We start from the raw sequence: 57,671 nt of genomic DNA, 5'->3' as shown, positions 1-57,671 counted from the left end.
AGGGCGCCGCCGGGATCGTTCTCGGCGGCGCCCTTCGACGTCGTGCAGCAGGGGGAGGGGAAAGGGCGCTGGGTTCCTCCGTCCTAGGGTCGGGTCGGGCCGGCCGTGGTCGGGTGATGGGGTGCGGGGGTGGTCAGGCGTTGTTGAGGCTCTTGATGGCCTCCAGCGCCTGGCGGGGTGAGGTGACCTGGGGCTCGGCACGGCGGGTGTCGGACTTGGTGCCGTGCTTACCGCCGTCGACCTTGCCGCCGCCGCGTCGGCGGGACCGGCCGTCATCGTCGCCGTCGTCGTCCTCAGCTGGCTCGGGCCAGAACTCGCCGGGGTCGGGCTCGCGGTTCCAGTCGCCCCACAGGCCGCGCTTCTCCAGCTCGCTGATTTCGTAGTCGGTGAGCCGGTTGACGTCGGCGGGGAACAGGTTGGACAGGTCGGTGTCGAAGTCCGCGTACAGCGACCGCATGAGTACGGCGCGGCCGTTGTCCAGGACGATGACGGCGACACCGCCGGTGGAGACGCCGTTCTCGGGGTCGGCTTCGCCGCGCATGGCCCGCTCGATCGCGGAGCCTTCCTGGCGGGAGTAGCGGGCCGGGATGGTCGGCACGTCGTAGGCGTTCTCCATCGTGCCCTCCGCGGCTTTGCGGGTGGCGCCGGGCGAACCCATGTTGAAGATGACGGGCCTGCTGTTCTGCCGCAGGTTGTCCTTCATCTCGGTGGAGAACCCGTTGTGTGCGAACGGGGACTGGCCGGCGGGCTTGAAGCCGATGCCGTACTTCAGGCCGGTGACCGTGAGGTCGTCGCCGTTGGTCTGGATGTCCTCGCCGAACAGGCTGTCCTGCGCGGCGGTCATGAACTCATCCGCGTACACCGACAGCAGCCGGTACGGGCAGCGTGAGTCGCCCGGCTTGTAGTCGTGCGGCTTGCCGTCGTGCGGCCAGGGCATCTCTGCCCGGATCTCGCACAGCGCCTTCGCCGCGCGCAGCTGCCGGGCCATCCACAGCGCCGTGGATCCCTGCCGGTCGATGTACTGCCCGAGCGTGGTCGTCTTCTCGTCCTTGCGGACGGTCGACAGCCACACGACGGCACCGGCCAAGGACTCCGCCGCCATGTTGATCGCGAAGAACTGCGTCTTCCCGCTGCGGCTCACGCCGAGGATGAGGCCGTGAGCTGCGGCGTTCTTGTCGTGCTGGAAGACCATGTTCTTCACCGGCTGGCCGGTGATGGTGAACCCGCACACGTACATGCCCTTGGCGTCCGGGGTGAGCAGTTCGCGGGTGGCGGGGAAGATCGCGCTCAGTGGCGGTTCGTCGAACGCGCTGATGAGGAACTCGTTGCCGTCTATGAGGACGAACACGCAGGAGTCGTCCTCGGGCAGCTTCAGGGCGCGGCAGACCTTGGCCAGGTCGATGCGCGGGGTCTCGGTGGAGTCGGCCATCTTCGCCCGGTAGAACGTCACGCCGCGTTCGTCGTCGCGGGTGCGGTGGACCAGGACGGAGCCAGGGGCGCCGCCCTTCGGGCCGCCAACCCGGTCCGTCCAGCGCTCCTGGTCGGTCGGCTTGGTGCGGCGGCGCTGGTTGGCGTCGGGGGTGATACGGGCCTCCAGCCAGCCCGGCCCGCCTTGGCGGCCGGGCTGGATCGCGACGTCCGCGAAGGCGACGTCCCTGGCGTCCACGCCGAACGGGGCGGCGACGGCAGCCTCGGACAGGCCGGTGATCGGCCGTCCGGTCTCCGAGGCGCGCAGCAGGATCGTCATGTCGTGTCGCATGCCGGGGTGCCGGGTGGCCTTGACGATGTGGGTGCGGGCGGGCATCCCGGCGCGCTCCCACAGCATCCGCGCTTCGCGGGTGAGCAGGTCGGCGCCGTCGTCCGGCCGTGCCGGGGAGGGCTCCGGGGCCGGGGCGGTCTTCAGTTGCGGGGCCGGGGCCGCGACGGCAGGGCGGTGGTGGCGTCGGGCGTGCCGGGAGAACGGCAGCACGGTGAAGCCGGCTGCTGTCCATGCGGCGGTGAGCAGACCGTCCAGCCACCACGGGCCCCAGCCGGGCGTGTGCCTGGCGGCGACGTCGACGGCGGCGGCCAGGACCAGCGGGGCCCAGCGCAGGATCTTGCGTCCGGCGCCGGCCTCGTCGCTCTTGGCGGCCAGGACCCAGCCGCCGATTCCGGCGGCGCCGGCCAGCTGGATGACGGTGTTGACGGGGCTGTCGGGATAGACGTTGGGGGCCACGGCCAGCACAGGCGCGGCGAGGGTGTAGGCGAGGCGTTCGAGCGCGACACTGCGCGGCGTGGTCACCGGTGGGCTCCTTCGGGAACGGGCACGGGCGGCCCCGCGGTGTGCGGGGCCGCCCGTGGCGGGGTGATTGGGTGGGGAGGGGTCAGCGGTTGAAGAAGGCCGGCCTGGGGGTTTTCTCGCGCCGGTTGGAACGGATGTCGTCCAGCGCGCCGTACAGCTTGGAGTGGGTGCGCTTGGCCTCATGGGCGAGGTCGGCGGTCTCCTGCGCCGTGCCATGCATCTTGCGGACCTCGACCGCGGCGCCACCCAGGGCGACCGACACCAAATTGGTCACCTCCACGAACTTGGCGTCCAACTCGGCGGCCTCGATGTCGCGGGCGGCGTCCTCGCTGCGGGAGGCGTTGGACTGCATGCTTCGCCGCAGCCCCTCGAGTTCGAGGGTGGCGTCGTCCAGGGCAGCGCCGAGCTTGTGCAGCTTGGTCTGGACGGCCTTGTAGCGGTTGTCACCGTCGGCCGGTGCGGGCGCCGCACCGGCGGAACGGGGTACGAGATCACTCATCAGGGGGTGGCCCTTCCTGCTTCCTAGTCGTGGTGGGCGCCGGCCGACGTGAACTTCAGACCCGCGTCTTCCTTGGCGTCCATGTCCTGGCCGTAGACGCGGGCGACCTCGGCGGCCGCGAGCCTGGCGGCCTCCTTCGCGATCCCGCACTGCTCGGCGCACCGTTCGGCTTGCTGCTTCATGCGGCCGGCGGCGTCGGCGAGGTCCGAGATCAGCTCGGTGACCTCGGTGCTGATGTTGTGGTCGCCGACCAGGTCGGCTGCCATGTCCCGCAGGGCGTCGGCGACCTTGCCGAGCGCCTCCATCAGGGCTTCCGCCCGCTCCTGGTCGGAGGCGGCCTGGACGGCGATCTTCGCCATCTCCATCAGGTACTCGTCGAACGTGATGTCCGTGCGGTGCTGGGCGGCCAAGCCACCCTGCCCGGACGGCCTGTTGACCTCCGCGCTGCTCACGCTGCTCCCTTCCGTGGTGGCGGGTCGGCTGGTGCCAGGCCGCTGGGTGTGCGGCTCAAGCGCGGCCGGCAAGCCCTTGGCTCCGGTCGTCACGGACGCCGGGCCATCAGGGACGATGACCGCGTCATCGATGTCCTCCTCGCCGCCAGCGGGGCGTGAGGTGCGTGTGGACCGGTCGGGCCACTCGACGTTCGGGGCGGAGTCGTCCGGCCCAAACGGGCTGTCCGACGACCGGCCCCGCCGCCCGGCGCGACCGGTGCGACGGCCCCACCATCCGGCCCGGCCCGTGCTGCTGGTGCGTCGGCGCCGGAACCGTCGGCGCTTCTTCGACCCGTCAGACGGCTCGTCACCAGTCTTGGACGCCTTGCCTGGTTCGTCGGACGCGGCGCCGCCCTTTCCGGCGCTAGACGGGCCGTCAGAGCCGTCCTTGGTGGCCTTGTCGTCCTTGCCGTCGGCGCCCTTCTCCTTAGCCTCCTTGTCCTTGGACAGGCTCACCTTCTCCGCGCCAGCCTTGCCGTCCCTCTCGTCGGCGCGACGCTTGTCCCATCGCCGCCGGGCCTCCTCCGAGACGGCAGCACCCAGGGTGGTTCGGCCGGGTTCCGCCGATGCCTCGGTTTCCCGCTTCGACTTCCTCGCCGCGTCCCGTTCGGCCTTCTTCGCGCGGCGCTCCTCCCAGTCCCTCTGCCGGTTGTCGCGGGCCTGGTCGCGGTTCTTCGTCCGATCGGCGACACCCGCGGCATGGCCCGCGGTGCGCCGCTCCTGGCGGCCGCGGGCCCGCTCGGCACGGGCGTTGGATGCCGGGCCGTGCTGCGCCCGGCCGCTGTCACCCTTCGAGCTGCCGCTGCCAGAGCCCGCGTGCGAGCCCTTCGAACCCCCGGAGGACCCGTCGCGCCCGGAACCGGCTTTACGGCCGCCAGAGGACCGGTCAGGGCCCTTCGCGCCGCCCTTGCCGCCTCCGCCGGACTGCCCGGACCCCGAACGCCCCCCGGAGCCGCTGGAGTTGCCGTTTCCGCGTGAGGGCCCGGGCCGGTTCGGTCCCTGCCCGGAGTTGCTTCGCGACGGACCGCCGCCACCCCCGCCGGCCTTCGAGCGGCCCTTGTCCGCGCCCAGGCCGGAACCGGTGGACTTCATGCGGTCGGCGTCAGCCTTTCCGCGCGCTGCCGCCTTGTCGCCCTTCGCTTTCATCATCGCGGCGTGGAGCTTTCCGTTCTGCTCCATCATCGCGACTTCTTGCGCAGTGCGACCCTCCAACAGCGCCGCCTTCCGCGCTATTTCCGCCTCACGGAAAGGACTTTCGCCTTCATGGCGGGCCCGCGCCATTTCGATCCGGAGTTCCAGCCAGTCACCGAGACGGTCAGCGAGAGAACGAGGCTGAACATATTCGCCGTCCTCGTATTCGCCGTCGTCTTCTCCGGTTTCCGGTGCCGTAATTCCGTCCGAACGCAGCGCCATTTCGGGATCCGGTGCGGTCGGAATCTGCGGCAGTTGCATCGTCGTCTCTTCCGGAGATTCCGGCGGAGCCTCGGAAATATCCTCCGGGTCCGGAATGGTGTCGGCGTAATCCGGCATCGGCGGTGGCACGTACGAGGATTCACCGCTCCAGGGGCCGCGGACCAGGATCCCGTTCGGGTCGTCCACGTCGGACACGATGTACCTCCCTTCAGGGTCTTGACAGAGCGTGGGGTCTTGTGCGCACGCGTGTGCACGTGCACGTGTGCACGCTTTACACGCGCGAGGCCCCGCCGGAGCCCGGCGGGGCCTTCACTGGTGACGTTCAGTGACGCGGGGGGTGCTTCGCCACGACCTGCTCCGCGTACTGCAGGAGGTCGCTCCAGATCCGTCCGTCGCCCTCCGCACGCTTGTCCATCGCGGTGATGAACAGGCGGCAGATGAGCGCGAATCCGACGTAGACGTCACCGCGACCGGCTTTGACGTCCTTGGCGATTCGGGATCGTGCGAGGCGGAGCCAGAATTCCATCTGCCCCTGCTCGCCGCGAGATTCGCGGGCTTTATCCGCCTCTTCCTTCAGCCAGTTCTGGCGCCGTTCGGCGGAGCGTTCTGCGCTGCTGAGGGGGCGGGTCACGCCGACTCCCTGTTACCCAGGTCGTAAATCGACGTGGGACCACCATAGCCGGAATTCTGGCTCTGCGCACCCTGCTGTGACGGATTCTGCGGGGCGGCCTGGAGCGGCGGGGCGCTCTTCCGCTTCTTTTCCAGCTCCTTTTCCTTCCTCTTCTTGACGGTATTCGCGACCGCCTCATCGTGGGCGCGGCGCTTGAATGCGCTCTTTTCCAGGCCCTTGGTGACAGCCTGGACGTTCTTGAGCACGTCCTTGAGGGCCCTTTCCACGGGCTGCGCGCGCAGCCAGGCGTCGAAGAACCGGTCGCCCTCCACGTGGGTGTCGCGGCAGTGGACGCGGGTCTCCAGGGCGAGGGTCTCCAGGTTCTTGCCGATGTCCAGCAAGAACCGCTGAACGTCGGCCAGGTACCGGGCGGTTGCCTCCGGGCTCTGCGCCACGTCGCGCAGAGGTGCTGCGTGATTGGGGTCGTTGCTGTTCACGGCAGGGTTTCTCCTTCTCCGGGCGGGCCCGGGGGGGGGATGGGATGAGACAGGGCGGGGCCTCAACCGTTCGGCAAGGCCTTGGGTGGTGCGCTCGCCTCACCGCGCTCGGGGCGGGCGTGGCGACCGGCCTGCCGGCCGTGGCCGTCACCGGTCCGCGCTCGGTGTGCGAGCGCGGACCGGTGGCGACCATGAGCGGCAGGGTTCTGCGAGCGGGGTGAGCGCTCAGGCGCTCACCGAGCGATCATTCACGCGCTCGGTGCGGCCTCTTCGACCTGAGCGCGCAGCCGCTGAGCGGTAGGGCGGGAGACCGGCTTATCGGACAGGCCCGCCTCGCTGAGCGCGTCGCGGATCTCGGTCGCCTCTGGACGGCGCCCGAGCTCGGTGTAGAGGAGTCGGATGCGAGCGTGGCGGCGCTCGGTAAGCGCCTCGGTCTCACTGCGCTTCCTGTTGCTCTCCGCTCCCTGAGCGTCGATGTCCTCCGTGGTGCGCTCACCCTCGCGAGCGCCGGGGGTGAGCGCCGAGCGCTCGCGCTCACCCCGCGTCTCGCCCGAGTTGAGCGCGCTCGTGTCGGGGTGAGCGTGCTCGGTTTCCTCCACGCGCTCGATGGTGTGAGCGTCCTCGGGGGCGAGCGTGTCGGCGAGCGCGGCGGGCGCGGTGTCGAGCTTGAGCGCCATCCGCTGGTCCAGCGGAGCCTTCCAGCGCCACAGCCAGCCGTACGTCTCCTTGAGCTGCGCTCGCAGGTAGGTCTGCTCCTGAAGGCGGGTGAGCGCCTCCTCGTAGGAGGTGATCTCCCACAGGATCATCCGGCGACGGAGGCGAGCGGTGGGGATCGGGGCGAGCAGCCAGCGGGAGCGGCGTACCGTCTCCATCCGCTTCTTGCCGGTGACCGCGCCGATCCTCGTGGCGTACACGTGGGAGGCGATCTCCGAGAAGATCACCCACAGCAGCGTGAGGGCGGCGTGCCCCAGACGCCCCGACGTGCTGTCCGAGGCGTTCCAGTTCAGGTAGACGGTCACCGCCGTCAGCGCCCTCGGCACCCAGCGGATCCAGCGGAGCTCCATGCCCATTCGGATCAGGACCAGGCTGGCGCCGGTGAAGGCCGGGATCGCGACGTCGATGCCGACCGGCAGCAGCCACGGCCACTCCCAGCCCCACCCAACTGCCTTGGTCTCCAGCGCGGTGTAGGAGGAGAGCAAACCGAGGGTGGAGACGGTCGCAGCGGCCAGCACGATCGCGACCACGCCCACCAACTCCTGCCCGGACAGCGGCGGAACCCCACCGGCGGGCCGGGCGTCATTGCGTGTCTTGCGGCGGGCGGCGCGCGACTCGGCCCGGATTTCCCGGCGCCTGGCCCGCTGCACGGTGCGCTGCGTCGCCGCCTCCAGGACGCGTTCGCCCTCGGCTCGGGCCTGGGCGGCGGCGGCCTGGTCGGCCGTGGCCTTGGCCGCCGCCTCCCGGGCCGTCTTCGCGTCGGCTTCGGCCTGCTCGCGCAGCCGGGTGACGTCCTTGTCGACGGCGGCCCGCAGCTCCTCAGCGGAAGTGCGGGCGTCGTCCAGAGCGCGGTCGGCGTCCTGTCGAAGGCCGGCGGCCACCTTCTCAGCTCCGGCCCGCACCTGCGCGGCCTGGCCGTCCGCGCTCTCACGCATCCGGCCGGCCTCATCCCGTGCCCGCTCCAGGAGCTGCTCGGCGTCGGTGGTCGCGCGGGTGCGGGTCTCAGCCGCGGTGCGCTCCGCGCTGGCGAGCAGCTCGGTGCGTGTGGCTTCGGCGTCGGCCACGGTCTTCGCGGCGGCCTGCGCGGCCTCGGTCCGGACTTCATCGGCCTTCGCGGCCGCCGTGGTGGTGACTTCCTCCGCCTGGCGGCGGGCGTCGGCGAGGACCTGGTCGGCCGCGCCGGTCGCCGTTGTCGTCACGGTGTCTGCCTCACGGCGCGCGTCGGCGAGCAGCTGCTCCGCCTTCGCTTCGACGTCGGCCCGGACCTGGTCCGCGTCGGCGGCCGCAGTCGTCGCGGCTTTCGTGCGGATCTGGTCGGCGTCCTGCCGGGCGCCGTCCAGGATGCGGGTCTGCTCGGTCGATGCCGCCTCGGTGATCGAGGCTGCCTCGGTGCGCGCGCCGTCCAGGAGTTCGGCGGCGCGAGTCTCGCCGTCGGCGAGGATACGGGCGACGTCGTCGGCGGCCTGCTCCCGTAGGTCGGCGGCGCGGTCGGCGGCGTCTGCCAGTATCGGGTCGGCCTCTGGGTACATCCCCAGCGGCGCGATGTTCTCGGGGGCGGTGGTCTGGGCGGGGATGGCGGCCGGCGGGGTCGACGCCTTGGCGCGCCTGGCGTTGCGGGGCTTCGTAGCCGGGGCGGCCTGGCGCCTGCCGCGGGTGGCGGTGTTGGGGGCCACGGGGTGTCCTCTCTTAGGTTCTGGCGCCTCCGTGTAAGAGGTCACCGCGGGTCGGCGTCGATCGGTAGGGTCGTGACCAGGCCCTCCGAGGCCCCGGCAGCTGAAATGCCGGGGACTCGGAGGGCCCTCTGCTGGGGGCAGGTGGTCAGTACCGGGCAGGAAGCGTGCTGCTGTCCTGCCCGAGGTGCTGGCGCAGCCAGGCGACGGCGGCCGGGGTCATCGCCCCAGGGTCCGGCTCGCTCAGCGGCGCGGTGTCGATGTCATGCATCGCGTCCGTCGCCGGAAGCAGGCGCATGTAATCGGGATCGATCCCCGCGACGTAGCGGTTGCCGCTCAGCTCGACCAGGTCGTAGAGGACCTTGCCGGTGTCGACGTGCCGCCAGGACCGCTCCACCCGGCCGACGAACGTGTGGCCAGGCTTCCCGAGCCAGAACTTCTCGACGTCGCGGAACAGAACCATGTCGCCCCGCTTGTAGGTGGTCGTGGAACGCGTGGCCTCCATCTGAGGCTGCTGTGCCATGTGTTCTCCTCGCATCGTGTGGTCCGGCATGAGCCGGTGGGTCCGGCAGGTCGTCAGCTGCGACGGCCGAGCCGGTGGTTGGGCATGGGGGGCGGTGCCTCCCGAATGGAAGGCAGTGCGGGATGGGTGTCGTTGACGCGGTGGCCGGCGTCCCAGGCCTTGGCGGCCGCCGTGGCGGCGGCCGCGAGCAGGGCGAGGGTGAGTGGGTGGGCCAGGCCGCGTGCGGCAATGGCCCGCATCGCCCTGTGCTGGGCGACGCGGGCACCGCGTATGTGGAGGTCCAGGGCTCAGTCAGCTCGCCTGTCCGGAGCCGTTGCAGCCGGTGCAGGTCTGCATCTCGACACCCTGATAGGGGGTGCCATCCGCACCGACGTGGTTGACGGTGACCATCTGCTGGCCAGAGCCGCCACAGGAGGTGCACGTCATCGGGCCACCCCGGCACTGCCGCAGCGGCACGTCCAGTAGCCGCACAGCACGCACGCGTCGTCTGCCGCCCGGAAGTTGAGCGGGCGGGTCAGGTGCAGGACCGGCTGGCGGGTGTAGCCCGGCACCATCTCGGTGAGCGTACGGCGGGCCCGGCGGCCAGCAGCCCGGGCATGGTCGTCGCCGTCGGCGACCAGGTGGTCGACGAGCTGGTGGAAGCGGTCGGTCTCGTCCCGCTCGTATCCGCGTCCGTCGTCCCCGCCGCAGTCGTCCTCGCGGCGGATGTCGTCGATCGTCCCGGCACGCGGGGAGATGCGCGCCGGACTGATGCCGATGAGCTGTCGGGTGGGTTGTGCGATCATGACGTTCACGGGGCCTCCTACTAGGTCCTGGACAGCCCCGGGGCCCTAATCCCTGGGGTTGTCGCTGTTTTGGCTGCCGTACGAGCAGCCGCGGCCGCCGCCATCCCTGGTTCGTCGGGATGGCGACGGCCGTGGTCGTTCGTCGCGGAGTGCAGGTCAGGCAGCGGCTGCGGAGGCCAGTTCGACCGCCGGAGACGGGAGCGCCGCCATCGGCTTCGGAGGCAGACCGCGCGCAGCGGGCAGCTCCATGCCGGAAGGCACCTCCCGGTCGGGGCCGGACTCCATGGCGGCGAGCACCTGGTCGAGCAGGGAGGTGAGGACCGCCCACGCGTTCTCCTGCGCAGGCATTGCGAGGAGTTGGGCTGCGAGGACCCATACGTCCTGGGTGACGTCGTCAACGTCGGCGATCGGGTCAGCGCCGGTCTCGTTCAGGCGCTCGGCAACGCGAGCGGCGAGGCGTGCGGAGTGGCGGGCGTAGAGAGTGGCCAGCGAGACGCGCATGGGAAGAACTCCTTCGAGGCGGGACAGGAAGAAGCCCCTGGGAGGTTTCCCAGGGGCTGGTGGTTCTTGAGACATGCAGGTGAAAGAGGGTCAGGCGGTGATCCGAAGGGGTTCCGTCGGGAGGGCGGGGCCTCGGAATTCCGAGACCGTGTTGGCCGGGCGGATCCGGCAGGTGTTGTTGAGCTCCTCGGTCGACGTGCCGGCCTTCTTGGCCAACGCGCTTCTCAACACCTTCGTCTCGGCCTGCTTGGCCCACTCTGCTGCCCGATCCTTCGCCGCCTGGGCGGCGTATGCCTGGTCGAACCGTGCCCGCTCCCGGGCGAGGATCGCGCGGATCTGCTGGCGGCGCGGTTCCTGGCGGATCAGACGAGCAACGGTCTCGGCCAGGCGTGCCCGTTCGGTGCAGCGAGCGCGGGCCGTACAGGTCGGGCACTGCGTGATGTGCGTCTGGTACGCCGTGCGGGCCGTCTTCGGGCTGAGCGGGCGAGGTGTGATCTGGGGGACCGCCGGCGCCACGGCCACCTTGGGCTTGCGCAGGACGTTGGTCGCGCGCCGGGACGACGTTTCCTTGATGGCGTCGGCCAGCTGCTGGTGCCACTGCGGGATCGTCAGGTCGATCTGCACCCGGCGGTTGCTCCCGCTGCATCGGCGCGCCTGCGGGGTGCGGGCGCGGCTGGTGTGGTGAGGAACGAGCTTCGGCGTACGGCCGTCGTGCCCGGTGATGGGGCACCAGGTCTCGCAGTCCGGGCAGACCAGGCTCTCCGTGCCGGGGAGCAGGTCGATCAGGTTGGGGAGCATCTTCGAGACGGTGATCGCGGGGCGGTTACTGACCCGCTTGGTGCGGGTCCGGGTCTTGCGCTCCTTGGCCGTGGGCATCGCAGACGTGACGGACATTGAGCAATCTCCTTCCGTACGGCGGGGCGGGGCTGCGTCGCGGTGCCCTCTCCGCCCGCCAGGTCGCGCGGGAGGCCCGGCGTCCTGAAGGACGGACAGCGCATGCGCTGCGACGTGCATGCAGGTGAGTCGAGAACCCGGGGGATTTGGTCTGGCTATCAACCCCGGCCACCTCGTGAGAGGCAGACAACTTCCAGCAGTGGTGCTGCTTCGCGGTCTTGCGGGCGATCAGATCGCCCCTTTTTGCAGTTCAGACGGCATTTGGACATGTCGACCAGGCGCTTCCTTGGCCCGAGGACCGCGGAGCAACTGACTGCGACGTTATTCGCAACCCAGTTGCGAGTCAACAGCAAATTCGCAACTGAGCAGCGATTCAGCTGTTTGGTAGCGGGTATTCGCAATCTGGCTGATGTTGTGAGATGGTGACCGCGCTGACACCACAAGGAGGAGGAACCGCATGCCGTATGGCCTGGTAGTTCGCTTCACCGCACGAGACGCGGCCGCAGCCGCTGCGTTTGACCAGTTGGCCGCCGAAACCCTGGACGGAATCAAGGCCGCGGAGCCCGGAACGCTGGTCTACGTGAACCACACGCCCGTCGACGAGCCGGCGGTACGCGTCTTCTACGAGCTGTACGAGGATCGCGAGGCGTTCCTCCACCACGAGGAACAGCCGCACGTGAAGCGGTTCCTGGCGGAGCGTGAGCAGTACCTGATCAGCACCGAGGTGACGTTCCTCGACGAGGTGGCCGGCAAGCGGCCTGCATCTACACAGGAGAGGTAGTGACGGACGATCAGCAGCGGGCCTTCGGTCGGCGCGTCAAGGAGTTCCGCAGGGCGGCGAATCTTGACCAGCAAGACCTGGCGGCACGCCTCGGCAAGTCCGCGAGCTGGGTGTCCCAGGTAGAGCGCGGACTGATTCCCGTGCGGAAGCTCGACATACTGCGCGACCTTGCCAAGCAGCTCGGTGTGGCTCTGCACAGGCTCGAGCCGTCCCTACCGACGCCCGGACCCGAGGAAGCGCCGACAGAGACCCCGGTCAACGACCTGGACGGGGCACGACTGCTGATCTCCGGCCACCCTGCCTTGGATGTGTTGCTCCCCAGTGCTATGCAGAGGGACGAGCAGCCGACCTCCGTGACCGACCTGACGGAACGCGTAGACAAGGCATGGGAGCTAGCTCATCGCTCCGAGTTCGCCGCGCTCACAGCCGAACTACAGACCTTGGTACCCGCCCTCGAGCGCGCAGTCCGAACGCGTAAGGGTGCCGACCGCATCACGGGCCTCCGCCTGCTTGCTCGCACCTACCAAGCGCTGTCGGCGTCATTCGTCCGCCAAGATGAGGCAGACGCTGCATGGATCGCTGCGGACAGGGCGATCGGGGCGGCCGAAGCTTCTGGCCAACCGCTTGAGGTCTGCGCGGGGATCTTCCGCCTCGCCCACGCATTCGTTCGACTCAAGCACCTCGATCAGGCTGAACATGCCGCACAGGCCGCACTCCAGACCCTCCGCGATCACGTTGCCGACCGCTCGCCGAGCCCTGAAGAGACCTCGATCCTTGGGTCGCTGCACCTAGTGCTGGCGCTCATCCACTCACGCGCCGGCCACCGTACCAAGGCCAAAGCGGATATCGAGGCTGCTCGAAGTGTGGCCCAGGCAATGGGAAGCGACCGCAACGACTTCGACCTCGAGTTCGGGCCGACCAACGTAGAAATTCAGGCGGTTGCCACCAACGTTGAGCTCGGCGACGCGGGCGAAGCAATCGACATCGGCGAGGCGCTCGACGCCTCCGGCTTGTCGCCGGAGCGGCGAGCACGGCTCTTGATGGATCTGGGCCGTGCCTATGTCCAGCGCCGACAGGCGGGTGAGGCCCAAGAGTGCCTGCTTCGCGCAGAGGAGCTGGCTCCTGAAATGCTGCGCTCCCACACGGCAGCCAGGGCGGCGATCCGGGAGCTCGTCCTGATCAGCGGCGACTCTGCATCTCGGGCGTTGCTCGAGCTCGCTGATCGAGCAGACGCCCGAGATTCCTGATCAACAGCGCAAGCCCGAGAAGGGAGGCACGCACATGTCGTCTGACCGCACTCAGACAGAGGCTGAAGCCGCCACTCATCGAACTGACGTGGTCTACGTGATCGGTAGTCCAGACTCACCGTTGGTGAAGATCGGCCGTACAGGCGACATCGCCCGGCGGCTGGCAGGCCTTCGGCGGATGTCGCCCGTGCCCTTGGACGTCCTGTGCACTATGCCTGGCGGCGCGGCACTCGAGGCGGCGCTTCATAGACGATTCGCACCACAGCGCCGTCACGGAGAGTGGTTTGAGCTCGGCCGTAATCCGGCTGACGCAGTCCGCTCTGCAGCCATGGACATAGTTCCAGCGCCCCGGACAGTAACTCGGGGAGGACGTGAGGTATCTGCGACTCGGGAAGGACGGGAGGTATCTGGCTACTTCCTCGTCCTTCGTATTGCCCCACAGCCAGAGGCTGAGGGGGCTGTGCCACGCGACGCGCTGGAGCGCGTCGTGCCTGAGTGGTTAGACAGTAGGAATGAGCCGTTCCACTGCAAGAACTGCACGTGTCCCATCGGAATCCACTCTCCTGTGCGGCCTCACATGTGCGACCAGCCGTTTCCCTATGACGACTGGTGCATGTGCACGGGATACGAGGGCGATCTACCTTCCCTGCTCGAGGGGTACGACCTGCCCGGGCAGGGCTGGCGATTCTGGCGCCGATGACTACCTCACGTACGTGAGTCCCCGGCGCCCCCGAAGCTTTCGACGAGGAGAATCTTCACCGTGAGCATCAAGCTTCCCCCGTAAATGACCAATGGCCGCCCTGCGGACACAGGAACGGCCATCGAGCGACTCCCCAGCCTGGCAGCAACCGGAGTCGTGGTCAGCGCGGTGACCGCGCCGGGTGCCTTGGACACGAGGCCCGTCTGGTCACCTACCCATCAGAATAGACGGCGTCACCGGGTTAAGCCCAGCACGGGCCCGCTCTGGTGCTTCACGTCACCTTGATCAGCTGATCCACGGCTCCCTTCTTTAAGGGACCGTAAGTGCGAAAACTGCACATCCTCGCCGCCGACGCGGCCGCGCGTACTCGTGATTCTAACGATCGCCGAATCGGCGCCCCCGGCTTGCCCGGACAAGGCTTGCCCTGCATCACCAGGGATGGGCAAGCCTCTTACCTGCTCTTTCCATGGTCTGGGCAAGCCTTCAGGCAAGCCTCAGTGAGCAAGGTTCACGGCACGACATCCACTAGGAGGTGTGCCGTGTCCGACTGCGGACCGACGCAGAGGCCACATCGCGCAGAGGTCGCCGGCCGCCGCGCCAGCCCAACCCTGCGACCTACCCGAGTTTCTATGCCTCGCCCGGCCTTGGGGAGGTGGGCATGACGCGGTCGATCGTTCCGCACCCGACCAACGCGCGTGCCCTCGATGAGAACGGCGTTGTCGTTCGTGGTGCCGAACCTGCGCCCGCGACCACGATCATGCGGCACATGGTCTATGGCTCTGGCCTGACTCGCGCCCTGGACTACGTCGTTCTCCTCCACGCGCTCTTCCGCCTAGAGGAGAACCAGGCCTTCACCCCAAAGGACATTTGGCGAGACCTGCAGGCCGAGGGCGTGCGCTCGGCGAAGAACGCCAACGAGCTGGTCGGGAGGGACGCGGTCTACGAGTCGTTCAACCGCCTGATCGCGGCCAAGTTCATCCGCCGCATGGCCATCGATGGCACCCCTGGCCGGTTCGGGAAGGTGCGCTACGAGCTGTTCCGGCAGCCTGCGTACAACCCGGACTACGCGCTGGCGAAGGAGGCAGGGCAGCCGCAAGACGACCTGCACGTTCCGTACACGTCGCAACCGCTTCCCGGAACACCGGATGCGGACAAGGTGGGCAGCAAAACCGCAGGTCACACCGCTTCCCGGAACGCCGGATGCGGTCTTGCCGGTTCCGACGTTCCGGGAAGCGGTCCACGACGCATTCCCGCAGGTCAGACCGCGTCCGGCGTTCCGGGAAGCGGGGATGGGCGCCCCCCCACTCCCCCCTATAGGGAGGAGGAGGATTCCTCCTCCCTTAAGCCCTCCTCCAACACACTTGGCGCTTCGGCAACAGCAGTAGCGGCTGCGGCCGAGTTCCTTGCCGAGCTTCCTGGGCGGTGGGCGTGCGGGCGGAAGTCCGCTGCGGAGCTGGCGCCATTGCTGGCTGAGGCTGTTCAGGAGCAGGGCTGGCCACTTGGCGCGGATCTGGTGACCGAGCTGACCCGTCGTTACCAGGCGCGTCGAAGCACGGTGTCAGTGCTGCGGGACCGGGTTCAGGACCTGCCCCGTTACCAGGCTGTCCGCAAGGCTCTGTCGCGAGAGCGGTCATCCGGCGTGCAGGTACCTGGACAGCCGTCGGCGCTCCCCCGTGGTGATCACGCCCAGCCGGCTGATGCTGCACTTCCGGAGGGCATGTCTGCCGAGCGCGCTGAGGAAGCGCGGGTGTTCCTCGAGGGACTGACCGGCCCGTGGGCTCTCAGCCCCGAGAGTGCAGCGCGGCTAGCTCCACTCCTTGCGGCGAAGACGCTGGAGCGAGGTTGGGAGTTCGACAGTCGGCTCCTGAGCCAGCTCATGTCCAACCCGACCGGCGTGAACAACTATGAGCTGATCTTGGAAACGCACCGGATCGGTCGTCTGCCGGAGCGCAACAAGGCAACTGGTGAAGCTCGCCGGGCTGCGGAGCGACGTCCGGCGGAAGGGATGTGCGAGCGGCACCCCTGGTTCCGCGACGGCGACTGCGGCCCTTGCCGTGCTGCCGAGCGTGACCGGGAGCGTGCCGCCGCAACGGATGCTGGGCAGCCTGCACCGACGGTTCCTGAAGTCGGGGTACCGGCCCACGTCGCCGACTACATTCAGGCGCTCGCCGCCGGTGCGGCCGCCGACGATGCCGAACGCCGTAACCAGCCGGAACTCACCGCCCAGCAGCGGCAGCGTCTCGCGCAGGAGCAGGAGCACGCCCGCCGGCACGAGGCCCACAACGCGGCCCTGAACGCCTGAGCCTGCCCCAACGCACCACGGATCACATGCGAGCGGGTCGCCCCGGACAGGGGGCGACCCGCGAGACACCCCTACCAGCCATAACACCGTCAGGAGTGCACATGACCACCGTACCGAGCAGCCGCCGCCCGGCCGCGCTCGAAGACGAGGGGACCGGCCCTGTTTCCCCGCTTGAGCGTGCCGCTCTGCACAACCAGGCCGCGGAGCAGTCCGTACTCGGCGGGGCGATCCTGTCCAAGGACGCCATCGGCGACATTGCGCAGGCTTTGGAGCCCCTGGGCGGCTCTGCGTTCTACGTGCCCGCTCACGAGACCATTTGGACCGCGATTGTCAGCCTGTACGCGGCCGGCACGGACATCACACCGATCAGCCTCGGACACCAGCTCACCAAGCAAGGCGACCTGCAGCGCGTCGGTGGCGCCGTCTACCTCTCACAGCTCGTGAACGCCTGCCCCACCCCGTCCTTGGCCGTCCACGACGCCGAAATCGTCCTGGACCGTGCCAAGTTGCGCCGCCTCGCGCAGACCGGCACCCACATCACACAGATGGCCGCCGCTGGCGAGGGCGCGGCCGACACGATCCTGGACGCCGCCTCCGCCGCCCTTGCCCAGGTCACCCAGACCACCGACACCGGCACTGGCTACTCCACCATGGACACCGTCTTCGAAGCCGTCGTCGACGAGGTCGAGACGATCGAACGCGATGGGAAGAAGAAAGGCATCCCGACCGGCTTCACGGATCTCGACGCCCTCACCAACGGGCTGCTGCCCGGGCAGATGGTCGTCGTCGCAGCACGCCCCGCGATGGGCAAGTCGACCCTTGCCGTCGACTTCGTCCGCGCAGCCTCCATCAAGCACCGCCTCCGCTCCGCCGTGTTCAGCCTGGAGATGAGCACCAGCGAGATCGGTATGCGGATGGTTTCCGCCGAGGCCCGCGTCGGGTTGCACCACCTGCGCGGGGGCACCATGACCCCCGACGACTGGGCGCGCATCGCCCGGGTCTCCGACCGTGTCCGCTCAGCCCCCGTCATCATCAGCGACAGCCATGTCAACACGCTGACCCAGATCAAGGCCCAGTGCCGCCGCCTGAAGCAGAACGGCGGCCTGGACCTGGTCGTCATCGACTACATCCAGCTCCTTGAGAGCGGCGGTCGCCGGCCCGAGAACCGCCAGCAGGAGGTCAGCGACATCTCCCGCAACATCAAGACAATGGCCCAGGAGCTGGAAGTACCCGTCGTCGCGTTGTCCCAGCTCAACCGCGGCCCCGAAAGCCGCACCGACAAGAAACCACTCGTTTCCGACCTGCGCGAGTCCGGTTCCATCGAGCAGGACGCCGACATCGTGATCCTGCTGCACCGCGAAGACGCGTACGACAAGGAATCCCTCCGCGCCGGCGAAGCAGATCTGATCGTCGCCAAGCACCGCAACGGCCCCACCGCCACGATCACGGTTGCCTTCCAGGGCCACTACAGCCGGTTCGTCGACATGGCGCAGACCTGATTCCATCATATGTATACAGCCTCTATGCCTTGTATTGACATGCCTACATTGGCAATGCATCATTCTGGTGCGCGCATTGCGCCCGCCGGAGCTGCAGGCGCCCTCGCCTGCCTACGGCCACGACCAGCCGGCACAAAACTTGCGGGAGTCCCCATGCCGCCTCGCCCATCCGAAGACGCTCGAGGAGAACTCAAGAAGGCGGTGGAGGCTGCCCTGCGGCAGCGCGCCGACCGCAGGGACGAGGCAGATCGCCTCAAAGAAGAGGCCGAAGCCGAGTTCTGGCGGGCCATCGATGTCCTGAGGCAGCGGTACCACGGCGCACAGACCGACATTGCCGAGGTGACGCAGTACACGCGCGACCACATCTTCAAGCAGAGCAAGCGGTACGCCGCGGACCCTCAGGACGGAGGCAACGGTGACCAGCGCTAAGGCCTACCAGGACGGGCTGGCCGAACTCCGCGGCGTGCGGGACGAGATGAAGCCGCTGGAACGACAGCTTACGAAGATCCAGGCCGACCTCGGGAAACTGCGCACCCAGCGCGACGAGAAGATCCGCGCCCTGGGCGCCTACGAAAAGGCCAAAGCGGACCGCCTCGCAACATCCGCCGGCGTCTCAGTGATCGACGTCGTCACCCTGGTGCCCTCGCTGGGCCCCCAGGCCCCCGCCAGCACGCCTGAAGAGACGTCGCCGAACGATTCCTCCACCGAAGATCACACAGCGCCCCAGGTGGGCGCACAGGCGATCACGGAATCAACCGGTGCGCTGGCGCCCGACCTTCGTTCGTCCGGACAGGCCGAGCCAGCCGCCGACAGCGCAGAACCGCGAACCGTCGGCGCCGAGGACACCCACCAGGAGCTCCGTGTCGACGGCGACGTCGTCACCGAGGCAGCGGTCCCCTCCCCCGCACCGGCCGCACCGGCCCCGGCACCCGTTCCGGCGGAGGAGCGGACGCTTCCGTCGATCCCGGAGGGGGCGGCGGGCGACCGCTGGTTCCGGGCCGAGCCGGACCTGGCGTCGACCCGGCCCAAGTTCAAGCAGGCCACGCGGCAGATGGCGTTCCTGGACACCGCGACCGGCGTGCTGGTCTGGCAGGGCGGGACGGTCACGCTGGACCTGGGGCGTGCGAGTGTTGCGGAGATCCTCACCGCGGTCTACGCCACGGTCCCGGCGGATGTGGAACGCATCTACGTCACGGCCGGCGACCCGTGGCACCGGGACGCAGGGCGCCATCAGTTCCTCAAGGACGCGGTCGCCGAGTGGCTGAACGGACCGCTGCCGCAGGGTTGGCAGGTCGAGGCCTCGCGTGGCAAGGACCGAATGGCCGGTCACCTGGTCCACCCGCGCAACCCGGTGGGTCGCTGGCAGCGCGGCAAGGACCAGCACACCGAAATTCGGTCCGTGGGCGAGTGGTTCGACGCGGCCGGCGCCGACCCGGCCACCGTCCGCGAGGCGTTTGTTCTGCTGTGGAAGGCGCTGCGCCGGCACTGGGACGACGTCGTGCTGATGGGCTCGCCGTCGCAGACGGGTCGGGACCTGTGGTCACGGACCATCCCGGCGAAGGCCGGCGCGAAGTGGGCGGACGGATTTCCCGTCCTGAGCCAGGAGATTCGTGGTCTGCTGCACGCCACCGCCGGGCAGGGCCGCACCGAGCTGATCGCCCCGCCGCGTGTCCCGGAACGGGTGCCCGCCTGGTACGAGGTCGACCGCACGTTCGCCTACGCCAAGCACACCTGGTCCTCCGGTGTCGGCGTGCCGCAGCGTGTCACAGCGGCCGCATTCGCCGCCATGAGCGAGAAGGAGCAGAGCGACGCGCTGTTCGCGCCGTCGCACTGGCAGGTGCGGGTGACCATCCCGAAGGACTGGAACCACGTAGGCCTGCTGCCCGCCCCGGCCCCGGGCGAGCGCGCCTGGCACTACCCGTACGAGGGCGGCCGCACCTTCGTCACCTGGGCAGGCGGCGCCGAAGTCAACCTGGCGCTCCGGAACCCGCTGCAGCCGTGGCGGATCGAGATCCTGGACGGCCTGGTCTGGGAGAAGGGCGACCCGCTCAAGGGCTGGTCGAACAAGCTGAAGGACGCGTGGCAGTCGCTGCGTGCCCAGGCTGTGATCCACGGCGATGACCGGCAGCGCCAGGCCGCGAGGCTCGCCTCGCGCGGTGTGCGTTCGATCCTGCTGTACGGCATCGGCACGTTCGCGCAGCGGCCGCGCATCACCACGGGTTCGCTGGAGCTCGGAACCGGCGGCGAGGTTCCGGAGATTCCGGACGGCGCGCGGCTGACGGGCATCTCGGACACGCATGTCACCTGGGAGCGCAACGCGGGATTTGCCCGGGACCCGTACGCGCATCCGGAGTGGGCGGCCGGCGTGTGGTCGGCGGCCCGAGCCGCGCTGCTGTCGACCAGCACTGGCATCAAGGACCCGGAGACGGGCATGCCGTTGAAGGTTGGTGCGCTGCACCTGCCGGCTGGGTCGATCCTCGCGTTCCGTACCGATGCCATTTACAGCACGGTCCGCCCTGAGTGGCCGTACCGGGGCGAGCCCGGCGACTACTTGCTGAAGGGCGCCATGGCGTGGGAGCAGCCGACCCCCACCACCGATGAGGAGTTCTACGTCCTGCAGGGCCTGGGCCGTCAGGCGTGGGAGGCGGAAGGCCAGTGAGCGCAGAAGTGGCATGGGGCGGCACGTGGGAGCACGCGGCATGCGGTGCATCCGGCGATGCCTTGTGGGACAACGAGGAGACCGCGGCTTCGGAGCACGACTGCGGCCGCGAGGGGGAGGTCGCCTGGAGCGCTGAGTGGCACTGCCATGGCTGCGGCGCGACGGGTGACGGCCAGTTCGACGACGACACCACGACGTACTCCGATCACGAGTGCGCCGACGACGAGGACCCGGGGGTGGCCGCATGACGCCGCGCAGGAGGCGGGCAACGGGCGGCCTCCGCGCCCAGCGCAACGAGGCCGCGCGACTCACCGACGAGCTGCTGGGAGCCGGGTTCAACAAGAAGCAGGTCGGTGAGATCCTCGGCCGCAACCCTTCCCTGGTCAGCCAGTTCTTCACCAAGAACAAGGGCGCCAGCTTCGTGGAAGCGCTCCGGGCTGTGGTGCAGGAAGTGCAGGCCGGCGGCCCCCGGGATATCGCCAGCCTCAAAGCCCTGGCCACTGCGTACGTCCAGCCGCGCTTGAACCGGGAGGGCTACAAGGCACGGGTGCGGCGCAAGGACAAGGGGCGTGCCGAGAATGTTGTCAAGGACCAGCGCGGCAGGCCGGTGATCGGGAAGGACGGCAAGCCGGTGAAGGCCTGGTCGTCGTCGCTGGCCAAGGCCGGCAAGCAGCACATCGCGTCCGGCGCCTCCCGACTGCGGCCGATCGTCGAAGAGGCCGCTGCGAACCGAGGGAAGATCGCGTTCACCGTACGGGCCAGGAAGGGTGCGTTCACGCATGATGCGGGCAGGATGGCCGACTCCCCCGGTGTGCGCCGCAACATCGTTCAGCGCCGCGACGGGACCGAGGAACGCGCCTACGCCGACAACACCGGCGGCCCCGGCTCCGGCGAGCAGGGTTTCGACGCCGTCCAGTTCAAGGCCATGGTCGACGCCGCGAGCGGCGACGTCGCCGCCGCGGTCCGTAACTGGCTTGTCATGACCGGCCGCCTCGACCCCGACGCACCCATCGTCGGCCTGGAGATCCGTGCCTGGATGCCTGGAGGCTGACGACCAGGTGCGGCATAGACGCCGAAGGGCGCAGCCTCCCGTCGGAGGCTGCGCCCTTCGGCGTCGGCTCAGCAAGTTGTGTCGTACCGGTCGACGGGCTCGGCCGCGAACGTGCCGTCGTAGAGCCGCACGTCGGTGAGCTCGAAGCGCTCCTGCCTGGCTCCGACCGGCCACACGATAACCGTCCCGGCCGGCCGCGTGCTGGGCAGCTGTATCGGGCTGCCGTCTGCTGCCGACGTGCCGAGCAGGGTGTAGTGCCTGATCGTGGCGTAACGCCGGGCCGCAGGCCCTGCCTGACCACCGATGAACTCCGTGGGCGCAGGCCCCGTCGCCGGGCAGTCTCTGGCGCGCCGGCGGTGCCAGGCGCGGAAGCACCACATCACGGAACCCGCCGCTCCGGCCGAGCCCAGCGCCCCCAGGAATTCCGGCAGCGCGTTGGTGAAGATGTCCATGGTCAGTCGCCTCTCGTTCGAGCAGGCCGTGCCTGCTCATTGGGGGGAACGCCCGGCGCTCGGGCAATTCGAGGATCCACCTGCGACGAGCATTCACATGCGGGTTGGATGTTGTTCCGCCGACAACACAGGGTTGTTCGCGATATCTCTGAAGGGACGCCAAGAGTGACTGGCGCGAAGCGGCCGGGCCGCCCGTGGGGGGTGACCAAGGGGCCCTGCACCGAGATCAACGAGCTTGTCGTCATCGTCAGGTCGTGGTTGGACAAGGCGCCTCTGAACGTCCCCGAGCTGCATGCCCGGCTCACTGCAGAGCACTTCCACGATGGAGTGGTTCCTCCGCTTCGGAAGCTGCGCGAGCGGCTCGCAGGCGAAGGCCTGACATGGGACATGGTCGAGGCGGTTGCGGATGTCTGCTTTCGACACGAACCCCAAGCAGCGACGCATCGCCGCCTGGAGCCCGCTCGCGCCCTGTGGGAGGCCGCCCAGGCCCACCCCACCGTGATCGCTGCCGACGGTGAACCGGCAGTGTCAGCCCGTGAGCTCTTCCAGGCCCAGGAACGAACCCTCAGTGCGCTGGAGGAACTCAACCGCGTGCGACAGGCCTACGAGGCCAGCGAGCGCGCACGCAACCAGTCGCTGCAGGTCGCAACCGTCCTCTTCAATCTTCTAGGGCAGGCTCAGGCTCAAGTCTCCGAGCTCACGCGCCGTCTGGACGCTCTGAATGCCGCCCCGGACCCGGATGCCATGGATATCAGCTCCGTGCGCCACCGCCTGGGGCGTGCCACGGCGCAGAAAGGTGATCTCGGCCTCCAGCTCGCTCGTGCGGAAGTCGAACGAGAAAGAGCGCAGGCCCTGGCGGACCTGGCGGCTCGCCGGATTCTCGTTCTGGAAGCCGAACTCCAGGGCCTCCGGACCGCAGGCAGTCAGGGTGCCTCTCCCCCGCCGGATTCGAGCATTCACCTTCCCCAGCAGTTCACCGGCCGCTCCGACGAGGACAGTGCACTCGATCAGGTGGACGAAGCACTCCAGACGGCCCGTTTCGTACTCGACCGCGAGCACGAGGCTGTCGAGGAAGCCGCTGACGAGCTGGGGTGGCGCGGATCCCTTGGGGATCTCGGTCCGGAGGCGAGGTGGAAAAACCTGGTTCCTGACGGCCCTCCCTGGGTCGACGACTGGGCCGTCACCATCAATGGCGAGTTCTTCGAAACAACCCCGAACAACCCTCCCAGCAGGGACGAAGGGCCAGGCGCGGAGCTGATTCTGCGGAGGGAGTCAGATCGTATTCGGTTCGTTGGAGCTGCGACTCGACGCATCTCCCGCGGCATTGACCTCGATGAGATCGTCCTTGGCCTCTGCCGCGCTGCCGTACCGACGTATGCGGACGTGATTCTGGTCTATCTGCGTGACCCGCTGCCGATCGGGGACGAGCGGCCCGTGTCGCCGTTCGTGCTGCGCCTGCGCCGCAGCGACCGGCTGCGGTTGGCCGCCGAGGAGAGCGATGGCTCCGACCCGGTGCTGGGCCCGCAGACCGCGCTTGCCTCGGCGGCCGAGTTGTGCGAGGTGCGGTCCGGCGGCGCGTTGTCCGAGGTGCTGGGCGGTGTCCGGCCCGTCTTCGCTAACTCCCCTGTCGCCCGTGCCGCCCTGCCCGAGCTGCTGGGCGACGGCTTCAGTGTGCCGAGCGGCCACCGCGCGATACTTGCCCCGCTCCGTGGGCGCCGTCGGGTTGTCGGCGCTGCCGTCTTCCTGCGCGGGACCGAACGGCCAGCCTTCGAGTTGGACGACCTCTTGGTCGCCGCCCAGCTCGCCACCCAGACCGCGCTCGGCATCGACAAGGCCATGCTTTACGGGCGCGAGACGTACATCGCCGACGAGCTGCAGCGCACCATGCTGCCCGACTCGCTGCCGCAGCCCACCGGCGTCAAGCTCGCCTCCCGCTACCTCCCGGCCGCCGAGACGGCCCGGGTCGGCGGGGACTGGTACGACTCGATCCCGCTGCCCGGCAGCAGGGTTGCGCTGGTCGTGGGCGACGTCATGGGTCACTCCATGACCTCCGCGGCGATCATGGGTCAGCTGCGTACCACCATGCAGACCCTCGCCGGGCTTGATCTGCCGCCGCAGGAGGTGCTGCACCACCTCGACGAGCAGGCCCAGCGGATCGGCAGCGACCGCATGGCGACCTGCCTCTACGCGGTCTACGACCCCGTCGCGCACCGGATCACCATCGCCAACGCCGGGCATCCACCGCCCATCCTGCTCCATCTGGGCGGCCGCGCGGAGGTGCTGCGGGTGCCGCCCGGTGCCCCGATCGGCGTCGGCGGTGTGAACTTCGAGGCCGTCGAGCTGGACGCTCCCGCGGGCGCCACGCTGGTCCTGTACACCGACGGTCTGGTGGAGTCCCGAATGCGGGACGTCTGGACCGGGATCGAGCAGCTGCGCGAGCGGCTCGCCGCCACCGCCCAGCTCACCGGCCCAGACCATTCGCCGCCGCTGGAGGCCCTGTGCGACGACATCCTGAACATGCTCGGCCCCGGCGACCGGGACGACGACATCGCGCTGCTCGCCGCCCGGTTCGACGGGATCGCGCCGAGCGATGTCGCGTACTGGTTCCTGGAACCGGAGGACTCCGCCCCCGGACGGGCCCGCCGGCTGGCCCGCAGGGCGCTGAGCCGCTGGGGGCTCGACGAGCTCTCCGACACGGTGGAGCTGCTCGTCAGTGAGGTGGTGACCAACGCCGTGCGCTATGCGGAGCGGCCGGTGACGCTGCGGCTGCTGCGGACCGACATCCTGCGCTGCGAGGTCGGCGACGATGCGCCACAGCTGCCCCGCCAGCGCCAGGCCCAGGACATGTACGAGGGCGGCTGGGGGCTGTTCCTCGTGAACCGGCTGGCCAGACGGTGGGGGGCGACACGTCTCTCGACCGGCAAGGTGGTCTGGTTTGAACTGGGCCTGCGTCCGAGTCTGACAACCCCGCCTGGTTGACCAACCGGGCTCTTCAGCAGTTCGGAAGTCGTTCGTCGAGCTACAGATACGGCGGCTTCAACGGGCGGGAGTTCAAGGCCGTGGTCGATGCCGTCGGCGGGGACGTCACCGCGGCGGTGCAGAAGTGGCTGGTCGACAACGACCGCATCGAGCCCGGCACGCCGATCGTCGGCTTGGAGATCCGCGCCTGGATGCCACGGCAGGACTGAAGTGCCCCGCTCAAGGCCCCATGCAGCCGTTGCTGTCCGGGGCCTTGAGCTGTCACCCACACATAGCTGAATGAGTTCACGCTTTGGGCGATCCCGGGAACCGTTCCGTCATCTCTCGCGTTTCTTCTGTGCAGTGCGAAGGGTCCTGCCGAGGCCCGTGCTTTCGGCCGACCGTGGACGGCGAGGAGAGTCGAGGGACATGACGTCAGGGTTGAGGATCACCATCGGCGTTGCTGGCGCCATCGGCATGGCCGCTACACCGGTGGTCTGGTGGCTGAACGGTCCAGGAACTGCTGAGACTGTCGCTGCAGTCATCCAGGGCATCGTCAGCGTTGCTGCTCTCTTGTGGGCAGTTCTCCACCGCCCTGGCACCTCCGGGCCGACGGACAAAGTGGCCCGAACTGGGAAGTCCAGCCGCGGCGGTGTTTCGGGTATCAAGCGGCCTGGCGGCCGGGGGCGTGGCTCGGCCACGGCCAAGCGAACGGGAGACGCTACCGGCAAGAATTCCGTCTCCGGCATCGACTACTCGAGCTAGAGCCGGCATCCATGGCGAAACCACGCAAAGCGAGGGCCATGACGTCCGAGTCGCCGGTGACCGTGACGGACACCGGCAACGCCGAAGTTACTGGCGACGGGACCGCAGTCACCGGATATAGCGGTCCCCCTCCCGACAGCCAAGGTGGCTCGCCACCCGTTGAGGTGTCGGGGACTGGGGACGTCACGGTTACTGCACCCAACTCAGTGGGCAACAGCGGCGTTATTGGACACCTGACGATAAACGCTGCGCCCCGACAGCCTGCCCCCTGGCCTCACCAGGTGGGTGCCATCCCCCGCGAGGCAGAGTCCTTCCAGGAGCGGGACGAGACCGAGCAACTCCGGGCAACGATGAGCCATGGCGGCACGACCGTGCTGTGCCAAGTAGTGCGCGGAACCGGCGGAGTCGGGAAGACCCAGCTTGCCGCCCACTACGCCCGTACGACTTGGCGAGATGGCGAACTGGACGTACTGGTATGGATCAGCGCCAGCAGCCGGCCCGCCATCATCTCCGCGTACGCCCAGGCCGCCGAAGAGCTCCTGGCGGTCGAGCCAAGCGATCCGGAACGATCCACCAAACAGTTCCTCGCTTTCTTGGACAAGCCTCGAAAGGATTCGGTTTGCCGGTGGCTCGTCGTCCTGGACGACGTCACCGACCCGGCCGACCTGAAGGAGCTGCATCCGCCAATATGCCCGAATGGTCGCACTCTCGTCACCACCCGCCGACGCGATGCCGCCCTGCCCGGACAGCAGATCAACCTGGGCATGTTCACCCCCGAGCAGGCCTTCACCTACTTGACAAGGTCCCTTGCCCGGAATGGCCGACATGAGGACGAGCATCAGATCGGAGCTCTCGCCGAAGACCTTGGCTACCTTCCACTGGCGTTGGCCCAAGCGGCTGCCTACCTCATCGACACAGGCCTGAACTGCCGCGACTACCGGGTTCTGCTGGCCGATCAGACCAGACGCCTGGAGGAGCTGGAACCCGACGCGCTTCCCGACGACCAACCACACGCCGTCCACGCCGCATGGTCCCTGTCGATCGAGCGAGCAAATCAGCTCCAGCCAGCTGGAATGGCTGGTCCCATGCTGCAGCTCGCCGCCATGCTCGACCCCAACGGCATCCCTCATGACGTCCTCACCAGCCAACCTGCCCTCGATCACCTCACCGCCGACGCTTCAACAAGCAGTGAACATGCCACCCGGCGCGACGCCGAGCGAGCCCTGCGTGTGCTGCACCGCCTCAGCCTCATCGACCACACCCGCGATACCCCGCATCTTGCTGTGCGGGTGCACCAGCTGACTCAGAGAGCGGTCCGCGACGCCGTGCCACCCACGGAACGAGAACCGTTGGTGGAGGCGGTCGCCGATGCCCTGATGGCAGCCTGGCCGGATCCCGAACTCGACGGGGCCCTCACCGGTGCGCTCCGCAGTTGCACGAACGCCCTGCTAGCCCACGCGGAGGAGACGGTGTGGCGTCTGGGAGGCCACTCGGTGCTGGCCCGCGCCGCGAACAGCCTCGGCGAGTCTGGCCAGTCATCTGCCGCGCATGCTCAGTTGGATGAGCTGGCCAGGGCAGCGCACCGGAGCCTCAGTGCGGACCACAAGGAGACGTTGCGATTGCGGGGCGACGCCGAGTACTGGCGCGGGAAAGCGGGGGACGCGATCGGCGCCGCCGACGCCCTCGGCGCCCTGCTCCCCGATGTGACCAGGGTGCTGGGGGCCAAGCACCCAAGCACCCTGATAGCGCGGGCTAACCTCGCCGAATACCAGGGCAGGGCGGGCGACGCCGACCTCGCGGCAGAGGCCCTCGAGCGGCTGCTGCCCGAGGTGCAACAGGCCCTCCCCGCGGACGACCCGCGCACCCTGACGCTGCGGTTCAATCTGGCCCACTGGCAGGGCGAGGCAGGTGATGCGGCCGGCGCCGCGGCCGCCGTCAGCGAGTTGTGGCAGGACCGGGCTCGAATCCTCGGGCACGATCACCCGGACACTTTGAGCGCGCACCATGAGGCACTCCGCTGGCGGGCGGAGTCAGGGGACATAGAAGGCGCGGCCGCCTCCACACCCGTTCTGCTGGCCGATCTGACGCGAGTGCTCGGCCAGGATCACCCGCAGACTCTGTACGCCCGGGGCAGCCACGCCCACTGGCAGGGCCTCTTGGGGGATGCGGCCGGGGCAGCGGAAGCCCAGGTGAAACTCCTGCAGGACCGGCTGCGCGTGTTCGGCGCTGACCACCCCGCCACGCTGACAACCCGGAGCAACCTCGCCCATTGGCGCGGGACGGCCGGGTTTCCAGCGGAGGCTGCGGAACAGCTCGAACACGTGGTGGTGGACCTGGAGCGCCTCTACGGCCACGACGACCCCAGAGTGCTCACCGCGCGATACAACATCACAAACTGGTGGGCGAAGGCGGCAGACAGCGTCAAGACTGCAGCAGCAGCCGAGAAGATGACGGCGCAGGCAACGCGGATACTCGGCGCTGACAACCCCGAAACGCTCAACATGCGAGGACAGGCGGCCAACTGGCAAGGCGACGCGGGCGACCCTTCGGCTGCCGCGGACGCCTTCGCGCGGCTGCTACCCGACCTGGCCCGGGTCCTGGGCCCGGACGATCCCGTGGTTCTCAAGGTCAGGTACAACATCGCCCACTGGCGGGGAGAGGCCGAAGACACGGCCGGCGCAGCCGACGCCTACGCCGACGCGCTCCAGCACACCGTGAGCGTCTTTGGCCCGGACCACCGCCAGACGGCCGTCGCCCTCCACAACCTCTCCATTTGGAGGTCCGCTGCGGGAGACAAGGCTGGCACCGTGGAGGCCCTGACTCAGCTGCAGGCCCTTGCAGAGCGCAGGCTAGGTGCACAGCACCCAGACGTCGTACGTTCCCGGAGCTCCCTTGCGGAGTTCCAGAACGATGGAAGGGAGCCTCGGCCGCATCGAGGCTCCGATGGTTGAACTGCCAGGCCGTTGCGAAGTGGTCAGCGGCTACGGTCATTTCCGCTCTGATACTCCCCCAAGACCAGGCGTCACCGCGGCGGTACAGACGTGGCTGGTGGACAACGACCACATCGAGCCCGCCACGCAGATTGTCGGCCTGGAGATCCGCGCCTGGATGCCACGGCAGGACTAACCTTCCCGCTCAGGGCCCCGAGCAGCAGCTGCTGCTCGGGGCTTTCTGCTGTCACCGACCCAAATCAAAACGGATCCCATTGATATGCGTACCGACACTATGCATAATTAAAGTATGCGTAATGGTTTCGGGTGCCCCGAACCACGGCCGCCCCGCGAGGAGAAGCAGACGTGAGCAGACAGGACGCCATCACCCAGGCCGTTGCAGCAGCGGAGCCCCTCCAGCAGACCAACAGCGTCGTCGACTTGCACACCATGCAGGACGCCGTGCAACACGCACTGAACCTGGGCGCCACCCTCCAGGACATCGCCGCCGCCCGGACCCCACACCCCGCGCCACTGAAGCCGCTTGCTGCTTGACCAGCGCGTCTCCCTGGTTTCAGACCCCCTGGGCCGTCTTGGGGCCGTCATCCTGCTGCCAACGTTGATTACGACTGGGCGAAAATGGGCCAAACAGGCTGCCATACTCACCGGTTTCATCAATGAAAGCAAAGTCTGGGCCTGCACTCTTCACGGCCGCACGAAGGCGGGCCACCAATACCGAGGGGGTTTCGAGAGGCACGCAGAGCGACTCGGCAGTCCAAGATTGCTCAGTTCCTATCGCCGGACGATTTACAATCATGTCGCGACAGAGAAACGCCGTGGCCGATTCCATGGCGTCCAAGTCCCCACCCGCAGAATACTTGAGGGAGTCTCTCCAGTACGGAAAACCGACCACTAGCGCGAGAGCCTCGCTCAGGTCGGTCGCGATAATTCCGGCATCGCCTTCCGAGCTCGCGTACAGCACAGGACGGGGATTATCTGTGGTCCCGCACAGATAGAACATTCCCCCCGTAAAGTCTCCAGCAATACCTTCGAGCGGAAGCCCGGAGGCCAACCTTGGGGATTCACTACCCATCTTGCGCCTGACGTCAAATTCAAACGCATCTGCCAGAAGAGCTGAGAGCTCTCGATTTTCATCTATCCGCTGCAACAAATCAATGGAATCGCGCATCCCACAACCATAGCAGAGCACGGGTATAGTGCCCACAGGTCGTACCGACCTCGCGACCCAGAAGGGGCTGTGGCCCAGGATATATCCTGGGCCACAGCCCCTTCTGCATGCTATAGCATCCCTATCCCTCGGTAATACGCGAACAATCCTTGAATTCCCGAATTGAAGTAACCTGGGTCCCCGTACTGCCGCTGACCTATTCCACGCAAGTCCCAAATATCCCGAGCAAGGACAGTGCGGAACGGCAGATTACTCTCGGCTGCCTTTGTGGCGCGACCCAAGCTCTTGTAAGTCCTCGTCAGTGCATGATCCGCCTGCTTCATCACGATCGCCCCACCCTCGTTTCTGGCCAGGAATCCAAGGCCGTCTTGCGGCATGTGATGGGCTTCCAACCCATCACCCACTTGACCCGGATTGAGGTCTCCGAAACGACCTGAATCGTTCACGGCCACGCACTTATTGGCATTGTGGACCAGAATTCGCGTGGTCCCGGCGAGCACATAGTACGTATGGAGGCCTTCTACGGTGAGGTTGCGGGTCTCTTCCACCTCATGGAAGGAGTGGGTTGCACGGACGGTGATGTGACGGCCTGTGTCCGTGCGCAGGGTCATTCCGGCGCGGAGGTCTGCGGTGTCTACCCAGGCATTTTCGGAGGGCGACCAGAAGGGGTGGTGGTCGGTGGCTATGAGATCTGCGTCCCCGTGACTGGTAGCGACGGTCAGCTTAGTGAAGTCCTTGTCGTTCTTCGTGATGATGGTGGCGAGGACTGTGCGGGCCTCGGTGTTTCCGGTTTCCGGGTCGGTCGCAAGTACCTTGTCACCGGCCTCGATATCTTCGAGTGGCTTGGTCGCACCGTCGGCCATCACAACTTCCTGAGCGGGCAGGAAGCTGTTAAAGCATTTCCCGACCTGGCGCATGGCTATCTTTTCGGCCATGAGTTCGGCTGCTCCGAAGGCAGCCCCGAATGCAGCCCCGGCTACTGCCCCTTCTACTTCATTGCTTAGGGCTTCCGTCGTTGACTCGTCGTCGCCGTCGACAAGGTCGGAGGCTGCTGCTTGGGCGAACCCTGCTGCTGCTCCGCAGCCGGCGGTCCCGAGCAGACTTACGCCCCCTGTCTCCGGGGCTGCGGCGATAAGGGCACCCTCGCAAACGACGCCCGTGACGATACCGGCGGCGGCGCCGACGATTTCGGCGAACAGGCCGGATCCGGATCCTTGCCCACCGTTTGCAGTGCCGGCTGGCTTGGGGTTGGAGCCGGAGCCTCCAGTCGAGGGGCTCCCAGAGCTTGGGGGCGGCGGCGGTGTGCCGGTGCCGAATTGCTTCTTGACCTGCTTGGGGGTGAGGCCGCCCGGGGTTCCCCCTGTGTAGCAGGCTCCGAGTGCTCCGCATATCTCGGAGAGGCCGGATGGGTCGCTGTAGTTGATGGGGTCGTTGTGGCTGTAGCTGTAGGCGGAGAGGTTCTGCGGGGCGTAGGTGGCGCTGAGGGGGTCGGGGCTGAGGAAGCGGCCGAGTTTGGGGTCGTAGGCGCGGGCGCCGAGTAGGGAGAGGCCGGTGGCGGTGTCTTCGGTTTTTCCGAGGAAGCCGTGGTCAGTTCCGGCAGGGAGGTTGCCGCTGCGGTCGTCGCCGAAGGGTGTGTAGCGACGGCGGATTGCAGTGCCGGTCTTGGCGTCTACGGCGAGCTGTGTCGACGCCTGGGTGTCGGCCATCAGATAGGTGAGTTTGCCGCTGCCTGAGTCGGTGGTGCGGATGGCGACGGCGGTTGTGCCGCAGGCGTAGTAGCGGGTGGCCGTGGCTGTTTTGCCGTCGGTGGTGCGTAGTTCGGTGCCGCCGAGGTAGGCGACTGTTTCCTGGGGGCTGGTGCGGACCAGGATGTTGCCGTCGGCGTCGTAGGTGTAGCGGGTGAGTTCTGCACCCGAGGACTTGGTGGTGGTGACGGTGCTGAGCTGGCCGATCTTGGTCCAGGTGTAGTCGGTGGTCTTTTTGTCGGCGGTGGTGGCGCCTGGTTCGACGCGGTGTTCGAGCTGGCCGTCGTCGTTGTAGGTGAAGGTGTCCTTTGAGGTGGTGGTGGTGCCGGACTTGTTGTCGATCTGGCGGACGCCATGCGGTGGTTGGTCGGGGTTGGCCGTGGTCCAGGTGCCGCTGTCGTCGTAGCCGGGATACAGGTAGTCCCGGGTTGTCTTGTTCGCGGCTGCGTCGGTGTCGGTGACGCTTTGCAGGTTGCCGAGCCGGTCGTAGGTGTAGTGGGTCTGGTACGGGGCTTCGCCTGTGAAGTCGGAGACCGCACCGATTGCCGGGATGGCCCAGTTAGAACAGTCGCTCGCGGCTGCTCTGGTGTAGGCATCGGTGAGGCGGGTCAGGTCGTCGTACCTGAAGCACTGGGATTGGGCTGTCTGGCCGCTGGCCTGCTCCCTCAGCTCGGTGAGCTTGCCGTCCGGGTCGTAGCTGTAGGTGTCCTTCTGGGACTCCTTGATGAGTCCGTTGACGTTGACCGTCGTGGAGATGGAGTCCAGGCGTCCGGTGCCGTTGGTGTCCTGGTAGGCGTAGGAGCGGGCTGCGTTGACGCCGAGTCCGGAGAATTTGGCGCCGTAGTCGCGTCCCGCGAGACGGCTGTAGGCGTCGTAGGTGGTGCTGTTCACGTAGACGGCGTTGCCGAGTGTGCCGGTGAGCCGGTCGGGCTGTCCGTAGGCGTTGTACGAGGTGGTGACGGTCTCGGCGTCCAGGCCGCCGGCTGGTGGATAGGTGGCGGTGATGATGTGGTCGGCTGCGTCGTAGGTCTGTGTGGTGGTGTAGCTGCCGGCGAGGCCGTTGACGTTGGCCGGGATCGTGGTGGTGCTGCTCAAGGGGCGGCCGCGGGTGTCGAAGCCGTTGATCTTCGACGTGTACGCGTTCCCGCCGGTGTCACGGCTGGTCGTCGCGGTCACCTTGCCGAGTCCGTTGGCGACGGTCGGGTCGTCCCAGGTCCAGGCGGCCAGTTCGTCGCTGCCGCTGGACGCTGAGGTCTTGCGGCCGAGGTTGTCGTAGGAGTATCTGACGACAGTCTGGCCGGCGTTGCTGGTCGCCGTCTCGACCTGTCCGTTGGCGTCGTACGTGGTGCTGGACTCGCCAGCATCCGCGTCATTCGCGGTGAGACGCTGGTTAGCCCAGTCGTAGGTGTAGATGGTGTTGTTGCCGCGGGTGTCGGTGATCTGTGTCAGTTCGCCCTTGCCGCCGTAGTGGTACTGCGTGGCGAACAGCGAGGTGCCGTCGTGCTCGACGACCTTGGAGGCCTGCCCGTAGACATCGGTGTAGGTATCGGTGGCGCCTCTGTTGGCCTGGGTGACCGTGGTGTAGTCGCCTTGGTAGGTGGTGGACACCCGGTTCTCGGCCTGGAGCTGAGAGGTGCTCCCGTCTCCCACGCGGAGTCGGGACTGCACCGTTCGCCCGGCCCAGTCGACCAAGAGGTCCGTGAAGGACGGCAGGGCCTCAAGCTTGGGTGAAACAAGCCCGGATCCGGCGGTTCCCTCGCTGCGGAAAACTGCTGAGGCGCCGATGTTGTTGCCCGCGCTGTCGTAGCGCGTCACAGCTACCTGACGGTTGCTGACCGCTTCGGAGCTGTCAGGCAGCGGGTTCTGGGTCTCGCGCGCTCGCCCGAGGGCGTCGCTGTAAGCGTAGGACGACAGATACGTGGATCCCGCCTGAAGGGTCTGGGTGCTCGTCTGAGGGAAGCCCGTGACCGAGTCCGGTACGCCGCTGCTCGTGCCAGTGGGAATCGAATACCCGAATTTCAGGGATGGGGAAGTTCCCGTCTCGGTCGGCTTCCACACTTCGGTAATGCGTCCGGCGGCATCCAGGGTGACAGTCGTGACGTTCCCGTTGGCGTCCTGGGTCTTGTACGGCACGCCCCAGAACCGGGACTTCCACACGGTCGTGCTCAGTGGGCCCTTGGCCGACATGGTGCCGTCGGGGTCGGCCGTGGTGCTGGTTATCCCGTTGATCGGCCAGAGATTGGCGGGGCTGAACGTCGTGGTGGTGCGGTTCTTCTTGCCGTCCTCACCCCACACCGCGCGTCCGGCGCCGTCGTAGCCCACCTTGATGCTGCGATACGTACTGGCACCGGTGTAGGTGCGAACTTCGGTGGCGTTGCCGTCGGCCGGCTTGTTGGTGTCGACGGAGGTGGCGTTGTCGAACAGGGTGGCCGTGTAGCTGTCCTGGTTGGCCGCTGCTCGGTCGGTACACCCGCTGTTGTAGTGCCGTACCTCGTCCTGGAGCACGGTCCAGCGCTGGACGCCGGTGGAGTCGTAGTCGTCGGTGTTGTAAGCGCGCCCGTAGGTGGTGCAGCGGTTGTCGGCGACGTTGGTCTCGCCCCAGTCGTCGGTGCGCAGGGCCAGACCGTACGTGGTGGAGGTGGTGCTGGTGTCGTCGAACTCGCTCTGGACGACGTGCTCACGCCAGCCCGTGGAGATCTTGGTCTGCGTGGTGGTCCGGGACTCGCGCACGAAGCGTGCGTCGGGCACGCCGTCATAGGTGGCGGTGGTATGGGCCCAGTAGCTATGGAAGACCCGCTCGTGGGAGCTGCCGGTGTCGTCGCGCTGGGACGTCTCGATCGTCCGGCCGGCGAGCCAGGGCTGATCGGTGTAGCTGGTGCCTTCGCCGTCGCTGACGCTGACCGCCCGGGTTTTGGAAGGGTCGGTCTTGTCGGTGCGGTCGCCGTCCAGGCCGCGGTAGAGCCAGTGGTAGGTGGTGTGCTTGGTGGCGCCCGTTCCGGTCGTAATGGCGACTTGCTGGTAGCCGCGCCAGTCAGTCCAGGACTCGTCCTCGTCCTTGGTCAGCGGGTCACTGGTGAACGCCCACCCGGCTCCGCCCACGTAGTCGTACGAGGTGGTGATGACAGGTGCGCCATCCTGGTTGCTGGTGACGGTGGGGTCGACTTCGACCTGGGTCACCAGGAACTTCTTGAACCAGCCGGACTTGGCGTCCGTCGCCCCTTCGGGAGTCCATTTCTGCCAGAAGCAGTCCTGCTTGTTAGACGCCTGGGAAGGGAGCGCCGCGGCGTCGCACGCATCGGGGGCGCTGTAGGTGACGGTGGTGGTCGCGCCGAGGTCGTCGTGGATGGTGCTGATGCGCCGGAAGTTGATCTCAGAGGAGCCGACCTTGTTGTCCAGGTCGACACCGTTGAAGTTGATCACCGGGAGGACGATGTTCGTGCCGCTGCCGTAGGTCTTGCGCTGCATGTAGTCCAGCCACAGCGTCTTGCCGACGGTGCCCTCGGGGTTCGGCAGGCCGTGCTTGGTCTGGTACTGCTCCACCAGGTCCCAGTCATTACCCGTCGTGTTGAGGACGTACGTCTTGATGTCCCAGAGCATGTCCTTGGTGAAGAACGTCGGGTAGTAGGTCTTGCCGGCGCAGTCGTAGTCGTTCGCTGTTCCGTCGCACATCAGGTCGACGGGCACATCGGGGTAGGAGGAGGGGGTGGAGCTGATGGACGGGCACGCGCTGGGTTCGTCGCGCAGCGGGTCCGTTTCCGACATACGCTCCACGCACCGGCCCACGTGGGTGAGTTCGACCCTGCCGGTCGGTTTTGAGTCCGCGATCTGGGTGGGCCAGCCGTACTCGATGGCACGGAGGTAGCCACCCGAGGTGTATGAGCGGGCCATGTCCGTGTCCGCGACGGACCGGTAGTGGTTGTACTCCTTGTCGTAGAAGTACGTGGTGTCGACCTCGTTGGCGTCCACGACTCGGTCGAGGTTCCATCGCCAGGCTTGGGTACACGGCTCGGGGAACTGGCTGTGGCAGGGCTCGCCGGCGTTGTTGCCGACCACCGGCATCGTGTACACCGAGGAGGTGGCCTCTTGGGTGCGCTGGGAACGGCCCCAGCCGAAGTAGTAGCGCTGGCCGTCCTGGCTGCCGATCACCCAGTACTCGTCATCCGCACCGTACCCACCACTGAGGTGCTGGACCCGCCAGCCCGGGTCGTCCCTGAGGTGGTACGAGCCGGTGCCGTTTTTGTCCTGGACGAGCTCGGAGCTGACACCGTTGAGGTTGATGACGTAGACCGCACCGTCCGGCTCTGTGCCGGTGTTGGGCGAGTCCCAGCACATGTCACCGATCGTCGGCAGGCCGTCGTCAGTGCAGTTGCGGTAGCGGCGTTCGATGAACCCGACGCCGAGGTCCCATCCCATGCCGGCCCAGGACGCCTGGTTGTTCGTTGCCGAGGTACGGCCGTCCACGGACTGTGAGTTGTAGGACAAGCCGAGGGCAGGTGCTGAGCCCATCGCGGGTGCCGGCAGCTGGATCGGGAGGTTGTAGGTGAAGGCACCGGAGCCGGTGGCCACCGACCAGGAACCGGAGGCAGCAAGCGAGGAGGCCCGGTAGTCACCCTGGTCGGAGGAGGATCCGGCGGTGACCGCGTAGACACTGGCTCCCCCGGTCGTACCCAGCTGGGTGGACAGGCCAGGATCGGCACTACCGGCGCTCGTGTCTGCCGACGTGGTGTCTGCATCGGCCGTGACCGTCGCCGTCAGCATGCCCGTCTTGACGTCGTTATTGCTCGGCACGACCTCACGCGCCGTACAGCCCTCCGCCTCCGGAGTGGTGAGCGCACAGGCAGGGAGCTTGACCAGCATCAGGCGCTGCGCGAAATCACCACCGTAGGCGTACTGGAAGCCTGAGTAGTCGATCCCGAGCTGCACCTGGCCCGGATCACTGCCGCCATCGGTTCGGGAAACCTGGACCCCGAGACCAACCCCTCCGGCCGGAGCGACGGCCTGCCGGTCGAGGACCTGCACGTCGACCTGCTCGGGAGTAAGCGGATCCGGGACCGGATCCGGTGTCGCAGAGTCGGTGGGTTCTGGTGAGGGTGTATCAGAGGCGGAGGGGCTCGCCTCTGGCGAGGCATTTTCGCCGGAGGTTGCCGACGGCGTCGGATCGTCTGTGGACGCAGCCCGGCCGGCCCCGGCGAACTGCGGCGCGGGGCCGGTCGGCTCGGCGACAGGCGCGACCTCTACAACATCGGCGACCCGGTTCTCCTCGTCGCCGCCTGGTGCAGGCGACGACGTGGCCGAAGGCGACGACGCATCGGATGGGGTTGGCATGACGGTGCCGGGGTCACCCGGTGCAGCGGTCGACAGATCGACGCGAGCCTGGGCCGCAGCCGGCCACTTCGGCTGCGGAAGAGCCTTGCCAGCCTCTTCCGCCTGCTGAGCCGGCACGGAGCCGAGCGACTGAGACGGGACGATCGGTGTCGAGTCATCCGCGGCGGCCGCGCCAGGTGGCGACACCACCGACACGGTCGACAACAGACCGGAGAGCAACGCTCCGGCCACTCCTAGAGAAACCCACCGCGAACGTCGAAACGCCACTGGCACTCCCGCCCCATGCGGGGACACGTCAGCGCACCCCGCCACTCAACAGTTGACCTGCCGAGATGGGTGAGGGCTACCGCGCTCCCCAGCGCGGCACGAAGAGCCATCCAGTCGATCTCGATCAGTGAATGGGGACTGTAGTTCGTGTGAACCAACTGTGAATAGAGTGATCGCGGAATAGTTCCATCCGGATGTAGTGATCCACATCACGACAGGAACCGGCCTGGGGTGGCGCATTGGGCATCGATCCCTGGGTTGGCGTGCCGCAATACCGCTCAGCCGCACGCCAGCATCGAGAAGCGGACCTACACGGATTACACCAATCTGCCCGGATCCGCCATGGAGGGTTTCCTCGGCGCACAGTTCAAGGCGATGGCCGATGCCGCCGACGAGGTCATCTCCGCAGCGGCACAGAAGTGACTGGTCGACAACAGCCATATCGAGCCCGGCGCGCCGATTTGCAGGCCTGGACATTCGAGCCACTTCCCACTCAAGGCCCCACACAGTGACTGCCGTTCGGGGCTTTCCATTGCCGCCAACCAAAGTCGAAATGAATTTAATTGCTATGCATACTTTGACAATGCATAATGGAAATCGCTAGGTGCTGGGCCCTCACCGGATCCCACCACTGATCCAACCAAGCCCGACTGAGGAGAAACCCACATGAGCAGGCAAGACGCCATCGCCTAGGCGCTGCAGGAACGCTCCACCAGACCAAGAGCCTCGTCGAACTGCACGCCGTGCAGTTACGCACTGAACCTGGGCGCCAGCCTCCAGGACATCGCCACCGCCCGGACCCACACCCAGCGCAACTGCCCCCTGTGATGACCGAGACCGCACCCAGCGCACGCACCGTCAGGCGGGCGGCAGCAACTGCCTCCCGCCACACACGAACCGACAGGAGCGCCGCCCCCGATGACCAGCCCCGCCGCGCCCCTCTCCCCCGAACCGCCTACGCCTCAGCACCGCCGCTGCACCTGGAGGCCGACGACCTGATACGGCTGAGGTCTCACCACCGTCGTCGACCAACATCGAAGCCCGTGCCCGCCGCGGCTTCATTGACCAGGCCTCGCAGCACGGCCTGCGTCGTAGCCGTCGTCTTCCTGACCGACTTGGACAGATGCGAGGCCTGCAACGGGCAGCGGTCGGCCAACCGGCACCGTCCCCTCCCCCGTCCTGCGCCGACAGCACGAACAGACACTGGCCGCCATGCCGCTGCTCACCTGTGAGGGATCACCGATATTTGCACCGTGGGCGGCGACCGTCGCTGACCTCGTCGGTCGGGCACGCCGGCTGTGCCGTTGGACACGAAGCCCTGGGGCGAGTTGGACGGCGGCTGCCCGACCTGCAAGCCTCGTCCAACGCTCAGAGAGATGAGAGCCAGAAGATGCTGATGCCGTTGCGGGAGCACCAGGCCGAGGCGGTCGTCGCCACGGTGCGCGAGCTCGACCTGCCGCAGGACGCACCGATGCCGCCGAGGGGTCTGCGCACCCAGGTCACCATGGCCACCGGCAGTGGCAAGACCCTGGTGGCCGTACACACGGCGGAGGAACTCACCGCGGACCGCGTCCTGATTCTGATTCCCTCTCTCGACCTTCTGGAGCAGACCGCCCGCGCCTGGCGCGACGGCGGCCGCCCCGGCCCGTACTTCGGCGTCTCCTCCCTGAAGTCGGAAGAGGTGGGCTTCCCCAACACCACCGACGCCGACGAGCTGGTCCGGCTCACCCGCGGGCCGGGCCGCGTCACCGTCTTCGCGACCTACGCCTCCCTGGGTCTCGGCTTCCTGGAGAAGGCCCATACCGCGGGCCTCCCGCTGTGGAATTTGATCATCGTGGACGAGGCGCACCGGGTTTCTGGCCGGATGGGCAAGCCTTGGGCCGTCGTTCACGACAACACCCGTATCCCCGCTGAGCGGCGCCTCTATATGACCGCCACTCCGCGCGTGTGGCAGGCCGGAGAGGTCGACGACGACGAGACCGGCGGCCGTCGACGGCCTGGCGAGCTGGTCGCGTCCATGCTGGACGACCCCGACGGCGTCTTCGGCAAGGTCGCGTTTCACCTCTCGCTGGAACAGGCGATCGAGCGGGGCATCGTCGCCCCTTACCAGGTGCTGGTAGTCGACGTGCAGGACCCGGCGCTGAACACGGCCCTGCGCACCGCCGGGGACGGCAGTGAAGAGGTCCGCGGCAAGCGGCTCGGCGCCCTGCAGGCCGCGACGCTGAAGGTGTCGGCCAAGGAGGAGCTCGAGCGGGTCCTCTCCTTCCACCAGCGTGTCGCCGAGGCCGAGGCCTTTGCCCTGGGCCTGCCGGGGAAGGCGGCCGAGCTGCACGCCCAGGACGCCGACCTGTACCCCGCAGAGGATCAGGTGTGGGCGCAGTGGCTGCACGGCGAGCACAAGCCGGCCCACCGGCGGCGCGTGCTCGCCCAGTTCGCCGCCGGCGAGACCGACATTGGCACCGAGACCGCGCTGTCGCTGATCGCGTCCGTGAAGGTCCTCGGCGAGGGAGTCGACACCCGTGAGTGCGACGCCGTCGTTTTCGCGGACGTCCGCGGGTCCATGCCCGACCTGGTCCAGGCCGTCGGCCGCGCCCTGCGCATGCACCCGGGCGAAGGGAAGATCGCCACTCTGGTCGTGCCGGCATTCCTTGCTCCTGGTGAGAAGCCGGACGCCATGCTCACGTCGCCGGCGTACAATGGGCTGGCCAAGCTCCTTGCCGCGCTGCGCGCACACGACGCCCGCATCGAGAAGCTCACCGACCCGGGCACATCACGGACCCGCGCCCCCGAGCCCCGCGACGAGACCCACGACTTCGACGAGGACCTGGACCAGGACGACAACGGCGAAGAGCCAGCGGCAGTCAGCCGGCCCGCCAAGGACCTGCTGCGGTTCTCCGCCCCGCGCGACGCACGCCAGCTGGCCGCCTTCATCGAGCTCCGCGTCATCAACCCCGAGCGGGTCCACTGGCGGCGCGGCATCCAGGCCGCGCAGCGCTACGCGAAGGAGCACCGGGACCTGCGCGTGCCGTACGACTACCGCACCCCGGCCGACTGGGCACCCGCCGAATTCCCGCTGGGCGTGTGGGTCACCGACTGCCGCCGGCACTACAACACCGGCCGCCTGGACCCCGACCGCACCGCCCAGCTCCAGGCCCTCGGCATGGTCTGGTCGCACTTCGACACCAGCTTCGAAGAAGGACTGGCCGCGGCCGCAAAGTGGGCCGACGAACACGAAGTCGGCCTCGCCGCACCAGTGGACGCGGTAATCGGCGAGTACCCGGTAGGGCGCTGGCTGAAGAACCAACGGGCAGCCGCACGTCGGGCAGTCGAGCTCGAGCGCTGCCGCGCCGAAGGACTCCCCGAGCCGGAAGGCACCCCCGCTCCCCTGTCCGACGAGCGACGGAACGCGCTGGAAGAAATCGACCCCGGCTGGTGCCCGACCTGGAGCATCGACTGGCAGCGGACCTTCCGGCTCGCCTGGCTCCACACCAAGGCCGGAGGGACCCTGCTCGACAAGGCTGGCGTAGCCATCGCGGACGGCGAGGACCTGGGTAAGTGGGCCGCCGCCCAACGCGTCGGCTTCGCCAAACTGACCGCGCCCCAGCAGGCGATGCTCACCGGCACACTGAACATCACAGCCGCTCCGGCCAAGCGCACCCGGGCTGAGATGTGGGCCGACAACCTGACCGCCGCCCGGCAGTACCACGAGCGCGAGGGGCACCTGGACGTGCCGCGCAGCCACACCGAGCACGTCAAAGGCGAGGCCGTACGGCTGGGCGCCTGGATCAGCCAGCAGCGCGTGAAGGCCGCGCGGCTTGCACCCGAGCGCGTGAAGGAGCTGACCGACGTCGGGATGCGCTGGTCATGAAGCGACTTGAGGCCAGATCGACCGGACAGCGTGGTTCTTGACTCCCTGAGGTCATAGGGGTACCTGGTGTGATCACCCGGAGGTTACGCTTGGGACCGCACGCTAGGGGGGTGTATGCAGTACGAGCAACGTGCCTACGCGCATGTGAAGTTCCTCGGCCTGATGGCGGAACTGTATGAGAACGAGTTCGAGGACTTTTTCCACCGGTTGATGTGCTCCCGGTACCCCGACTTTCTCGACGTACGCACCGCCGGAAGCCTCGGAGACATGTCGGCAGACGGTCTCACCTTGCACTCCCGCAAGCTGTATGCCTGTTATGCCCCCCAGACGGTGAGCCCGTACAAGATCCGCAAGAAGTTCAACAAAGACCTGTCGGGTGCGCTAGCGAAGCGCAGCGGCGAGTTCGATACCTTCGTTTTTGTCCATAACGACAGGCGTGGTGTCCACCCAGAAGTGGCGTCCCTGCTGTCCACTGCAGCATCCAGCACACCGACGGTGGGCTTCCAACAGATGGGGACTCGGCGCTTGTGGCAGGAGTGCATGCAGCTCGACCAGATGACTGCCGAGGATGTACTGCGCTGCGAGATCCCGATCAAGGGAATGACCTTTGGTATCGGAATGGAGGATCTGGAGCCGCTCCTGAAGCAGCTTCAGGAGTTGCGCACCGAGTCCGACCCGCTCATGCCTCTGCCTGACGTGTCGAACGAAAAGCTGGACTTCAACCGAATCGAAGGAGCCGATCGGGAAGATCTCCGACGCGGAAGGCGGCAGAGCCACCTCGTCGATGCTTTCTACGCCGGAACGATGCGTGAGTTGGAGCATGACGAAGTGGCGGAGGGCTTTCGCCTGTACTACCAGCAGGTGCGCCGTGACTGGAGCGACCCTGAGGACGTGCTCTGGCAGCTCAAGATGTATGTCCTGGGCAACGCGCAGCCGCGGCCGAAGGTTTTGCGTGCGGCTCTGGTCGTGCTGGCTCACTTCTTCGAGCGCTGCGACATCTTCGAGGCGCCCCCCGCCGGCTGGCGCCCCGATATCGGGTTGTCTGCGTGATCACTCCGACGAAGGGCATCGCGCCTGACCGTTGCCTGCTGGCTGTAGGGGCACAGATCCTCATTCAGCTGGACGAACCACGCACTGTCAGTCAGGCGTGGTCGCGACTGAAGAGCTGGAGAGCCGGTCACAGTCACACCTCGCCGGTATCGTTCGGCTGGTTCGTTCTGGCTTTGGATGTGCTCTACACCATGGGTGCTGTCGAGCTGGTCCAGGACGTCCTCGTTGCTAGGAGTACGGATGCTGCACCGCTTGAGCGCTGACGATGCCCGGTTCAAGTCCGTGACGTTCACTGCGGGGTTGAACTTATTGGTCGCTGACACGACCGCATCCTCGGCCGACACCGACAGCCGTAACAGCGCGGGCAAGTCAAGTGTGATCGAGCTCGTTCACTTTCTCCTTGGCTCTCGAGCGACCACCAAGTCATTGGCGATGAATAAGGCCCTGCGAGGAATCACCTTCGGTCTCGACATGGACTGGCCTGGGTTGGACCAGCTCCTCGAGGTACGCAGGAGTGGCAGTCGAGCCAAAATCGTGTCGCTGAGCCAAGACGTCTTCGACGTCCCAGCCGATGTGCTCTTCCATGCCAACGGCGGCGCCGAGCTTTCGGTGGAGCAGTGGACCCGGGCGATCGAACGGGACCTGTTCGGACTGCGCGGAGATCACCCAGGTGTGAGCGGCCGCACCCTGCTTTCCTACCTGGTTCGCCGGGCCTCCTCTCACGGTTTCAATGAGCCCACCAAAACCTTCTCTCAGCAGTCCGCTGCGGAGGCATCCTCCAACCTCGCCTACCTTCTGGGCCTGGACTGGCAGCTGGTTGACGGTTACCGCGAGCTCGCGGCCCGCAAGGCGACACGTAACCAGCTGCAGAAGGCGGTCAACGACCCTGACTGGGGTCGCATCGTTGGCTCAACCGCCGACCTCCGTGGTCAGATCACATTGGCGGAGGCTCAGGTGGAGCGGCTACGCGCGCAGGTCGCCGCGTTTCAGGTTGTACCCGAGTACGAGCGGCTCAAAAACCGTGCGGACCAGGTCAGCAGGCGAATTAAGCAGCTCGCCCAGGAAGATGTGATCGACCAGCACAACCTTGAAGAGCTCCAAGCCGCGGTCACCGAGACCGCGGACGTCGAAGTGTCCTACCTGGAGCCGGCGTATCGCGAGATCGGAGTGATCCTCAGCGACCAGATTCGGCGCCGTTTTGAGGACGTCAAGACCTTCCATCATTCGATCGTCCGCAACCGGCGCCGGTTTCTCGAAGAAGAGATCGATGAGCTTACCGAGCGGCTGAGCGCGAGGCGCGCGGAACGCGCCCGCTTGGGAGAGGACCAGTCACGTCTACTGCGGGAACTGGCAGACGGGGGCGCTCTAGAGGCCCTCACAGCCCTGCAAACTGCCCTCGGCCGGGATGAGGCCGCGCTGGGTGCTCTCCGGCATCGCTTCGAAGCAGCTCAGACTCTTGAGGCGAGCGCCCGGCAAATCACTGCGAAGAGTGTGGAGCTCCAGCAGGCAGTGGACACCGACCTTCAAGAACGTCGGCAGCAAACGAACGAGGCCATCCTGCTCTTCTCTCAGTACGCGCAGCGCCTGTACGGCGAGGGTCGCGAAGCGTACCTCGCAATCGAAGCTGGTCGCAGCAGCCTGAGCATCACCCCCCGCATCGACAGCGACGACAGCCGTGGCATCAACAACATGGTCATCTTCTGCTTCGACCTGACCCTGGCCGTCCTTGCCCACCGTCACGGCCGCGGTCCCGACTTCCTCATCCATGACAGCCACCTGTACGACGGTGTCGACGAGCGCCAGATCGCCAAGGCCTTGGCGCTCGCTGTCGAAGTGACCGCGGAAGAAGACATGCAGTACATCGTCACAATCAATACGGACAACCTTGGTGTCGCTGCCCAACGCGGATTCGATCCCCGCCCCTACATACGGAGTCCCCGCCTTACCGACCACGAAGACGGCGGCCTCTTCGGCTTCCGGTTCAAAGCCGCCGGCAAGGCGTAGCACCCCCTCATAGGTACACCCGCATGAGACGACGGAACCAGGTTCAGCCAGTGGCCGCCGCGACTAAGCGGCAGCCTGACGAACTTCGTCCCGTGGACCCTTCGAGCGTGACCGCCGTCTAGCCTGGCGCACGCGTTAACTGCGACAGGACACACTCGGCGTGTGGAACCGGGCAAATCTCGCTTTCCGGCCGAAAAGCGACCCGCAAAAAGGTGGCGTCCGCGGCCGATCTCCAAGTCGCCGGTATGGTGCGACCTCGGAGCCGCTCCTGGGCCGCGAGAGCGGCGCACAGCCGATTTCAGCCCACTGGAATTGGCGATGGCCCGCCATGTGGGTGAAAAACGGAGCGTCTGTTATATGACTAAATACCTCAGTTGGCGAGTGAGCGGTTGATTTGCGGGGTTGCGTGTCCGCGTTCTTCCCAGTCGACGGGCGGTCGCGCCCGGCCAGCACTGGTCCGCCGACGCCGCGACAGAACCTGGGTGATGTGCCTGCCTGGGCATCATCGCGGCTGCCCCAGCCGATGAGGTGTGTGCCCGGCTCTACTCATCCCTACGGCCGTGCGGCAGGGCACACTGAAACAATGGTTGAAATGAGCCCAGGGCAGGCACGCCAGTTCTGGAAGGCACTGATGGACAACGCCTCCTCACTGATCACCGATGCCCACACCTTGCTGTCGGCCGGGTCGTACGGGCGGGCGCGATCTCTCACTGTCCTGGCGCAGGAAGAACTCGGTAAGGCGCTCTGGATCTACAACGTCTTCCAAAACGCCTGGAGCCGAGGCGATAAGACGCCGCGCAACGTGAATGCCCTAGCCCAGCACGGGCGGAGCCACACGAAGAAGTACCTCCAGGCCGTCGTCTTCGGCGACGAACTCGCCGAGTTCTGGGGTGACTACAGCGGCATGCGCGATCTGGGGTCGGACTACGAGTCGTGGGAGGAGGCTCACAGACAACGAGAGAAGGAAGCGGAGATCGCAGCCCGTGAGGCCAACCTCGCCAAACAGCGGGGCTTCTACGTAGACCGCGACAGCGACGGAGCTGTCCATTCTCCCCCCGCCATTCCGGCGGGGACGACGGCGGATGACCTGCGGACGGCAGCGCAGGTCATTGAGATGCTGCTCATCAGCGACCACAGCCGCATGAAGTCCAATACTGCCGTTCCGTATGACAGCACGCACCAGCAGCAGTTTCGCTTGCTGCCCGTCTCGCATCCTGAGGACTGGGGCGGCACCGATCCGGAAGCGGAGGAGGATGACCTCCTAGCTGGAGGGCAGGACCGTGAATAGTCGGTCCTGCGAGCGCCCACAGCTGCCCGCTGGCTGAGCGCTTTCAGTTGCCCGGGTGCGCGCTCGATACGGCACGGGCGCCGTCGCGGGGCTGGTGTGGTCGCACGACTACTCGCTCGTGCCGTGAGCGTGAAGGTATACCGGGTCGGCCGTTCAAGCCGCGGTTGGTTGGGAGCCGATGGTTGCAGTCACGGGGGCCCGATCATGGGTGGTTGAGGGCGATCTCGCCCGGCGCGCTGTTGGCCAGCGTGACCACGGTGTCGGCGTTGTGTCGTACCTCGTCCCATCGGCGTTGGAAGATGCAGTAGGCGATGGCATCGAGGCCGATATGGATGAGGTAAGCGTGGAGGCGCTCGCGCAGGTGGGTCGGGAGCGGCCCGGTGGCGTGCCAGTGGGCCAGCAGTTCGGCGTAGATGTCGATTGAGAGCCACTGCGGGTACCACGGCCACCAGTAGATGAGCCAGGCCGCGTCGTAGAGGTGGTCGCCGTACAGTGCGTTGCCCCAGTCGAGCACGGCGGTGACGGTGCCGCCGGCAGCGAGGACGTTGCGGCTGAGCAGGTCCCCATGGATCATGCGGCGCTCGTTGGGCAGGTACGGCGCCAGTGCGGCGAGTGCGGCCAGCCCGGCCTCCACCGGCCCTAACCCGATCTCGAAGTCGGCCAGTGCTGCCCGCCAGCCAGGTACCCGGGCCGTCTCGGTACCGATGGCCAGCAGCGCGCCCACCCAGGAGTCGTACGGTGCTCGCCCGTCCGGAGTCCAGATGCCGTAGCCGGCGGTGCCGGCAAGGTCGATCCTGCCGATGGCGTCGAGCGCGGTCAGCAGGCTCGGCAGCGTCAGCGCCACGTCGGGTGCCATTAACGAACGTGTAACCAGCCCCAAATGGCGATATTCTGCCTGGTGAGCGCGCTCTGTGCTGATCTCAAGCGTTGTCGCGGGCGCGTTCGAGGACTCGGTACACCGTCGCGCGGCTGACGCTGAACAGCTCGGCGAGGTCGGCGATCGTGTGCTCGCCGGAGGCGTGTTCCTTGACGAGGTGGGCCTGCTGGCGAGCCGTCAGCTTGGGCTGCTTGCCCTTCAGCTTCCCCTTCGCCCTGGCGACGGCCATGCCCTCGCGAGTGCGCATCCGCAGCAGGTCGACCTCGAACTCGGCGAAGGTGGCCAGGATGTTGAAGAACATCTTGCCCATCGGGTCGGCTGGGTCGTAGAGGGTGCCGCCCAGCGAGAGCTTGACGCCGCGGGCGGTGAGGGAGTCACCGATGTCGCGGGCGTCGGGCACGGAGCGGGCGAGGCGGTCGAGCTTGGGGACGACGAGAGTGTCGCCGGCACGGACGGCGGCCAGCGCCTGGTCGAGCCCGGGGCGGTCGCGGTTGGTTCCGGTAAGTCCGTGATCGAGGTAGATGCGGTCCTCTGCGACGCCGAGGCCGAGCAGGATGCCGTGCTGGGCGGTGAGGTCTTGTTCGTCGAGCGAACACCTGGCGTAGCCGATGGACTCGTTCACGGCCCCGAGTGTACGGATAGCCCCCGCTGACCGTACAGATCACCGGACACGTTAAATGAGACGGCGATCTTGCAGGTCGCGGTCTCCCGCCGAGCAAGATCGCGTCTGTTCGTTGGGGGATCCCCTAACGAACGTCTCCATCGTCAAGTTCCGCCCGTCGCCGTGGATGGCGGCCCGCTCCTGGGCCGCTCACCCGCGCTAGAAGCCGCCGAAGGTGGTGGCGTCGTCGGCGAAGGCGATCAGCCGGTCGGCACCTGCATCCCGGTACCCCTCCACCTCCGCCAGCTTCCGGGCCGCCCACACGCGGTCGGAGCCGTCGAAGGTGGTGTCGTCGGCGAAGGCGATCAGCCGGTCGGCACCTGCATCCCGGTACCCCTCCACCCCAGCCAGGTGCTCGGCCGCCCACACGCGGGCGGAACGGTGGAGGGTGACGTCGTTGGCGAGCTGGGCGAGAAGTTGGGCAGCGCGGTCCCGGTACCCCTCCACCCCGGCCAGGTTCGCGGCCACCCACACGCGGTCGGAGCCGTCGAAGGTGGTGGTGTCGTTGGCGAGGGCGATCAGCCGGTCGGCACCTGCATCCTGGTACCCGTCCACCTCGGCCAGCTTCCGGGCTGCCCGCACGCGGTCGAAGCCGCCGAAGGTGGTGGTGTCGTCGGCGAGGGCGATCAGCCGGTCGGCACCTGCATCCCGGTACCCCTCCACCTCGGCCAGCTTCCGGGCTGCGCGCACGCGGTCGGAGCTGTCGAGGGTGGTGTCGTCGGCGAGCTGAGTGAAGAGCTGGGCACCTGCATCCCGGTACCCCTCCACCCCAGCCAGCTTCCGGGCTGCGCGCACGCGGTCGGAGCTGTCGAGGGTGGTGTCGTCGGCGAGCTGAGTGAAGAGCTGGGCACCTGCATCCCGGTACCCCTCCACCCCAGCCAGCTCCCGGACCGCCCGCACGCGGTAGAAGCTGTCGAAGGTGGTGTCGTTGGCGAGGGCGATCAGCCGGTCGGCACCTGCATCCCGGTACCCCTCCACCCCAGCCAGCTCCCGGGCCGCCCACACGCGGGCGGAACGGTGGAGGGTGACGTCGTTGGCGAGCTGGGCGAGAAGTTGGGCAGCGCGGTCCCGGTACCCGTTCACCCCGGCCAGGCCCTTGGCCGCGAGCACGCGGCACCAGCCGTCGAAGGCTTTGTCCTGAGCGAAGCGGGTGAGTTGTCTCGCGGTGGGTGCGGTGCGGAGGCTGGTCCTCAAGGCCACCTGCTCTACGAGGAAGCCGCAGGCGCGCTCTCCCGCCTGACGAGTGAGGGCTTCGATTCTGTTGGTCGTCTCGGCTGCCATGCCGCCGGGGCAGGTGAGGAGAGCGTCGAGGAGGAAGCCCAGGTAGGACGGTTCGGTGGCTGGAACCTGGGACTGCCCTGGAGGAAACAGCTCGTCGAGGAGTTCGGCGCGCGCCTGTTCGTCTCGTGTGGCGTGGCGGGCGGCGTGGTATTCGAGGAAGGTCTGGTGGGGGAAGCCGAGGCCATCCGCGTGGTGGACCAGCAGGCCGGTATGCCGGAGAAGGTCCTCCAAGAACGTTTCCCAGCGCTTCGGGCGCACCCTGTCGGGGCAGTGGACGGCCTCGTGCGATGCCAGTGCCTCGGTTACTGGGATCTGCTGTCCTGTGAGCGATTGGTGGGCCAGGTAGTCGATCAGCTCGGGCAGCCGTTCGTGAACCTGCCGTGCGGCAGCGTCGGTCGCCTTGCGTGCCCGCGGACTCTGGAGCTGTTGTGCGAGGCGCTGGATCGCTTCTTCGTGGCTGTCTGCGACACGCTTGTTCTGGTTGTTCTCATAGAGCAGGTCGGTAAATGCCTCATACACCGCGGTGCGGCCGTCGGGCAGCGGACGTTCGGGGTCGGCGAGATAGAGCTGGCAGAGCATGAACACCATCAGCGGGGTGCGGGCCAGCTCGACCAGGGAGGCGTCGCGGAGCGCGCCGGTGAACTGATGGGCACGGCGGGTGGCCTCCTCCTGTGGCCACCGGGTGCTGAAGTACTTTTCGACGTAGGTGCGCAGATCATCGGTGGTGAAGGGCTGCAGTTCGTAATGCGGCGCCGCACCGCCGAGGACGTTGAGTTCGTTTTCGGTCAGGGGGCGGGTGGCCACGACGCACCGGTACAGCGGTGGGTCTTGCGTGACAGCGTTGGCGAGCTTCTGCAAAACGGCGCAACGCTCGTCCGCGTTGGGAAGCTCGTCGAGGTCGTCGACGAGCACCTGCCAGTGCGCCCCGGTGCACGGCCGCTCAAGGAAGCGGGCCCTGGTTAGTTCCGGGTGCCGCCCATACCGGGAGAGCTTTCTGGTGGCGGCGGCGAGCGCATCGGGTACCTGCGTCTCCTCCCCGGCGAGGGCGCGTGCGCTCACCCAGATCGGGACTGCCGGAGAGGACTTCCGGGCGGTCTGCGTGCTGCCGAGCCATACACTGGCCGCGTCGCGTAGCCACGTGCGCAGCAGAGTGGACTTGCCGCCTCCCGGGCCGGCGATGAGCACGCACAAGCGATCGGCCTTCAGGAAGACTGCTTCAGCGGGCTCGGCGGCAGAGCCGTCGCGGGGCACGTGCCCGTCCCGGGCCACAGGCCGACTGCGCTGGCGCACGTAGACCTCGGGCAGGGAAGGCGGGCCAATCTGGCCGGGAATGCCCGGATACGGGTGCTGCTGGGCGGCCTTCCAGACGGCTTCAAGGTAGCCGCGTACCTCCTCGTCCAGGCTGGTCCCGCGCTGGGCATCCTCGTGGAGCTTGTACCAGTGGTGGCGGAGCCTGCCGACAGACGGCTTGTCGCGGAGCTGCCCGGTCCATTCCAGCATGACGGCGACCATGGACCACAGATCGTCGAAGTCCTGCGGCACGCTGGGCTCCTTCGAGCCCCTCTGTTTGGGGAACCAGTCGTTGACCGTCTGAGGGGACAGGTCTGCGCCGCTTTCCTTGCGCGGCCAGGGCACGTCCTTTGGGCGGCCTGCAGCTGTCCGTCGGCGCCTGTTAGCCTCCTCGACCGCGGCCTTCTGTGTCCTCTCCGGCTGGCGCAGCTCACGCAGCTCGGCGTGGAGCTGTCCGAGTTGCGCCGCCAGAGCTTGGCGTCCCGCGGGCTCTTCCATCGTGCTCACTTCCTCCCTTTCCGCTTGGGGGCTGATCCGATCCGGCGTGATCCGGCGACCCAGGACCGGACGGCGCTGTGACCTGGGGGCTTGCGGCCGGAAATCCGGCGATCCGATATCCATGGCCGACCCTCGGGGGTGGTGGCGAGGGTGCTCGTGGCCGCCTCGTCCGGGGCGGGTAAGGCCGCTAGGGAGAGGACTGACACATGGACATCTGGTGGGCGGCGGTGCTGCTGGCCGGGTTGGTGATCCTCGCGAGCGCCGCGGTGACCATCACCTGCCTGGCGCTGAAGGGCACCGCTTCGCAGGACCGCGCCAGCATCCTGCGGGCCGTCGCGGAGGTCGTGCGGGCACTGCGCGGACGCCGATGACGGACCAGATATTGCGGCCCACCGCCTCGCCGTCATCGGCCCGCTCCCGCGGGGCCGATGGCGAGGCGGGATGTGAGGTCGAGCCTGACTTCGCCGTAGGGGCGCACGTGGGACCAGAACAGCGGGGTCAGGCCGTGGCGGTCGGCGGGGGCCGAGCAGCTCGGCCCAGGTGGGCTCGGCAAGGACGTCCTGGAGCATCAGCGTGTTGACGTACACCAGCGACGCCTGGAGGATCTGCAGGCACAGCGCCGCCATCTCCACCTCTTCGCGCTGGTTGGAGGAAATCTCCCCGCCCTTGCCGTAATAGATCACCGCGTTCGCCGCGTTCCAGGACTCCACCACGTTCAGTCCCTCCTCGATCTCCCGTTGGAGGTCCCGGTCGAGGAGGTAGCGGGCGACGAACAATGTGCGCTGGGCGCGGCCGATCTCCAGCATCGCCTGGTAGGCCGGATGGGAGGCGGCCCGGGTGAAGCGGGACAGGATCGCCTCGGTGGAGGCGGTGCCGGTGCGGATCGCGGTGGCGTACTTGATGACCTGGTCGTAGTTGGCGTTGATGACGTCCCAGCGGATCGGCCGGGTCAACGCCGCCTGAAGATTCGGGTAGGCGCCGGGCTCGCCGGCGGTCGGCCGGTACAACCGCACCCGGTTGATCTGCTTGATCCGCGGCAGCAGGTCCACGTTCAGCAGCCGCGTGATCCCAAAGCCAATTTCGGACTGGCCATGGCTGTCTACATAGTTGCCCTCGACGCTCATCGTGGTGCCGTGCCGGATGGCGCCCTCGACCATCGCCGCGACCTCCGAGGCGGAGGCCCGCAGCGTCTGGGAGTGCACCACCACCGACCCCCGCTCGACGTGCCAGTACACCAGGATGCCGCGGCCGCCATAGCGGGAGTGCCACTCGGTGAACAGGTTCTGGTCCCACGAGCGGAAGTGCGTGGAGTCCGAGGCCACCGCCGTCGACCCGGCGCCCCACAGCCCCGCGTCGCGGGCGGCGAAGGTGGCGTTGGCGATCTCGATGGCGATCTGCCGGGCCGCCTCCGGGGTCAGGTGGCGGCGCCGCACGTAGCGGATCTCCTCCTCGGTGTGGCCGTGTGCACCGCCGGCCACCGACCGGATCCCCGTGTTGGTCCCGTAGGCGTAGATCGCAAGCATCAGCCGTTCGGCCAACACCTCGGGCGCCAGGTGCCCGCTGCCGGCCACCGAGGCGACTGCGTTCAGGCAACCGGTCCGCAATACCGCTTCCTTGAGCATGTCGATCAGCGGCACTGCGTTCCAACGGCGGCTCACCTCGTTCTTGACCCGGCGCAGGTTGCGCGGCTCCTCCTGCGCCTCCGGCGCGTTGAACTTGATCGCCCCGGCCTTGCGCTCCTTGACCTCCACCCAGTCCAGCTCCGGCAGGGCTTCATCGAGGTCGGCCAGGGCCTGCTCCATCTCCTCCCGCAGAGACGTGGTGAACACCGCCGGGTCCAGCGGCTTGCGCAGCTCTCCGTAGTGCTCGGTGCGGCGGGCCTCGAAGTCCTTGGGCAGGTCCTCGTCCGGGTTGCGCCATCGCCCGGCGCCGACCACCCACACCTCCTTGCACCGCAGTTGCTCACGCAGGGCCTGGAAGGTGGCCACCTCATAGACCATGCGCACGATCCGGCGTCGGCCCCGCTTGTCCGCCCGGTGCACCAGCTCCGCCCACTGCCCGGTGGTGCCGCGGTGCTCCGGAGCGCTCTCCCCGAGCGGGTAATAGGTGGTATTCCCTGCCTTCGCGTACCGCTGCACGAGGTCCAACGCGTCAATGACCGGGCGGTGCGCGGAGTTGTTGGAGCGGAACTCCAGCACGCCCAGCAGCTCGATCAGGCCCTTGCGGTAGTGGTTGGTGTAGGACGCCTTCAGCGTGGTCTGCACCGTCCGCCGATACACCGGCCCCTTCGTCTTGTACTCGTGCACCAGCTCCTTCAACGTCTGCTCGCCACCCCGCACAGCGGGGAAGACCACCTCGCGCACCTCGCCGTCCGGCGCGGCCAAGGACGCCTCGGCGATGGTGAACAGAATGTTCTCCTTGCCAGACACCCGCTTGAAGGCGTTGATCAGCTCGTTCGTCACCTTCTGCTCGGCGCGTGCGCCGATCCGGTGCACCGTGGCGATCAGCAGGTCCACCAGCGAGTCGGTGACCTCGCGCGCCCGCTCCACCAGCAGCGCGGACAGCAGGGTCACGGCCGCCTCGTCCGACCGGCGGCGCAGGTGAGACGGCGATTCGACGGCCGCCCGCTGCCGCCAGGAGGCCAGCACCTTCGGCGCTACGTCTGCGAACAGCAACGAGGGCAGGCTGATCGCCCGGATCGCGGTCAGCTTGCGGATCTCCCGCAGCATCGACTCCAGGCTGACGTTGCCCGGCATCGCCTTGGCCAGAGCCAGCACCCACTCACCGTCCTCTGCCGCGGCGCCGTCCTGCTCCACCTCGGCATCGTCAGCGGCCGCTACCAGGGCGAGGACCCTGGCCCGCACCTCCGCCGTCAGCCGCGCAGCGATGCGCGCGAACCAGGTCTCCTCCGCGGTGTGCAGGGCCGAGCGGACCATCCGGGTGATCCGGTCCGGCGTCGGCGGCTCGATGGATTCCTCGCGGCAGTGCTTCAGCAGTTCCTCGCGCACCCGGTCGGCATTCCGCTCCGCGTGCGCGACATTGGCCGCCAGCCAGGCCGTCAGCTTCTCCGCGTCCTGCACCGAACACACCCGGAACCCCAGGTGCTCACGTATCTGCGCACGGTGGTACTCGATCGTGCTGCCGGTCCACTGGTAGGAGTCGAACTCCGCAGCCGGCATCTTCATCTGCCTGGAGATGAAGGCGACCACCTCATCCGGGAGCTCCGCCCGGCCCCGGGGGAACCGTCCGTGCTGCGTGTAGTGCTTCAGCAGCAGCGCGAAGCCCAAACGCGTCGCACCGCGCTTCCCCGCGACAAGCTCCAACTCGTCATCGAGCACCGTCCAGTGCTCGACCAGCTCGTCCATGCCCACCGGCTGCCGGCCCATGGCTGCACATCATGCCGGAGATCCCCTGGTCAGAACGGCCACTCCAGTAAAGATCCACCCGGTTTGGGGCTGGTGGCGATCCTGCAGGCTTGTTCCGTACCCAGCGGGGCTGACGGCTCGTTGGCCAGGACAGTAGCGGCCGTCTTGGCGTTCCCGGTCGCGGGTGGGGTGTGGAATGTCGATGCAGCCGTGGCCGTGGCCGAAGGTGCCCGAGCTGACAGCGCAGGTGGCGCGATCGGTCGCAGCACGGGGCCCGTACCCGCTGGCAATGCGAGTACGTGACGAGCTGGGCGAGCTGTTCGCGGACGCCGAGTTCGCCGAGGCGTTCGGAGCGAGAGGACGGCCGGGCTGGTCACCGGGCCAGCTGGCGCTGGTGACGGTGCTGCAGTTCGCTGAGAACCTCACCGACCGGGCGGCGGCGCATCGGGCGCGGTACAGCATGGACCTGAAGTATGCGCTCGGCCTGGAGCTGGACGATCCCGGGTTCGACGCCTCGGTGCTGTCCGGGTTCCGCACGCGACTGGTCGAGCACGGGATGGAGGAGAAAGCTCTCGACCTGCTGCTGACCGCGCTCAAGGACCGGGGCCTGGTGAAGGCGGGCGGCCAGCAGCGCACGGATTCCACCCGCGTGCTGGCGGCGGTACGCGATCTGAACAGGCTGGAGCTGGCCGGGGAGACGCTGCGGGCCGCGCTGGAGGCGCTGGCCTGCGCGGCACCGGACTGGCTGGCCGAGGCGGTGCCCGTACGGGAATGGGCCGAACGCTACGGCCCGCGGACCCACTCCTGGCATCCGCCGGCTTCTACGAGCAAACGTGAGGAGATGGCCCTGGTCTACGGCCGGGACGGGTTTGCAATGCTGGAGGCGGTGCACGCCCCTGACGCGCCGGCCTGGCTGCGCGAACTCCCGGCGGTGCAGGTCCTGCGCACAGTGTGGACGCAGAACTACCACCGCACCGTGACCGGGGCCGGGACGGAGGTGAAGCGGCGGGAGAGCGGAGACCTCCCGCCCGGCAGGGTGCGGCTGGCCTCCCCGTACGACACGGACGCGCGCTACGGCCTCAAGCAGGGCTCCTGGTGGACCGGGTACAAGGTCCACATCAGTGAGTCCTGCGATGAAACCGATGACCGGGACGCGGCCACCGGCCAGGCGATGATCCCTGGAGCTGACGGACCGCCGCCGCGCCAAATCACCAGCATCGCGACCACCGACGCCACAGTGACCGACGCGGAGATGACCGAACCGGTCCATCACATGCTCGCCGCCCGTGATCTTCTGCCCGCCGAGCACTTCCTCGATTCCGGTTATGCCTCCGCCGAGTTGATCGTGGGCGTGAAGAAGAACTTCGGGGTCACCCTGGTCACTCCGGTCCTGCTGAACAGCTCACCCCAGGCACGTGGCGGCGCCGGGTTCGACCGCACCGCGTTCACCATCGACTGGGACAAGCGGCAGGCCACCTGCCCACGCGGGGACACCAGCACCTGGTGGAGCCCCGCCACGCAGCGCGGCACCAAGGCCATCGTCATCAAATTCGACAAGGAGACATGCCGCCCCTGCCCGGTGCGCAACCAGTGCACCCGCTCGAAGACCGGCGGCCGGACTCTCTCCCTGCAACCCCGCGAGCTGCAAGAATCCCTCGACCATGCTCGCCTTCAACAGGCCGACGAGCAGTGGCGAGCCAAGTACGGAACCCGCGCGGGCGTGGAGGGAACCATCCACCAGGCCATCGCGGTCACCGGGATGAGACGTTCCCGCTACCTCGGTCTCCAGAAGACCCATCTGGAGCACGTCTTCTCCGCCGTTGCGCTCAACCTCATTCGGCTCGATGCCTGGTGGAACGGCCACCCGCTCGACCGTACCCGCGTCAGCCACCTTGCCCGCCTCGACCTCTCCCTCGCCGCGTGATCCGAGTAGAGCCAGCAGGATCTTCACCAGCCGCAAACGGCAGTGATCAGTCCTCTGACCTGGAGGGTCAGGGCAGTTCGGCCGTGCTCGGGGAAGACGACACGGTATGCGGCTGAGATGCTGGGGCCGGGGTCGGGGATGTGGGCCCGCTGCGGTGAATCCATAGGAGGGCTCCTGCCAGCAGCACTGTGCCTCCCAGCAGCCAGGGCAGCGGGCCTGAGGGAAGGGCCCCAATGATCAAGCCGGTGAGAGCTCCCATCAGTTGCTGGGCGAGGGACTGGACGGACAGCGCGGTGGCGCGACCCGAACTGGCGACACGGCGGTGCAGGAGGTCGTTCTCGCTCGGTCCCGCTATGCCGAGCCCGAGGTAGACCAGGCCGTAGCCGATGGCCGCGAGGACCGTGGAGCCCACTGTCGTGAAGGCTGCGGTGGCCCCGAGCAGAAGCAGGCCGCTCGCGCTGGTGCCGAGGCTCGCCATGACTGCACGCTCGCCACTGCCCGCAAGCCGGGCGGCCAGCGGTGCGAGGTGGCTGCCGATCCCGGAGCAGACGAATCCAGCGCAGGCGAGTGCGGCGAAGAGCACCGCCCCCGACTCCGATGCGCCGGTGAGGGTTGCGGCACGGCCTGGCGTGAGCAGTTCGATAGCGGCCAGGGCGCTGCCGGCGGCCGCTGCGGTGAGGAGTACCCGGCGGACCAGCGCGTCGCGGCCCCCGAACCGCAGTCCGCCCATGACGGTGGCCGGGATGCCTCGGAGTACCTCGCGCAGGCTGGTCCTTGGCCGGGGCGGCTCGGGCAGAGCAGTCAAGACGTACAGGACGAAGGCGATCTCGACCGCCGCGCCCAGCAGCAGCGGGACGGAAAGGGGCAGCACCAGATCGGAAGTTGCCTTGCTCATTCGGGCGCCGAGGTCGGGCCCGAGTCCGAGCAGCCAGGGAAGGGCACCACCGAACAGGGTGCCGGTTGCGAGGGCGGCGGATGTCGCGGAGCCGCCGCGGGCCAGTCCGGTGCGCAGGTCTGCGTCGGGTCCGGAGTGCGCGTGGACGGTGTCGACGTACCACGCTTCGGCCGGTCCGCTGGACAGGGCACGGCCTGCGCCCATCAGGGCCATGCCGAGTCCGAGCAGCCAGGGAGTAGTTCCCAGGCCTTGGAGGGTTAAGGCGGCCAGGTTCAGAAGGCCGGCGGCAGCCAGCACCACACGGCGTCCCAGGACGTCGGACAGTCCTCCGGTGGGCAGTTCCAGCGCGGCGGCCGTGAGGGAGTGCGCGGCGAAGAAGCCCGCGATGGTCACCATGGGCATGCCTCGCTCGGTGAACAGCAGGATCAGCGGAGCGATGGTCAGTCCTAGCGGCAGCCAGAACAGAACGCAGACCGTGACGTAGCGGCGGCGTGCGGTGCGTATGTCCAGTGGCCCGGTCATGACGCGTCCTGGGCATCTGTCCCTGCCGGGGCAGAGGTGTCCGGCTCAGAGCCGGCGTCGCGCGGAGCCAGGGGCAGCCCGGCGGTGAGGAACATGACCTGCACTGCGCGCGGATCTCCCGCATCGCGGGTGGTCAGTTCCTCCAGCTTCCGGTCGAGCACCTCGCAGAGCTCGGTGAGCGACTCGGGGGTCAGGCGGGGCATCAAGTCGCCGATCCCGGAAGGCTCCACCCACTCCTGGCCCAGCCGCCCGTCGGCGATGTCGGCCTCGTGCCGGGCGAGAGAAGCCTCCAGGTGCTCAATCTGGGCCCTGCGGGACAAGCTGACATGGGCGCGGCTGCCCGGTGTGGCTTGCATTGCCTTGTTGCTCCAGGAGGTCAGGGAGTGCACCGATCGCCAGCGGCGCTCCCGCCCGTCACGGTGCTCGGCCTCGGCGACGAACGCGTACTTCGCCAGCACCCGCAGGTGATAGCTGGTGGAAGCGGATGACTCCCCGGCCTTGACCCCGAGTTCACTCGCGGTGGCCGGGCCGTCCTGCCGCAGCATCCCGAGCAACCGGATACGAAGCGGGTGCGTGAGTGCCTTCAGGGCTGCTGCGTCCTGCTCGGGATCGAGTACGCGTTTCTGCTCTTCGCTGACCATGACGGGAGAGTAGGGCGAACCAGAGATTTTCCAAAAGTATTTTTGCAGAAATTCTTTTGGAAAGTTGGCTGGTAGTCCGTGTCACCGGCACCGCGTCGGTAACCGGACTAGACAAGATCACCGCCGTTTGCGGCTGGTGACGATCCTGCTGGTTTTGCTCGGTCACGCGGCGAGGGAGAGGCCGAGTCGGGCAAGGTGGCTCGCATCGCCAGCGGGTACGGGCCCCGTGCTGCTATTCCACACCCCACCCGCGACCGGGAACGCCAAGACGGCCGCTACTGTCCTGGCCAACGAGCCGTCAGCCCCGCTGGGCACGGAATAAGCCAGCAGGATCGGTGACACGGTTGTTACCGGCACCCGCACGTCGGAAGCGGACAGGTCGTCGAACCCGGTCCCGTGCGCGCGGGCCGAGATCGCATACTGCCAGGCGTCGACCATGCCCCTCGCCAGCACCGGCGGGACCGGCAGGTTGGGTCCTGCAAAGCGGGCGGCAAGCTCGTCCTTGGCGAAATCCGTACCGTGCGCGCCGATACGCAGTACCACCTCCACGTCGTCGATGGTCAGCTCAAACGCCTGAGACCAGGCGCCGGCCGCCAGCGGCTGTGGTTCGGTCGCGCGCCCCCCGAAAGTCGTGCGCACCATCCGTCGGACCAGATCCGGCGGCACGGCGGAGGTAGGTTCGGTAGGCATCCGAGCATGTTAGTGCCGTGACTGTGAACGATCGATCCGGTCCTGGGCCCGCAGGAACGAGGCCTAGCT

Annotated in this window: 42 protein-coding genes and 1 pseudogene; 21 read left to right on the top strand and 22 right to left on the bottom strand. The window is 67.7% G+C overall.

Going from position 1 to position 57,671, the window contains the following annotated elements; translation table 11 throughout:
- Positions 1 to 133: 133 nt before the first annotated feature.
- The 12 genes from OHA03_RS47290 to OHA03_RS47235 all read right to left on the bottom strand — a co-directional run bounded on the left by OHA03_RS47290 (position 134) and on the right by OHA03_RS47235 (position 10,878).
- Positions 134 to 2,281, bottom strand: coding sequence for a chromosome segregation protein ParM (locus OHA03_RS47290; RefSeq protein WP_267010126.1), 2,148 nt, complete (start codon positions 2,279 to 2,281; stop codon positions 134 to 136).
- 82 nt (positions 2,282 to 2,363) lie between these two features.
- Complete coding sequence (locus OHA03_RS47285) at positions 2,364 to 2,780, bottom strand: conjugal transfer protein TraB (RefSeq protein ID WP_267010125.1); 417 nt, start codon at positions 2,778 to 2,780, stop codon at positions 2,364 to 2,366.
- Between the two features lie 23 nt (positions 2,781 to 2,803).
- On the bottom strand, positions 2,804 to 4,879 hold the full coding sequence (locus OHA03_RS47280; RefSeq protein WP_267010124.1) for an ATP/GTP-binding protein: 2,076 nt from the start codon (positions 4,877 to 4,879) through the stop codon (positions 2,804 to 2,806).
- A 127-nt stretch (positions 4,880 to 5,006) separates the two neighbouring features.
- Positions 5,007 to 5,315, bottom strand: a complete 309-nt coding sequence (locus OHA03_RS47275) for a hypothetical protein (RefSeq protein ID WP_267010123.1) — start codon at positions 5,313 to 5,315, stop codon at positions 5,007 to 5,009.
- Entirely contained in the window at positions 5,312 to 5,791 is a 480-nt protein-coding gene (locus OHA03_RS47270; RefSeq protein ID WP_267010122.1) for a hypothetical protein, read from the bottom strand. Before OHA03_RS47270 ends, OHA03_RS47275 begins: the two co-directional genes overlap by 4 nt.
- Positions 5,792 to 6,039: 248 nt before the next feature.
- On the bottom strand, positions 6,040 to 8,178 hold the full coding sequence (locus tag OHA03_RS47265; RefSeq protein ID WP_267010121.1) for a DUF2637 domain-containing protein: 2,139 nt from the start codon (positions 8,176 to 8,178) through the stop codon (positions 6,040 to 6,042).
- A 145-nt stretch (positions 8,179 to 8,323) separates the two neighbouring features.
- Positions 8,324 to 8,698, bottom strand: a complete 375-nt coding sequence (locus tag OHA03_RS47260) for a hypothetical protein (RefSeq protein WP_267010120.1) — start codon at positions 8,696 to 8,698, stop codon at positions 8,324 to 8,326.
- A gap of 53 nt (positions 8,699 to 8,751) precedes the next feature.
- A complete protein-coding gene (locus OHA03_RS47255; protein ID WP_267010119.1) occupies positions 8,752 to 8,937 on the bottom strand; it encodes a hypothetical protein in 186 nt (61 codons plus the stop codon).
- 52 nt (positions 8,938 to 8,989) lie between these two features.
- On the bottom strand, positions 8,990 to 9,124 hold the full coding sequence (locus OHA03_RS47250) for a hypothetical protein (protein WP_267010118.1): 135 nt from the start codon (positions 9,122 to 9,124) through the stop codon (positions 8,990 to 8,992).
- Entirely contained in the window at positions 9,121 to 9,483 is a 363-nt protein-coding gene (locus tag OHA03_RS47245) for a hypothetical protein (protein WP_267010176.1), read from the bottom strand. Before OHA03_RS47245 ends, OHA03_RS47250 begins: the two co-directional genes overlap by 4 nt.
- A gap of 156 nt (positions 9,484 to 9,639) precedes the next feature.
- The gene (locus OHA03_RS47240) at positions 9,640 to 9,984 is read right to left on the bottom strand and encodes a hypothetical protein (RefSeq protein WP_267010117.1); all 345 of its coding nucleotides are present in this window, start codon (positions 9,982 to 9,984) and stop codon (positions 9,640 to 9,642) included.
- Between the two features lie 90 nt (positions 9,985 to 10,074).
- Entirely contained in the window at positions 10,075 to 10,878 is an 804-nt protein-coding gene (locus OHA03_RS47235; protein ID WP_267010116.1) for a hypothetical protein, read from the bottom strand.
- 457 nt (positions 10,879 to 11,335) lie between these two features.
- On the opposite strand from OHA03_RS47235, the gene OHA03_RS47230 reads away from it, so the two are divergent.
- From OHA03_RS47230 to OHA03_RS47195, 9 genes are all read left to right on the top strand, one after another.
- A complete protein-coding gene (locus OHA03_RS47230) occupies positions 11,336 to 11,659 on the top strand; it encodes a putative quinol monooxygenase (protein WP_267010115.1) in 324 nt (107 codons plus the stop codon).
- Positions 11,659 to 12,906 carry a helix-turn-helix transcriptional regulator gene (locus OHA03_RS47225; protein ID WP_267010114.1) on the top strand — a complete coding sequence of 416 codons (1,248 nt, stop codon included), beginning with the start codon at positions 11,659 to 11,661 and terminating at the stop codon, positions 12,904 to 12,906. Before OHA03_RS47230 ends, OHA03_RS47225 begins: the two co-directional genes overlap by 1 nt.
- 34 nt (positions 12,907 to 12,940) lie before the next feature.
- Positions 12,941 to 13,606 (top strand): GIY-YIG nuclease family protein, encoded by a 666-nt coding sequence (locus OHA03_RS48225; protein WP_354006180.1) that lies wholly within the window; start codon positions 12,941 to 12,943, stop codon positions 13,604 to 13,606.
- Positions 13,607 to 14,264: 658 nt separating this feature from the next.
- Entirely contained in the window at positions 14,265 to 15,908 is a 1,644-nt protein-coding gene (locus OHA03_RS47220; RefSeq protein ID WP_267010113.1) for a hypothetical protein, read from the top strand.
- A gap of 101 nt (positions 15,909 to 16,009) precedes the next feature.
- A complete protein-coding gene (gene dnaB / locus OHA03_RS47215; protein ID WP_267010112.1) occupies positions 16,010 to 17,407 on the top strand; it encodes a replicative DNA helicase in 1,398 nt (465 codons plus the stop codon).
- 153 nt (positions 17,408 to 17,560) lie between these two features.
- Positions 17,561 to 17,836, top strand: coding sequence for a hypothetical protein (locus OHA03_RS47210; protein WP_267010111.1), 276 nt, complete (start codon positions 17,561 to 17,563; stop codon positions 17,834 to 17,836).
- Entirely contained in the window at positions 17,823 to 20,066 is a 2,244-nt protein-coding gene (locus tag OHA03_RS47205; RefSeq protein ID WP_323181433.1) for a Mucin-19, read from the top strand. The genes OHA03_RS47210 and OHA03_RS47205 overlap by 14 nt, the downstream gene beginning before the upstream one ends.
- Positions 20,063 to 20,314, top strand: a complete 252-nt coding sequence (locus OHA03_RS47200) for a hypothetical protein (protein ID WP_267010110.1) — start codon at positions 20,063 to 20,065, stop codon at positions 20,312 to 20,314. The genes OHA03_RS47205 and OHA03_RS47200 overlap by 4 nt, the downstream gene beginning before the upstream one ends.
- Positions 20,311 to 21,117 (top strand): hypothetical protein, encoded by an 807-nt coding sequence (locus OHA03_RS47195; protein ID WP_267010109.1) that lies wholly within the window; start codon positions 20,311 to 20,313, stop codon positions 21,115 to 21,117. Before OHA03_RS47200 ends, OHA03_RS47195 begins: the two co-directional genes overlap by 4 nt.
- Positions 21,118 to 21,185: 68 nt before the next feature.
- On the opposite strand, the gene OHA03_RS47190 is transcribed toward OHA03_RS47195, so the two are convergent.
- Positions 21,186 to 21,569, bottom strand: a complete 384-nt coding sequence (locus OHA03_RS47190) for a hypothetical protein (protein ID WP_267010108.1) — start codon at positions 21,567 to 21,569, stop codon at positions 21,186 to 21,188.
- Positions 21,570 to 22,832: 1,263 nt separating this feature from the next.
- Between OHA03_RS47190 and OHA03_RS47185 the strand changes: the two are divergent.
- The 5 genes and pseudogenes from OHA03_RS47185 to OHA03_RS47165 all read left to right on the top strand — a co-directional run.
- A pseudogene (locus OHA03_RS47185) lies at positions 22,833 to 24,548 on the top strand (SpoIIE family protein phosphatase); the annotation flags it as partial.
- Positions 24,545 to 24,757, top strand: a complete 213-nt coding sequence (locus OHA03_RS47180) for a hypothetical protein (RefSeq protein ID WP_267010107.1) — start codon at positions 24,545 to 24,547, stop codon at positions 24,755 to 24,757. The pseudogene OHA03_RS47185 and the gene OHA03_RS47180, both read left to right, overlap by 4 nt.
- Before the next feature lie 573 nt (positions 24,758 to 25,330).
- Positions 25,331 to 28,243, top strand: a complete 2,913-nt coding sequence (locus tag OHA03_RS47175; RefSeq protein ID WP_267010106.1) for an NB-ARC domain-containing protein — start codon at positions 25,331 to 25,333, stop codon at positions 28,241 to 28,243.
- The gene (locus OHA03_RS47170) at positions 28,236 to 28,418 is read left to right on the top strand and encodes a hypothetical protein (RefSeq protein ID WP_267010105.1); all 183 of its coding nucleotides are present in this window, start codon (positions 28,236 to 28,238) and stop codon (positions 28,416 to 28,418) included. The genes OHA03_RS47175 and OHA03_RS47170 overlap by 8 nt, the downstream gene beginning before the upstream one ends.
- Before the next feature lie 170 nt (positions 28,419 to 28,588).
- Entirely contained in the window at positions 28,589 to 28,777 is a 189-nt protein-coding gene (locus tag OHA03_RS47165) for a hypothetical protein (RefSeq protein ID WP_267010104.1), read from the top strand.
- 19 nt (positions 28,778 to 28,796) lie between these two features.
- Here OHA03_RS47165 and OHA03_RS47160 read toward each other — a convergent pair whose 3' ends face one another.
- Together OHA03_RS47160 and OHA03_RS47155 are read right to left on the bottom strand one after the other, a co-directional pair.
- Positions 28,797 to 29,411, bottom strand: coding sequence for a hypothetical protein (locus OHA03_RS47160; RefSeq protein WP_267010103.1), 615 nt, complete (start codon positions 29,409 to 29,411; stop codon positions 28,797 to 28,799).
- A 110-nt stretch (positions 29,412 to 29,521) separates the two neighbouring features.
- Positions 29,522 to 36,175: a polymorphic toxin-type HINT domain-containing protein gene (locus OHA03_RS47155; protein WP_267010102.1), complete on the bottom strand. Its 6,654-nt coding sequence runs from the start codon at positions 36,173 to 36,175 to the stop codon at positions 29,522 to 29,524.
- Between the two features lie 831 nt (positions 36,176 to 37,006).
- Between OHA03_RS47155 and OHA03_RS47150 the strand changes: the two genes are divergently transcribed.
- From OHA03_RS47150 to OHA03_RS47125, 6 genes are all read left to right on the top strand, one after another.
- A complete protein-coding gene (locus tag OHA03_RS47150) occupies positions 37,007 to 37,171 on the top strand; it encodes a hypothetical protein (protein WP_267010101.1) in 165 nt (54 codons plus the stop codon).
- Positions 37,172 to 38,144: 973 nt separating this feature from the next.
- Entirely contained in the window at positions 38,145 to 40,616 is a 2,472-nt protein-coding gene (locus OHA03_RS47145) for a DEAD/DEAH box helicase (protein ID WP_267010174.1), read from the top strand.
- 114 nt (positions 40,617 to 40,730) lie between these two features.
- Positions 40,731 to 41,666 carry an ABC-three component system protein gene (locus tag OHA03_RS47140; protein ID WP_267010100.1) on the top strand — a complete coding sequence of 312 codons (936 nt, stop codon included), beginning with the start codon at positions 40,731 to 40,733 and terminating at the stop codon, positions 41,664 to 41,666.
- Positions 41,663 to 41,929: an ABC-three component system middle component 6 gene (locus tag OHA03_RS47135; RefSeq protein WP_267010099.1), complete on the top strand. Its 267-nt coding sequence runs from the start codon at positions 41,663 to 41,665 to the stop codon at positions 41,927 to 41,929. Before OHA03_RS47140 ends, OHA03_RS47135 begins: the two co-directional genes overlap by 4 nt.
- The gene (locus OHA03_RS47130; RefSeq protein ID WP_267010098.1) at positions 41,907 to 43,670 is read left to right on the top strand and encodes an ABC-three component system protein; all 1,764 of its coding nucleotides are present in this window, start codon (positions 41,907 to 41,909) and stop codon (positions 43,668 to 43,670) included. Before OHA03_RS47135 ends, OHA03_RS47130 begins: the two co-directional genes overlap by 23 nt.
- Before the next feature lie 583 nt (positions 43,671 to 44,253).
- Positions 44,254 to 44,958: an AbiV family abortive infection protein gene (locus OHA03_RS47125; RefSeq protein ID WP_267010097.1), complete on the top strand. Its 705-nt coding sequence runs from the start codon at positions 44,254 to 44,256 to the stop codon at positions 44,956 to 44,958.
- A 202-nt stretch (positions 44,959 to 45,160) separates the two neighbouring features.
- Here the strand turns inward: OHA03_RS47125 and OHA03_RS47120 are convergent, their stop codons facing one another.
- From OHA03_RS47120 to OHA03_RS47105, 4 genes are all read right to left on the bottom strand, one after another.
- Complete coding sequence (locus OHA03_RS47120) at positions 45,161 to 45,814, bottom strand: phosphotransferase (protein WP_267010096.1); 654 nt, start codon at positions 45,812 to 45,814, stop codon at positions 45,161 to 45,163.
- A gap of 64 nt (positions 45,815 to 45,878) precedes the next feature.
- The gene (locus OHA03_RS47115; protein ID WP_267010095.1) at positions 45,879 to 46,457 is read right to left on the bottom strand and encodes a recombinase family protein; all 579 of its coding nucleotides are present in this window, start codon (positions 46,455 to 46,457) and stop codon (positions 45,879 to 45,881) included.
- A gap of 198 nt (positions 46,458 to 46,655) precedes the next feature.
- Positions 46,656 to 49,565 (bottom strand): NACHT domain-containing NTPase, encoded by a 2,910-nt coding sequence (locus OHA03_RS47110; protein ID WP_267010094.1) that lies wholly within the window; start codon positions 49,563 to 49,565, stop codon positions 46,656 to 46,658.
- 5 nt (positions 49,566 to 49,570) lie between these two features.
- Positions 49,571 to 52,951, bottom strand: coding sequence for a Tn3 family transposase (locus OHA03_RS47105; RefSeq protein WP_267010093.1), 3,381 nt, complete (start codon positions 52,949 to 52,951; stop codon positions 49,571 to 49,573).
- Between the two features lie 268 nt (positions 52,952 to 53,219).
- Between OHA03_RS47105 and OHA03_RS47100 the strand changes: the two genes are divergently transcribed.
- The gene (locus tag OHA03_RS47100) at positions 53,220 to 54,854 is read left to right on the top strand and encodes an IS1182 family transposase (protein ID WP_267010092.1); all 1,635 of its coding nucleotides are present in this window, start codon (positions 53,220 to 53,222) and stop codon (positions 54,852 to 54,854) included.
- A 67-nt stretch (positions 54,855 to 54,921) separates the two neighbouring features.
- On the opposite strand, the gene OHA03_RS47095 is transcribed toward OHA03_RS47100, so the two are convergent.
- From OHA03_RS47095 to OHA03_RS47085, 3 genes are all read right to left on the bottom strand, one after another.
- Positions 54,922 to 56,271, bottom strand: a complete 1,350-nt coding sequence (locus OHA03_RS47095) for an MFS transporter (protein WP_267010091.1) — start codon at positions 56,269 to 56,271, stop codon at positions 54,922 to 54,924.
- Positions 56,268 to 56,912, bottom strand: a complete 645-nt coding sequence (locus tag OHA03_RS47090; RefSeq protein ID WP_267010090.1) for a helix-turn-helix transcriptional regulator — start codon at positions 56,910 to 56,912, stop codon at positions 56,268 to 56,270. Before OHA03_RS47090 ends, OHA03_RS47095 begins: the two co-directional genes overlap by 4 nt.
- 162 nt (positions 56,913 to 57,074) lie before the next feature.
- A complete protein-coding gene (locus tag OHA03_RS47085) occupies positions 57,075 to 57,554 on the bottom strand; it encodes a hypothetical protein (RefSeq protein WP_267010089.1) in 480 nt (159 codons plus the stop codon).
- Positions 57,555 to 57,671 lie beyond the last annotated feature (117 nt).

The organism is Streptomyces sp. NBC_00154 (assembly GCF_026342835.1).
In the GTDB taxonomy this organism is placed as follows: Bacteria; Actinomycetota; Actinomycetes; order Streptomycetales; family Streptomycetaceae; genus Streptomyces.
This window is presented reverse-complemented; position numbering and strand designations above follow the sequence as displayed.

Excerpts from the sequence above, each read along its gene's own strand:
- OHA03_RS47285 (WP_267010125.1), bottom strand. The coding sequence starts at position 2,780 with ATGAGTGATCTCGTACCCCGTTCCGCCGGTGCGGCGCCCGCACCGGCC.
- OHA03_RS47260 (WP_267010120.1), bottom strand. The coding sequence starts at position 8,698 with ATGGCACAGCAGCCTCAGATGGAGGCCACGCGTTCCACGACCACCTAC.
- OHA03_RS47255 (WP_267010119.1), bottom strand. The coding sequence starts at position 8,937 with ATGCGGGCCATTGCCGCACGCGGCCTGGCCCACCCACTCACCCTCGCC.
- OHA03_RS47250 (WP_267010118.1), bottom strand. The coding sequence starts at position 9,124 with ATGACGTGCACCTCCTGTGGCGGCTCTGGCCAGCAGATGGTCACCGTC.
- OHA03_RS47245 (WP_267010176.1), bottom strand. The coding sequence starts at position 9,483 with ATGATCGCACAACCCACCCGACAGCTCATCGGCATCAGTCCGGCGCGC.
- OHA03_RS47240 (WP_267010117.1), bottom strand. The coding sequence starts at position 9,984 with ATGCGCGTCTCGCTGGCCACTCTCTACGCCCGCCACTCCGCACGCCTC.
- OHA03_RS47235 (WP_267010116.1), bottom strand. The coding sequence starts at position 10,878 with ATGTCCGTCACGTCTGCGATGCCCACGGCCAAGGAGCGCAAGACCCGG.
- OHA03_RS47230 (WP_267010115.1), top strand. The coding sequence starts at position 11,336 with ATGCCGTATGGCCTGGTAGTTCGCTTCACCGCACGAGACGCGGCCGCA.
- OHA03_RS48225 (WP_354006180.1), top strand. The coding sequence starts at position 12,941 with ATGTCGTCTGACCGCACTCAGACAGAGGCTGAAGCCGCCACTCATCGA.
- OHA03_RS47220 (WP_267010113.1), top strand. The coding sequence starts at position 14,265 with ATGACGCGGTCGATCGTTCCGCACCCGACCAACGCGCGTGCCCTCGAT.
- dnaB (WP_267010112.1), top strand. The coding sequence starts at position 16,010 with ATGACCACCGTACCGAGCAGCCGCCGCCCGGCCGCGCTCGAAGACGAG.
- OHA03_RS47210 (WP_267010111.1), top strand. The coding sequence starts at position 17,561 with ATGCCGCCTCGCCCATCCGAAGACGCTCGAGGAGAACTCAAGAAGGCG.
- OHA03_RS47195 (WP_267010109.1), top strand. The coding sequence starts at position 20,311 with ATGACGCCGCGCAGGAGGCGGGCAACGGGCGGCCTCCGCGCCCAGCGC.
- OHA03_RS47190 (WP_267010108.1), bottom strand. The coding sequence starts at position 21,569 with ATGGACATCTTCACCAACGCGCTGCCGGAATTCCTGGGGGCGCTGGGC.
- OHA03_RS47175 (WP_267010106.1), top strand. The coding sequence starts at position 25,331 with ATGACGTCCGAGTCGCCGGTGACCGTGACGGACACCGGCAACGCCGAA.
- OHA03_RS47170 (WP_267010105.1), top strand. The coding sequence starts at position 28,236 with ATGGTTGAACTGCCAGGCCGTTGCGAAGTGGTCAGCGGCTACGGTCAT.
- OHA03_RS47160 (WP_267010103.1), bottom strand. The coding sequence starts at position 29,411 with ATGCGCGATTCCATTGATTTGTTGCAGCGGATAGATGAAAATCGAGAG.
- OHA03_RS47145 (WP_267010174.1), top strand. The coding sequence starts at position 38,145 with ATGCCGTTGCGGGAGCACCAGGCCGAGGCGGTCGTCGCCACGGTGCGC.
- OHA03_RS47140 (WP_267010100.1), top strand. The coding sequence starts at position 40,731 with ATGCAGTACGAGCAACGTGCCTACGCGCATGTGAAGTTCCTCGGCCTG.
- OHA03_RS47130 (WP_267010098.1), top strand. The coding sequence starts at position 41,907 with ATGCTGCACCGCTTGAGCGCTGACGATGCCCGGTTCAAGTCCGTGACG.
- OHA03_RS47125 (WP_267010097.1), top strand. The coding sequence starts at position 44,254 with ATGGTTGAAATGAGCCCAGGGCAGGCACGCCAGTTCTGGAAGGCACTG.
- OHA03_RS47120 (WP_267010096.1), bottom strand. The coding sequence starts at position 45,814 with ATGGCACCCGACGTGGCGCTGACGCTGCCGAGCCTGCTGACCGCGCTC.
- OHA03_RS47110 (WP_267010094.1), bottom strand. The coding sequence starts at position 49,565 with ATGGAAGAGCCCGCGGGACGCCAAGCTCTGGCGGCGCAACTCGGACAG.
- OHA03_RS47105 (WP_267010093.1), bottom strand. The coding sequence starts at position 52,951 with ATGGGCCGGCAGCCGGTGGGCATGGACGAGCTGGTCGAGCACTGGACG.
- OHA03_RS47100 (WP_267010092.1), top strand. The coding sequence starts at position 53,220 with ATGCGAGTACGTGACGAGCTGGGCGAGCTGTTCGCGGACGCCGAGTTC.
- OHA03_RS47095 (WP_267010091.1), bottom strand. The coding sequence starts at position 56,271 with ATGACCGGGCCACTGGACATACGCACCGCACGCCGCCGCTACGTCACG.
- OHA03_RS47090 (WP_267010090.1), bottom strand. The coding sequence starts at position 56,912 with ATGGTCAGCGAAGAGCAGAAACGCGTACTCGATCCCGAGCAGGACGCA.
- OHA03_RS47085 (WP_267010089.1), bottom strand. The coding sequence starts at position 57,554 with ATGGTGCGCACGACTTTCGGGGGGCGCGCGACCGAACCACAGCCGCTG.